Annotated in this window: 42 protein-coding genes (1 of these 42 only partly in view); 12 read left to right on the top strand and 30 right to left on the bottom strand. The window is 73.1% G+C overall.

What is annotated here, in order from left to right; translation table 11 throughout:
* Window positions 1-246, top strand: a 246-nt coding sequence (locus ACFY15_RS13760; protein ID WP_390825544.1) for a hypothetical protein, incomplete at its 5' end; no start/stop codon positions are given.
* 181 nt (window positions 247-427) lie between these two features.
* Here the strand turns inward: ACFY15_RS13760 and ACFY15_RS13755 are convergent.
* From ACFY15_RS13755 to ACFY15_RS13735, 5 genes are all read right to left on the bottom strand, one after another.
* Window positions 428-1,447, bottom strand: coding sequence for a TIGR03842 family LLM class F420-dependent oxidoreductase (locus tag ACFY15_RS13755; protein WP_390825543.1), 1,020 nt, complete (start codon window positions 1,445-1,447; stop codon window positions 428-430).
* Window positions 1,448-1,507: 60 nt separating this feature from the next.
* Window positions 1,508-2,908: a dihydropyrimidinase gene (hydA, locus tag ACFY15_RS13750; protein WP_390825542.1), complete on the bottom strand. Its 1,401-nt coding sequence runs from the start codon at window positions 2,906-2,908 to the stop codon at window positions 1,508-1,510.
* 9 nt (window positions 2,909-2,917) lie between these two features.
* Window positions 2,918-4,213: an aspartate aminotransferase family protein gene (locus ACFY15_RS13745; RefSeq protein WP_390689396.1), complete on the bottom strand. Its 1,296-nt coding sequence runs from the start codon at window positions 4,211-4,213 to the stop codon at window positions 2,918-2,920.
* A complete protein-coding gene (locus ACFY15_RS13740) occupies window positions 4,210-5,052 on the bottom strand; it encodes a nitrilase-related carbon-nitrogen hydrolase (protein WP_390689395.1) in 843 nt (280 codons plus the stop codon). The genes ACFY15_RS13745 and ACFY15_RS13740 overlap by 4 nt, the downstream gene beginning before the upstream one ends.
* 399 nt (window positions 5,053-5,451) lie before the next feature.
* Window positions 5,452-5,703 carry a helix-turn-helix domain-containing protein gene (locus ACFY15_RS13735; RefSeq protein WP_042809119.1) on the bottom strand — a complete coding sequence of 84 codons (252 nt, stop codon included), beginning with the start codon at window positions 5,701-5,703 and terminating at the stop codon, window positions 5,452-5,454.
* 64 nt (window positions 5,704-5,767) lie between these two features.
* Here ACFY15_RS13735 and map point away from each other — a divergent pair, with 64 nt between their 5' ends.
* The gene (gene map / locus ACFY15_RS13730; protein WP_390689393.1) at window positions 5,768-6,535 is read left to right on the top strand and encodes a type I methionyl aminopeptidase; all 768 of its coding nucleotides are present in this window, start codon (window positions 5,768-5,770) and stop codon (window positions 6,533-6,535) included.
* A 54-nt stretch (window positions 6,536-6,589) separates the two neighbouring features.
* Here map and ggt read toward each other — a convergent pair whose 3' ends face one another.
* Window positions 6,590-8,389 carry a gamma-glutamyltransferase gene (gene ggt, locus ACFY15_RS13725; RefSeq protein ID WP_390825541.1) on the bottom strand — a complete coding sequence of 600 codons (1,800 nt, stop codon included), beginning with the start codon at window positions 8,387-8,389 and terminating at the stop codon, window positions 6,590-6,592.
* A gap of 101 nt (window positions 8,390-8,490) precedes the next feature.
* On the opposite strand from ggt, the gene ACFY15_RS13720 reads away from it, so the two are divergent.
* Window positions 8,491-9,213, top strand: a complete 723-nt coding sequence (locus ACFY15_RS13720; RefSeq protein ID WP_390825540.1) for a hypothetical protein — start codon at window positions 8,491-8,493, stop codon at window positions 9,211-9,213.
* Here the strand turns inward: ACFY15_RS13720 and ACFY15_RS13715 are convergent.
* From ACFY15_RS13715 to murJ, 5 genes are all read right to left on the bottom strand, one after another.
* Window positions 9,173-10,447, bottom strand: a complete 1,275-nt coding sequence (locus ACFY15_RS13715) for a cytochrome P450 (protein ID WP_390689390.1) — start codon at window positions 10,445-10,447, stop codon at window positions 9,173-9,175. The two genes, ACFY15_RS13720 and ACFY15_RS13715, sit on opposite strands and share 41 nt — an antisense overlap.
* Before the next feature lie 249 nt (window positions 10,448-10,696).
* Window positions 10,697-11,200 carry a hypothetical protein gene (locus ACFY15_RS13710; RefSeq protein WP_390689389.1) on the bottom strand — a complete coding sequence of 168 codons (504 nt, stop codon included), beginning with the start codon at window positions 11,198-11,200 and terminating at the stop codon, window positions 10,697-10,699.
* The gene (locus ACFY15_RS13705; protein WP_390825539.1) at window positions 11,197-12,660 is read right to left on the bottom strand and encodes an ATP-binding protein; all 1,464 of its coding nucleotides are present in this window, start codon (window positions 12,658-12,660) and stop codon (window positions 11,197-11,199) included. Before ACFY15_RS13705 ends, ACFY15_RS13710 begins: the two co-directional genes overlap by 4 nt.
* A 9-nt stretch (window positions 12,661-12,669) precedes the next feature.
* Window positions 12,670-13,350, bottom strand: coding sequence for a response regulator (locus tag ACFY15_RS13700; RefSeq protein ID WP_390689387.1), 681 nt, complete (start codon window positions 13,348-13,350; stop codon window positions 12,670-12,672).
* Between the two features lie 41 nt (window positions 13,351-13,391).
* Window positions 13,392-15,038 (bottom strand): murein biosynthesis integral membrane protein MurJ, encoded by a 1,647-nt coding sequence (gene murJ, locus ACFY15_RS13695; protein WP_390689386.1) that lies wholly within the window; start codon window positions 15,036-15,038, stop codon window positions 13,392-13,394.
* A gap of 333 nt (window positions 15,039-15,371) precedes the next feature.
* On the opposite strand from murJ, the gene ACFY15_RS13690 reads away from it, so the two are divergent.
* The gene (locus tag ACFY15_RS13690) at window positions 15,372-16,598 is read left to right on the top strand and encodes an Ig-like domain-containing protein (protein WP_390689385.1); all 1,227 of its coding nucleotides are present in this window, start codon (window positions 15,372-15,374) and stop codon (window positions 16,596-16,598) included.
* Between the two features lie 193 nt (window positions 16,599-16,791).
* Complete coding sequence (locus ACFY15_RS13685) at window positions 16,792-18,381, top strand: alpha/beta fold hydrolase (RefSeq protein WP_390689384.1); 1,590 nt, start codon at window positions 16,792-16,794, stop codon at window positions 18,379-18,381.
* A gap of 17 nt (window positions 18,382-18,398) precedes the next feature.
* Here ACFY15_RS13685 and ACFY15_RS13680 read toward each other — a convergent pair whose 3' ends face one another.
* The 12 genes from ACFY15_RS13680 to ACFY15_RS13625 form a co-directional block, all read right to left on the bottom strand.
* Window positions 18,399-19,277 (bottom strand): amino acid ABC transporter permease, encoded by an 879-nt coding sequence (locus ACFY15_RS13680; RefSeq protein WP_390689383.1) that lies wholly within the window; start codon window positions 19,275-19,277, stop codon window positions 18,399-18,401.
* Window positions 19,274-19,918 carry an amino acid ABC transporter permease gene (locus ACFY15_RS13675; RefSeq protein ID WP_366452929.1) on the bottom strand — a complete coding sequence of 215 codons (645 nt, stop codon included), beginning with the start codon at window positions 19,916-19,918 and terminating at the stop codon, window positions 19,274-19,276. Before ACFY15_RS13675 ends, ACFY15_RS13680 begins: the two co-directional genes overlap by 4 nt.
* A 17-nt stretch (window positions 19,919-19,935) precedes the next feature.
* Window positions 19,936-20,844, bottom strand: a complete 909-nt coding sequence (locus ACFY15_RS13670) for a glutamate ABC transporter substrate-binding protein (RefSeq protein WP_390689382.1) — start codon at window positions 20,842-20,844, stop codon at window positions 19,936-19,938.
* 12 nt (window positions 20,845-20,856) lie between these two features.
* On the bottom strand, window positions 20,857-21,600 hold the full coding sequence (locus tag ACFY15_RS13665; RefSeq protein WP_390689381.1) for an amino acid ABC transporter ATP-binding protein: 744 nt from the start codon (window positions 21,598-21,600) through the stop codon (window positions 20,857-20,859).
* A gap of 126 nt (window positions 21,601-21,726) precedes the next feature.
* Window positions 21,727-22,170 (bottom strand): DUF6278 family protein, encoded by a 444-nt coding sequence (locus tag ACFY15_RS13660; RefSeq protein ID WP_390689380.1) that lies wholly within the window; start codon window positions 22,168-22,170, stop codon window positions 21,727-21,729.
* Window positions 22,171-22,233: 63 nt separating this feature from the next.
* Entirely contained in the window at window positions 22,234-23,013 is a 780-nt protein-coding gene (locus ACFY15_RS13655; protein WP_390689379.1) for an exodeoxyribonuclease III, read from the bottom strand.
* Between the two features lie 30 nt (window positions 23,014-23,043).
* The gene (locus tag ACFY15_RS13650; protein WP_390825538.1) at window positions 23,044-23,676 is read right to left on the bottom strand and encodes an MBL fold metallo-hydrolase; all 633 of its coding nucleotides are present in this window, start codon (window positions 23,674-23,676) and stop codon (window positions 23,044-23,046) included.
* Window positions 23,677-23,700: 24 nt separating this feature from the next.
* A complete protein-coding gene (locus ACFY15_RS13645) occupies window positions 23,701-24,291 on the bottom strand; it encodes a hypothetical protein (protein WP_390689377.1) in 591 nt (196 codons plus the stop codon).
* Entirely contained in the window at window positions 24,288-25,448 is a 1,161-nt protein-coding gene (locus ACFY15_RS13640; protein WP_390689376.1) for an ROK family glucokinase, read from the bottom strand. The genes ACFY15_RS13645 and ACFY15_RS13640 overlap by 4 nt, the downstream gene beginning before the upstream one ends.
* Window positions 25,445-26,293, bottom strand: coding sequence for an ATP-binding cassette domain-containing protein (locus ACFY15_RS13635; protein ID WP_390689375.1), 849 nt, complete (start codon window positions 26,291-26,293; stop codon window positions 25,445-25,447). The genes ACFY15_RS13640 and ACFY15_RS13635 overlap by 4 nt, the downstream gene beginning before the upstream one ends.
* A complete protein-coding gene (locus ACFY15_RS13630; protein ID WP_390689374.1) occupies window positions 26,290-27,327 on the bottom strand; it encodes an ABC transporter permease in 1,038 nt (345 codons plus the stop codon). The genes ACFY15_RS13635 and ACFY15_RS13630 overlap by 4 nt, the downstream gene beginning before the upstream one ends.
* Window positions 27,324-28,334, bottom strand: a complete 1,011-nt coding sequence (locus tag ACFY15_RS13625; protein WP_390689373.1) for a sugar ABC transporter substrate-binding protein — start codon at window positions 28,332-28,334, stop codon at window positions 27,324-27,326. The genes ACFY15_RS13630 and ACFY15_RS13625 overlap by 4 nt, the downstream gene beginning before the upstream one ends.
* Window positions 28,335-28,477: 143 nt before the next feature.
* Here ACFY15_RS13625 and ACFY15_RS13620 point away from each other — a divergent pair, with 143 nt between their 5' ends.
* Complete coding sequence (locus ACFY15_RS13620; protein ID WP_390689372.1) at window positions 28,478-29,482, top strand: Gfo/Idh/MocA family oxidoreductase; 1,005 nt, start codon at window positions 28,478-28,480, stop codon at window positions 29,480-29,482.
* Between the two features lie 196 nt (window positions 29,483-29,678).
* Here ACFY15_RS13620 and ACFY15_RS13615 read toward each other — a convergent pair whose 3' ends face one another.
* Together ACFY15_RS13615 and ACFY15_RS13610 are read right to left on the bottom strand one after the other, a co-directional pair.
* A complete protein-coding gene (locus ACFY15_RS13615; RefSeq protein WP_390825537.1) occupies window positions 29,679-30,596 on the bottom strand; it encodes a DMT family transporter in 918 nt (305 codons plus the stop codon).
* A gap of 152 nt (window positions 30,597-30,748) precedes the next feature.
* On the bottom strand, window positions 30,749-31,366 hold the full coding sequence (locus tag ACFY15_RS13610; protein WP_390689370.1) for a dihydrofolate reductase family protein: 618 nt from the start codon (window positions 31,364-31,366) through the stop codon (window positions 30,749-30,751).
* 180 nt (window positions 31,367-31,546) lie between these two features.
* Here ACFY15_RS13610 and ACFY15_RS13605 point away from each other — a divergent pair, with 180 nt between their 5' ends.
* Window positions 31,547-32,281, top strand: coding sequence for an SDR family NAD(P)-dependent oxidoreductase (locus ACFY15_RS13605; protein ID WP_390689369.1), 735 nt, complete (start codon window positions 31,547-31,549; stop codon window positions 32,279-32,281).
* Between the two features lie 64 nt (window positions 32,282-32,345).
* Here ACFY15_RS13605 and alc read toward each other — a convergent pair whose 3' ends face one another.
* A complete protein-coding gene (alc, locus tag ACFY15_RS13600) occupies window positions 32,346-33,473 on the bottom strand; it encodes an allantoicase (RefSeq protein WP_390689368.1) in 1,128 nt (375 codons plus the stop codon).
* 2 nt (window positions 33,474-33,475) lie between these two features.
* Window positions 33,476-34,810 (bottom strand): allantoinase AllB, encoded by a 1,335-nt coding sequence (gene allB, locus ACFY15_RS13595; protein ID WP_390825593.1) that lies wholly within the window; start codon window positions 34,808-34,810, stop codon window positions 33,476-33,478.
* Between the two features lie 336 nt (window positions 34,811-35,146).
* Here allB and ACFY15_RS13590 point away from each other — a divergent pair, with 336 nt between their 5' ends.
* Window positions 35,147-35,950 carry an IclR family transcriptional regulator gene (locus tag ACFY15_RS13590; RefSeq protein WP_390689367.1) on the top strand — a complete coding sequence of 268 codons (804 nt, stop codon included), beginning with the start codon at window positions 35,147-35,149 and terminating at the stop codon, window positions 35,948-35,950.
* 105 nt (window positions 35,951-36,055) lie between these two features.
* Here ACFY15_RS13590 and ACFY15_RS13585 read toward each other — a convergent pair whose 3' ends face one another.
* Entirely contained in the window at window positions 36,056-36,766 is a 711-nt protein-coding gene (locus tag ACFY15_RS13585) for an ABC transporter ATP-binding protein (protein WP_390689366.1), read from the bottom strand.
* Window positions 36,763-37,851 carry an ABC transporter permease gene (locus tag ACFY15_RS13580; RefSeq protein WP_390689365.1) on the bottom strand — a complete coding sequence of 363 codons (1,089 nt, stop codon included), beginning with the start codon at window positions 37,849-37,851 and terminating at the stop codon, window positions 36,763-36,765. The genes ACFY15_RS13585 and ACFY15_RS13580 overlap by 4 nt, the downstream gene beginning before the upstream one ends.
* A gap of 134 nt (window positions 37,852-37,985) precedes the next feature.
* On the opposite strand from ACFY15_RS13580, the gene ACFY15_RS13575 reads away from it, so the two are divergent.
* Window positions 37,986-39,266 (top strand): sensor histidine kinase, encoded by a 1,281-nt coding sequence (locus ACFY15_RS13575; RefSeq protein ID WP_390689364.1) that lies wholly within the window; start codon window positions 37,986-37,988, stop codon window positions 39,264-39,266.
* A gap of 2 nt (window positions 39,267-39,268) precedes the next feature.
* Complete coding sequence (locus ACFY15_RS13570) at window positions 39,269-39,898, top strand: response regulator transcription factor (RefSeq protein WP_042815756.1); 630 nt, start codon at window positions 39,269-39,271, stop codon at window positions 39,896-39,898.
* A gap of 40 nt (window positions 39,899-39,938) precedes the next feature.
* On the opposite strand, the gene ACFY15_RS13565 is transcribed toward ACFY15_RS13570, so the two are convergent.
* Window positions 39,939-41,426 (bottom strand): PLP-dependent aminotransferase family protein, encoded by a 1,488-nt coding sequence (locus tag ACFY15_RS13565; protein ID WP_390689363.1) that lies wholly within the window; start codon window positions 41,424-41,426, stop codon window positions 39,939-39,941.
* A 249-nt stretch (window positions 41,427-41,675) separates the two neighbouring features.
* Between ACFY15_RS13565 and ACFY15_RS13560 the strand changes: the two genes are divergently transcribed.
* A complete protein-coding gene (locus ACFY15_RS13560; RefSeq protein ID WP_390825536.1) occupies window positions 41,676-42,320 on the top strand; it encodes an NTP transferase domain-containing protein in 645 nt (214 codons plus the stop codon).
* A gap of 271 nt (window positions 42,321-42,591) precedes the next feature.
* A protein-coding gene (aceB, locus tag ACFY15_RS13555; protein ID WP_390689360.1) for a malate synthase A crosses the window boundary here: on the top strand, window positions 42,592-42,929 show its 5' portion. Its footprint extends 1,282 nt past the window's final position; 338 of the gene's 1,620 nt are visible here — the first part of the coding sequence; its start codon is at window positions 42,592-42,594; its stop codon lies beyond the right edge, outside the window.

Below are 42,929 nucleotides of genomic sequence, written 5' to 3'. Positions count from 1 at the left end.
GCCGGCCCCGACAACCTGGGCGTCTTCCGCCCCTCCACCGGACAGTTCCACCTCCGCATGGACGACGGCAGCCTCAAGATCCTCGACTGGGGACAGACCGGCGACCTCCCCGTCACCGCCAACTGGGACGGCGGCAACAACAGCCCCGCCGCCAACATCGGAATCTGGCGCCCCTCCGAAGCCCGCTTCCACCTCCGCAACGACGACGGCACCCTCACCCAACTCGACTGGGGCCAGCCCAGGTAGACCCTGTCCAGCCTGTGCCCGGCACGTGCGCCAGCGGCGTGCCGGGCACGACGGACAGGCCCTCGGCGACCGACACGGCCGCCGGGACTTCGACGGCCCCCCACGAGCGGACGGCTGCCCCGCCGGGACCGGCCTGACCATCAGACCTTCCCGGGCACGGCACGACACCCCGCATTCGACCTCAGGAGTTGTTGAGGGCCGGGATGACATGCCGGCCGTACGCGTCGATGGTTGCCTCCCGCGCGTCGTGCATGTCGTAGACGGCGAACTGGTCCACGCCCAGGCCGCGCAGGGCGCGGAGTTTCTCGATGTGGGCCTCGGCGGGGCCCAGGAGGCAGAAGCGGTCGACGATCTCGTCGGGGACGAAGTCGGTGGAGGGGTTCCCGGCGCGACCGTGGTGGCTGTAGTCGTAGCCGTGGCGGGCCTTGATGTACTCGGTGAGTTCGTCCGGGACCATGCCCGAGTGCTCGCCGTAGCGGGAGACGAGGTCGGCGACGTGGTTGCCGACCATCCCGCCGAACCAGCGGCACTGGTCCCGGGCGTGCGCCAGGGCGGCCGGACTGTCGTCGGCCGTGACGTACGCCGGGGCCGCCACGCAGATGGTGAGGGACGCCGGGTCGCGGCCGGCCTCGGCGGCGGCTTCGCGGACCGCCTTGACCATCCACTCCGTGAGGAAGGGGTCGGCGAGCTGGAGGATGAAGCCGTCGGCCTTCTGGCCGGTCAGGGCGAGCGCCTTCGGGCCGTAGGCCGCCATCCAGACGGGGAGCCTGCCGTCCTTGATCCAGGGGATGCGGAGGGGATTGCCGTCGACGACCGCCTCGCGGCCCTCCGCGAGGTCGCGGATCACCTCGATGGCCTCGCCGAGGCGGGCCAGTGTGTTGGGGGCGCGGCCGGCGACGCGCATCGCCGAGTCCCCGCGGCCGATGCCGCAGACGGTGCGGTTGCCGTACATGTCGTTGAGGGTGGCGAAGGTGGAGGCGGTGACCTCCCAGGTGCGGGTGCCCGGGTTGGTGACCATGGGGCCGACGTGCAACTTCTGCGTGTTGGCGAGGATCTGGCTGTAGATGACGAACGGCTCCTGCCACAGCACGGCGGAGTCGAAGGTCCAGCCGTAGCGGAAGCCGTTGCGTTCGGCGCGCTTCATCAGGCTGATCACCTGGGAGGCGGGCGGGTCGGTCTGCAGGACGAGGCCGAAGTCCATGGTCGGGCTGCTCCTTGCTGGGGAGTGCGGGCGCGGGGGCGTGCGGGCCCCGGCTGCCCCCTAGAGGTACTGGCAGGTGGAACGGTGCACGAAGGCCCCGTGCCCGGCGCGGCCGGTGAACTCGCGCCGGTCGATGACGAGTTCCCCGCGCGAGAGGACCGTGTCGACCCGGCCGGTGATCCGCCTGCCCTCGTACGCGGAGTAGTCCACGTTCATGTGGTGGGTCTCGGCGGAGAGGACCTGCTCGGCGTGCGGATCGTAGAGGACGATGTCGGCGTCCGAGCCCGGCGCGATGGTGCCCTTCTGCGGGTAGAGGCCGAACATCCGCGCCGGGGTCGCGCAGGCGATCTCGATCCAGCGGCGCCGGCTGATGTGCCCGTCCAGGACCGCCTGGTGCAGGAGGTCCATCCGGTTCTCCACCCCCGGCAGCCCGTTCGGGATCTTGGAGAAGTCGCCCCGGCCCAGCTCCTTCTGGCCGCGGAAGCAGAAGGGGCAGTGGTCGGTGGAGACCACCTGGAGGTCGTTGGTGCGCAGCCCGCGCCAGAGCGCTGCCTGGTGCTCCTTCGGCCTCAGCGGGGTGGAGCAGACGTACTTGGCGCCCTGGAAGTCCGGCTCGGCGAGGTTGTCGGTGGACAGGAACAGGTATTGCGGGCAGGTCTCGCCGAAGACCGGCAGGCCCTTGTCCCGGGCGGCGGCGAGCTCGGCGACGGCCTCCTCCGCCGAGACGTGGACCACGTACAGCGGGGAGCCGGCGACCCGGGCGAGCTGGATCGCCCGGTGCGTGGCCTCGGCCTCGAGGAGGACCTTGCGGACCTCGCCGTGGTGGCGGGGGTCGGTCTCCCCGCGGGCGAGAGCCTGTTCGACGAGGACGTCGATGGCGATGCCGTTCTCCGCGTGCATCATGATCAGCCCGCCGTTGCCCGAGGCCCGCTGCATGGCCCGCAGGATCTGCCCGTCGTCGCTGTAGAAGACGCCCGGGTAGGCCATGAACAGCTTGAAGGAGGTGACGCCCTCGCTGACGAGGAGGTCCATCTCCTTCAGGGTGTGCTCGTTGACGTCCGAGAGGATCATGTGGAAGGCGTAGTCGACGGCGCAGTTGCCGTCGGCCTTGGCGTACCAGGTGTCGAGGCCTTCCCGCAGGGAGCGGCCGACGCTCTGGACGGCGAAGTCGACGATGGTGGTGGTGCCGCCCCACGCCGCGGCCCGGGTGCCGGTCTCGAAGGTGTCGGAGGCGGAGGTGCCGCCGAACGGCAGCTCCATGTGGGTGTGGGCGTCGACGCCGCCCGGGATGACGTACTTCCCGCTCGCGTCGATCGTGCGGTCGGCGGTCCAGGCCGCGGCGGCGGCCGAGCCGGTGGCGGCGAGGGCCGCCACGCGGCCGTCCTCGACGAGGACGTCCGCGTGGAGCTCGTCGGCGGCGGTGACGACCAGGCCGCCTCTGATCAGGGTGCGGATGCTCATGTCGGTCCCCTACTCGATGCTGCGGAGCGCCTGTCCGAGGATCTCGGCCCCCTCTTCCGCCTCGGCGACGGTGAGGGAGAGCGGCGGCGCGATGCGCAGCACGCTGGTGTCGTGCCCGCCGCCCTTGCCGATCAGCAGGCCGCCCGCCCGGGCCGCCTCCAGGACGGCGGCGGCCGCCTGCGGGTCGGCGCGGTCGGTGCCGGGCTCGGTGATCTCCAGGCCGGCCATCAGGCCCCGGCCGCGGACCTCGCGGACGGCGGGCGAGGCGGCGGCGAGGGCGCGCAGCCGCTCCAGGAGGAGGCCGCCGACGCGGCGGGCGTTGCCCTGGAGGTCGTGTTCCAGGAGGTAGGAGAGGTTGGCGAGGCCGGCCGCCATGGTGACGGGGGAGCCGCCGAAGGTGGAGATGGAGTTGGAGTCGAGGCAGTTCATCACCTCGGCGCGGGCCACGACGCCGCCGATGGACATGCCGTTGCCGATGCCCTTGGCGAAGGTGAGCATGTCCGGCGGGCCGCTGCGCGCGTGGGCCTGCCAGCCCCAGAAGTTGTCGCCGGTGCGGCCCCAGCCGGTCTGCACCTCGTCGCTGATCCAGAGGATGCCGTACCGGTTGAGGACCTCGCGGAAGGCCCCGTACAGCCCGTCGGGGGGTGAGGTGAACCCGCCGACGCCCTGAATGGGCTCCGCGATGAGGGCGGCCACTCCCCCGCGCGCCTGGCCGAGCAGGTCCTCCAGGTCGGCGACGGCCGCGGCGGTGAAGGCGGCGTCGTCGAGGGCGGCGAAGGGGCCGCGGGTGCGGACGGCGCCGTGGACGTAGTACGTCTGGAGCGGGGAGAGGCTGGTCGGGGACCAGCCCCGGTTGCCGGTGATCCCGACGGTGGAGAAGGACCGGCCGTGGTAGCTGTTGCGCATCGCCAGGATCTGGTTGGAGCGGCGGTACGTGGTCGCGAGCAGCAGGGCGGCGTCGTTGGCCTCGGTGCCGGAGGTGGTGAAGAAGACCCGGGGGTCCGGGATGCCGGACAGGGCGGCGATCCGTTCGGCCAGCTCGATCATGGGCCGGTTGAGGTACAGGGTGGAGGAGTGGATGATCCGCCCGGCCTGCTCGGAGACGGCCTTGGTGACCTCCGGCAGGGCGTGGGCGGTCATGGTGGTGAGGATGCCGCCGAAGAAGTCGAGGTAGCGGTTCCCGTCGGCGTCCCAGACGTGGCGTCCCTCGCCGTGGGTGAGCTCGATCGGGCGGTCGTAGTAGAGCGCGAGCCAGTCGGGCAGGACGGTGCGGTGGCGGCTGTGCAGGGGGGTCGGGTTGGTCACGGCTGAACCAGTCCTCCGTAGGCGTCGGGGCGGCGGTCGCGGTAGAAGGCCCACTGCTCGCGGACCTCCCTGATCAGGTCGAAGTCGAGGTCCCGGACGAGGAGTTCCTCCTCCTTGTCGCTGGCGACCTCGCCGACGAACTGGCCGCGGGGGTCGACGAAGTAGCTGGTCCCGTAGAAGTCGTTGTCGCCGTACTCCTCCTGGCCGACGCGGTTGATGGCGGCGACGAAGTACTCGTTGGCGACGGCGGAGGCCGGCTGTTCCAGCTGCCACAGGTACGCGGACAGACCCCGGGAGGTGGCGGACGGGTTGTAGACCAGCTGGGCCCCGGCCAGGCCGAGTTGGCGCCAGCCCTCCGGGAAGTGGCGGTCATAGCAGATGTAGACGCCGACGCGGCCGACGGCGGTGTCGAAGACGGGCCAGCCGAGGTTGCCGGGGCGGAAGTAGTACTTCTCCCAGAAGCCCTTGACCTGCGGGATGTGGTGCTTGCGGTACTTGCCGAGGTAGCTGCCGTCCGCGTCGATGACGGCGGCGGTGTTGTAGTAGAAGCCCTCGCTCTCCTTCTCGAAGACGGGGACGACGATGACCATCCCGGTCTCACGGGCCAGTTCCTGCATCCGGCGGACGGTGGGCCCGTCGGGGACGGGCTCGGCCCAGCGGTAGTGCTCGGGCTCCTGGACCTGGCAGAAGTAGGGGGCGTTGAACACCTCCTGGAAGCCGATGACCTTCGCCCCCTGGGCGGCCGCCCTGCGGGCGTGCGCCTCGTGCTTGGCGATCATCGACTCGGTGTCTCCGGTCCAGGTGGCCTGGACGAGTGCGGCGCGGACGACTTGGGCCATGAGCTGCTCCTCGCGACGGGAACGCCGACTTCTACGCACGTAGACGGTGTCCGTAGGGAGTCGAAGGTAGGCCCCGTCACAGCGTGGGGCAAGACCACCTTGCGCGGTTGGAGTAGTCGATCAAGTTACGTCGCCACGCGGTCGATTGCGGTCACGGACGGACGGTTCATGCGGGCCGCCCCGGCACCGGGAAGGGATCCGCGGGGGCGGAGGGGCTCCCGGGGTGGGGGTGCACTCGGGAGCCCCGGTATCGCCGTGGGGTGCGGAGCCGGGCAGCACAGGGTGCGGAGCGGTCCGCAACGGGCCGGAACGGGCCGGAAGAGGCAGCCTAGTTCGCGGGCAGGCCGGCGACGCGCAGGGCGTGGGAGAGGTCGCGGTGGCGGGCGGCGGAGCGCCGCGTCAGGCGGGGACCAGCGCGCAGCGGCGTATGACGTCGTCGAGGGAGAGGCCGAGCGTTCCCGCCAGGGCGGCCACGGTGAAGAAGGCCGGGGTCGGCGCCCGGCCCGTCTCGATCTTGCGGAGGGTCTCGGGCGAGAGCCCGGCGCCGGCGGCGACCTCGACCATGCTGCGGCCGCCGCGCGCCTCGCGCAGCAGCGCGCCCAGCCGCTCGCCTCGCTCGCGCTCTTCAGGGGTCAGAGGGGTGCGCACCATGCCCCCATCCTACCCCGCACTCAGATAACTATCCCGTTAAACTTATACCGGTATAGTTATCGGCATGGTGCACTTGAAAACGGACGAAGCGATCGACGAGATGCGCGCCGCCGGCCGGGTGGTCGCGCACGCCCTGGCCGCCGTACGGGAGGCCGCCCGGGTGGGCGTGTCCCTCCTGGAGCTGGACGCGGTGGCCCGCGCGGTCCTGCGCGAGGCGCGGGCCACCTCCCCCTTCCTCGGCTACCGCCCGCACTTCGCGCCGGTGCCCTTCCCCGGCGTGGTGTGCACCTCGGTGAACGACGCGATCGTGCACGGCGTCCCCGACGGCTACCGGCTGCGCGACGGCGACCTGGTCAGCATCGACTGCGGGGCCCGGCTGCGCGGCTGGGTCGGCGACGCGGCCGTCAGCTTCACCGTCGGCCGGGCCCGCCCCGCCGACCAGCGGCTGATCGGGACCGCCGAGGCGGCCCTCGCCGCCGGCATCGCCGCCGCCGTCCCCGGCAACCGGATCGGCGACATCGCGCACGCCGTGGGCCGCGTCTGCCGCGCGGCGGGCTACGGCATCCCGGAGGGCTTCGGCGGCCACGGCGTGGGCCGCAGCATGCACGAGGACCCGGGCGTCCCCAACGAGGGCCCTCCGGGGCGCGGCATGAAGCTGCGCCCCGGCATGGTCCTGGCGATCGAGCCGATGCTGATCGCGGGCGGTACGGACGACTACGCCTGCGACCCCGACGGCTGGACCCTGCGCACCACCGACGGCTCCCGCGCCGCGCACGTGGAGCACACGGTCGCCGTCACCGCCGGAGGCCCCAGGATCCTGACGGCGCCGTAGCCCGCCGCCCCGTCGGCCGCCCGGCGGCGCGCCCGGGCCGCGGGCCGGCCGTGGCTACGGCTTCCCGTGCGGGTGCACGACCATCGCCGAGCCCCCGCCGCGCCGGGTGGTCTCGGCGGCCGCCAGCCAGCGGCCGTCCGGGAGCCGCTGGACGCCCGTCGCGGCGCCGATCTCCGGGTTCTGCCGGAACGCCTGCCCCAGTCCCTCCAGTTCGGTCCGCAGCGGGCTGTTCCACAGCTCCGGTTCGAGTTCCGTCGTCGTCTGGTTGCGCTGGCTGGCGCGCGGCGCCCTGATCGCGTCGACCAGCGGCAGGCCCCGGTCCAGATGGCCGGTCAGGGTCTGCAGGACGGTGGTGATGATGGTCGCGCCGCCCGGGGAGCCGACGGCCAGGACCGGGCGGCCGTGGTCGAGGACGATGGTCGGGGACATGGACGAGCGCGGCCGCTTGCCCGGGCCGGGCAGGTTCGGGTCCGGCACGCCGGGGGCCGCCGGGGCGAAGGAGAAGTCCGTCAGCTCGTTGTTGAGCAGGAAGCCGCGGCCCGGGACGGTGATGGCGCTGCCGCCCGTGGACTCGATGGTCAGGGTGTACGAGACCACGTTGCCCCAGCGGTCGGCGACCGTCAGGTGCGTGGTGTTCTCGCCCTCGTAGGTGGTGGGCGCCGCCTGCCCGGTGGTGGCGCAGGGCGCCGGGTCGCGGGGGTCCCCGGGAGCCAGCGGGCTGGTCAGGGTCCGGTCCGGCCTGATCAGGCAGGCGCGCGAGTCGGCGAACCGCTGCGAGAGCAGTTCGCGGGTCGGGACGGGCTGGGCGGCCGGGTCGCCGACCCAGCGCCCCCGGTCGGCGAAGGAGATCCGGGAGGCCTCGATGAACCGGTGCAGGTACTGCGCCTCGGACAGCTTCGACAGGTCGGTGCGCTCCAGGATGTTCAGCGCCTCGCCGACGGTGGTGCCCCCGGAGGAGGACGGGGCCATGCTGTAGACGTCCAGGCCCCGGTAGCCCACCTGGGTCGGGGCCTGCCGCCTGGTCGCGTACGCGCGCAGGTCGGCGGCGGTGAGGTCGCCGGAGCGGACGGTCCGGGTGGCGGCGGGGTCGACCGGGGGTTTGCGCACGGCCCTGACGATGTCGTCGGCGATCGGGCCGCGGTAGAGCGCTCCGGTGCCCTTGCGGGCGAGTTCGGCGTACGTGTCCGCGAGGTCGGGGTTCTTGAAGGTGGAGCCGACGACGGGGAGCTGTCCGCCGGGCAGGAACAGCCTGCGGGTGTCGGGGAAGTCCCTGAAGCGGTCCTGGTTGGCCTCGGTCTGGGCGCGGAAGGTGCTGTCGACGGTGAACCCGTCACGGGCCAGTTTCTCGGCGGGGCGCAGGAGTTGGGACAGCGGCCGGGTGCCCCAGGCGTCGAGGGCGGTCTTCCAGGTGGCGGGGGTGCCGGGGACCCCGACGCTGCGGCCGCTGGTCTGGCCCTCGGCGAAGGGGATGGGGACGCCGTTCTCCTGGAACAGGGTCTCGGTGGCCGTGGCGGGTGCGGTCTCGCGGCCGTCGATGGTCTGCACCCGGCGGGAGGCGGCGTCGTAGTAGACGAGGTAGCCGCCGCCTCCGACGCCGGCCGAGTACGGTTCGGTGACCCCGAGGGCGGCGGCGGTGGCGATCGCCGCGTCCACGGCGTTGCCCCCGGCCCGCAGGACGGCGATCCCGGCCGCCGAGGCGTCGGCGTCGACACTGGCGACCGCCCCTCCGTAGCCCACGGCCACCGGCACCTTGGCCGGGGCGGCCTCCGGCGGAGGCGGAGCGGCCGCTCCGGTGGAGACGAGCGCCCCGGCGAGGGCTGCGAACGCTAACTGACGTGCTGCGGAAGCGCGCATCCGGTTCCTCCAGTCGACTGCCTGTCAGACCATGGACCGGCAGCCTAGCTCCGGCGCACCCCCCGCGTCATGGAGGCGGTGCGGCGGCTAGCATCCGCCGCATGAACGACGACGTGCGCAACATCGTGCTCGGAGTGGTGGCCACCGCCGTCAGCGGCGGCTTCGGCTGGTTCACCCGGACGTACCTGTGGCGCCGTGCGCTCCGCCGCAAGCAGGCCTTCTTCGGGCTGCCGACCGGCTCGGACTGCCTGTTCGTGGTCAACCGGCAGATGGGCGGCACGGAGTCCTCGCTGCACCGCAACGACGCCTTCGCCCTGCTGGAGATATCGGCCCTCATCAAGGACTGCGGGGCGACGGTGCAGATCGTCACCCACGAGGCCCGCCAGGGCTTCGGCGAGCGCGCCGAGTTCTGCGTCGGCGGCCCCGCCTCCAACTCCCGTACGGTGGCCCACCTGCACTCGATGCTGCCCGGCGTCCGGGTCGACCTCTCCACGGAGGCCGGCCCCGACCGGGGGTCGATCCGTGTCGGCGGGGAGACGTACCGCTGGGAGCCGGACCTGACGGAGTACGTGCTGCTGGCGCGGCTGACGACCGACCAGGGCGCACGGCCGGTGTTCCTGCTGTCCGGGCAGACCGCCAACAGCAACCAGGCCGCGGCCCGTTACCTGGCCCGCCACCACGAGAAGCTGGCCCGCTCCTACCGCGGGGCCGGCTTCTGCCTCCTGCTGAAGGTGGTCAACTCCGGTGCCTACGGCCCCGATGTGACGGAGCTGGTGGCGGACGTCACCGCCGCGTCCCGGACACCCGCAGCGGCAGCCGCGTGATCCCGTTGATGAAGTTGGAGACCAGCCGGCGCGGCTCGCCGGTGAGTTCGGGCGCGGGCATCGCCGTGCGCCACTCCTCGTAGAGGGTGCGCAGCTGGAGCCGGGCGAAGTGGGCGCCGAGGCAGACGTGCGGGCCGTCGCCGAAGGAGACGTGCGGGTTCGGGGAGCGGCCGAGGTCGAGGCGGTGCGGGTCGGGGAAGACGCGCGCGTCGTGGTTGGCGGAGGCGTGGAAGACCACCACCTTGTCGCCGGCGCGAATCCGGGTTCCGGCGAGTTCGGTGTCGTGGGCGGCGGTGCGGCGGAAGCTGAGCACCGGGGGGTGGACGCGCAGGAGTTCCTCGACGGCCCGGCCGGCCGGGACGCTGCCGTCGGCGAGCGCGCGGTAGGCGCCGGGGTCGCGGGCCAGGGCGAGGAGGCCGCCCGGGGCGGCGCTGCGGACGGTGTCGTTGCCGGCGACGGTCAGCAGGAAGAAGAACATCTCCAGTTCGGCGGGGTCCAGCCCGCCGTGGGCGAGGGCCGTCATCACGTCGTCGCCGGGGTGTGCGCGCTTGTGCGCGGCGAGTTCGCGGGCGTAGCCGAACATCTCGCCGAGCAGCGCCGGTGAGCGCGGGTTCAGCGGTTTCCCGTCGGGGCCGAGGAGGGGGGCGGGGGCGTCCTCGGGGTCCTGGTAGCCGATGACGCGTACGGTCCACTCCAGCAGCAGGCCCCGGTCAGCCGCCGGGACCCCGAGCAGGTCGGTGAGGTTGAGCAGGGCGTACTCGTCGGTGACGGCCCGGACGACGTCGGCGGCGCCGTCCTCGGCGCCGTCCCGGGCGGCGGCCAGGAGGGTACGGGCGCGCTCGCGGACCCTGCCCGCGAAGGCGTCGACCCGGGCGGGGGTGAAGGCGCGGGAGACCAGGCGGCGGAGCCGGCCGTGCGAGGCAGGGGTCTCCCCAGGCCCGCAGGGCCTGGGGGAAGGGTCCTGGTTGAGCATGGTCCGCCGCAGGAAGGGCAGGTCGGCGGGGTCGGGGTCGCGGATCTGGGTGGCGCCGAGCCAGGAGGAGTACGCGCCGTGGTCGCGCAGGACCCGGACCACGTCGGCGTGCCGGGTGACGGCCCAGAACCCGGGCCCGGCGGGCCAGCCCAGCACCTCCGGCTCCTCCTGCCAGGCCACCGGGGCCCGGTCGCGCAGGAGCCGGTAGCGCTCGTGCGGGACGCCCGCGGCGTAGACGCGCGGATCGAACACGTCGGGCACCGCGGCACCGTCCGGTGAACCGGGGCCCTCCGGGAAGCCGGGGCCGGCCGAGGAGCCGGGACCGACCGGGGTGCCGGCGCCCTCCGGGAAACCGGGACCGACCGGGGTGCCGGAACCGGCCGGAGTGCCGGGGGCTGCGGGGGCTGCGGGGGCTGCGGGGGCTGCGGGGGCTGCGGGATCACGTGCGGCGCGTTCCATGGCCCACACGGTGACGGCACGCGGGCCAGGGCCACAAGACGCCGGCCGCCGTCAGTGGCCCGCGTCGCAGCGGGCCGGGGGCAGGGCGGTGTCGGTGCCGCGCAGGACCACCTCGTACACCGGGTCCGTGGTGGACAGGGCGCTGCACACCAGCTGGCGCCGGCCGAGCGGGTCGAGTCCGGCGACGGGGAAGGGCAGGCGCACCTCCAGCCGGTCGCTCACGGCGACGGCCACCCCGCCCTCGGCGGCCTCCTCCCCGACCACCGGGACCCGGGTGGCGAGCCCCGCCTCACGCTCCGCCTCGCCGGGGCCGCGCAGCAGTCCGATCACGCTCCCCCGGGGGCCGCCCTGGGTGTACTCGGGCTGCGGCGCGGGGGCCAGGTGACCGTCGGGGGTGACGAAGTAGGCCATGGAGCCCCCGGCCCGCGCGACGGCGACCCGGGCGGCGGCGCCGCTCTCCACGACCCCCGTCGGCTTGATCCCGCAGGCGGTGGCCGTCCACAGCGGGGCCAGCAGGGCGGCGGCCACGGCGGGTCCGCGCAGCGGCCGGCTCACGGGGCGGCCTCCAGCGGCATGTCCAGGGTGAACACCGCTCCCCCGAACGCGTCCGCCCCGGGCGCGGCGTTGGCGGCGCTCAGGGTGCCCCCGTGCAGCCGGACGTTCTCCAGGCTGATCGCCAGGCCGAGGCCGCTCCCGGCGGAGCGGGTGCGGGCCGCGTCGGCCTTGAAGAACCGGTCGAAGATGTGCGGCAGCACCTCGGCGGCGACCCCGGGGCCGCTGTCGGCGACCTCCACGACGAGCCGCTCCCCCTCGGGGGCGGCGGCGGTGCGCACGGTGACCCGTACGGGGGCGGCGCCGTGCCGCAGGGCGTTGCCGAGCAGGTTGGCGAGGACCACGTCGAAGCGGCGGGGGTCGAGGCGGGCGCGGATCCCCTCGGGCAGGTCGGTGGTGACCCGGTCGTCGTCCCAGTGGCGGCGCTGGAGGCTCTTGCCCACGGCCTCGGCGACGTCCACGTCGTCGAGGTTGAGGCCGGCGGCGCGGGCGTCGAAGCGGGAGATCTCCATCAGGTCCTCGACGAGCACGGCGAGCTTGCCGGTCTCGGCGCTGATCAGCCGCAGGGCCTTGGCGGTGTCGGGGTCGAGCTGCTCGGCGTCCTCGTCGAGGACCTCGGTGACGGCGAGCATCCCGGCGAGCGGGGTGCGCAGTTCGTGGGAGACGTCGGCGGCGAACCGGCGGGCCCGGGCCTCCGCCTCCCGCAGCTCGGCCACGGACTCCTCCAGGGCTCCGGCGGTCTCGTTGAAGGTGCGGGCGAGGCCGGCCAGTTCGTCGGCGCCCCGGACCTCGATCCGGGTGTCGAGACGGCCGCGCCCCAGGTGCTGGGCGGCGCGCCGCATGTCGCGGACGGGGCGCAGCACGCTGCGCGCGGCGAGCAGGGCGGGGACGACGGCGATGGCGAGGCCCGGAACGGCGCCCTGTTTGGCCGCCTGGACCATGGCGTCGACGGTCTGCTGTTCGGTGGAGAGCGGCATGACGGCGTAGAGGACGGCTCCGGTGGCCTCGCGGGCTCCGTTGTGCAGGAAGACGGCGGGCATGCCGATGGTCAGGTACGGCTCGCCCCGGTCGCCCGTGACCCGTTGGAAAGCCCCGTGGGGATGGGCGACGACCTGGGCGCGGAGGGTGTCGGTGAGGACGTCGGAGACGGGCGCGCCGAGGTCGGCGGAGGAGGCGCGCAGGGTGCCGTACTCGCCGAAGACCACCCAGGGGTGCGGTTTGCCGCGTCTGCCGAGGTCGTCGACGAGGCGCTGGAGCTGGCGCTGGTCCATCGGCAGGGTCAGGGCCGCGGCCTCCAGTTGGTCGCGCAGGGTGCTGACGGCGGTGTCCTGGCTCTGGGTGAGGACGGCGCTGCGCGCCTGCCGGTAGGTGAGGGCGGCGGTGCTGACCGCGGAGACGGCGGCGACCAGGAGGAACGCGGCGATCAGGCGGGTGCGCAGGCCGAACGGCGCGCGGCTGGACACAACGGTCTCCTAGAGCGGCCCGAAGCGGTAGCCGAAGCCCCGCACCGTCTGTATGTAGCGGGGGCCGCGGGCGGGGTCCTCGACCTTGTGGCGCAGCCGCCGGACGCAGGCGTCCACGAGCCGGGCGTCGGCGTGGTAGCTGTGCTCCCACACGCTCTCCAGCAGTTGCTGGCGGGAGAAGACCTGTTCCGGGGCGGCCGACAGGTGGAGCAGGAGCTTGAGCTCGCTGGGGGCGAGGGGCAGTCGTTCGCCGTTCTTGGCGACGGTCAGTCCGGCGCGGTCGACGGTGAGCTCGCCGTGGTGTTCGGTCCCCAGGCGGCCGAGGGGGTCGGGGCGGCGGCGCAGGACGGCGCGGGCGCGGGCCTCGATGATCTCGGTGCGGGCGGGTTTGACGATGTAGTCGTCGGCCCCGGCCTCCAGGCCGACGACGATGTCGAAGTCGTCGCCGCGCGCGGTGAGCATGATGATCGGGACCAGGCTGGTCTCGCGGATCCGGCGGCAGACCTGGACGCCGTTGATCCCGGGCAGCATCAGGTCGAGCAGGACGAGCTCGGGGTGGAAGGAGCCCGTCAGGGCGAGCCCTTCCTCCCCGGTGCCGGCGGCTCTGACCTCGTGGCCCCTGCGGCGCAGGCCGAGGGCGACTCCTTCCCGGATGGAAGGGTCGTCCTCGATCAGCAGTACGCGTGGCATCCGGTCCAGTATCCCAAGGTGTTCTGCCGCCTTTCCTCCCCCTATCGGCCGGTCTTGCGGCGCAGGGAGTCCAGCAGGTCGGTGATCTCGGCCAGGCGCAGGGGCCTGGCGAGGAGTACGACGACCAGGGCGAGCGCGGCGGTTCCCGCCCCGGCCGCGGCGAACGCGCCGAGTCCGTCGACGGCGCGGGCGGCGCCGTACCCGGCGGCGGCCGCGGGCAGGCAGGCCGCGAGGAGCCGCAGGTGGGTGCGCAGGGCGGTGGCGGTACGGGGGCCGGTGCGGGGGCCGAGCCGACGGGAGAGGACGCAGGCGGTGACGGTGGCGCCGCCCATGAAGGCGAGGGAGGTGGCGGCGGCCATGCCGGTGACGGCCCAGCGGGCGGGCAGCAGCAGGTAGGCGGAGCAGGAGAGCCCGGCGTTGAGGGCGACGACAACCAGGTTGAGGAGGAAGGGGGTGCGGGTGTCGGAGAGGGCGTAGAAGCCGCGGGCGAGCACGTACTGGGCGGAGTAGGCGACCAGGCCGGGGGCGAAGGCGACGAGCATGCCGGCCATGGCGGCGACCCCGTCGGCGGTGACCTCTCCGTATCCGGAGACGCAGTCCATCACCCAGGGGGCCAGCGCGGCGAAGAGCGCCGCCGCGGGCAGGACGAGGGCGGCGCTGGAGCGCAGGGCGTACGAGACGTCCTCGCGGACGGCGCCGAGGTCTCCCCCGGCCGCGGCCGAGCTCATCCGGGGCATGAGGGCCGTGACCAGGGAGACGGTGATGATGCCCTGCGGGACGACCCACAGCTGGTAGGCGCTGGTGTAGGCGGCGTAGCCGAATCCGGAGCCGCCCGGCGAGTCCTGGACGGTGGTGGAGAGCTTGGTCACCACCCAGTAGGCGAACTGGTTGGTGAGCACGAGCATGACCAGCCAGCCGGCGTTGCGCAGGGGGCGGGTGAGGCCGCTGCCGCGCCAGTCGAAGCGGGGGCGCCAGCGGAAGCGGGCGGCGCGCAGGGCGGGGACGAGGGCGAGGGCCTGGATGACGATGCCGGCGGTGGTGCCGAGGCCCAGCAGCCGGGTCTCGGCGGCGGTGAGGCCGCCCCGGCCGCCGCCGGAGGCGTGGAGGAAGAAGCCGAAGACGGCGATGACCACGAGGTTGTTGAGGACCGGGGTCCACATCATCGCGCCGAACCGGCCGCGGGCGTTCAGCACTTGGCCGAGGAGGGTGAACAGCCCGTAGAAGAGGATCTGGGGCAGGCACAGGCGCGCCAGGGCGACGACCGTGTCGCGCTGGGCGTCCGTGTACGAGGAGGGGGTGTAGGCGTCCACGACCAGCGGTGCGGCGAGGACGGCGACGGCGGTGAGCGCGAGGAGCGCCACGGTGCAGGCGGTCAGCAGCCGGTCGGTGTACGCGGCCCCGCCGTCCCGGTGGTCCTTGGCGGCGCGGACGAGCTCGGGGACGAAGACGGCGTTGAGCGCGCCCCCTATGAGCAGCATGTAGATGATGTTCGGGACCGTGTTGGCGACGGCGTAGCCGTCCCCGAGGAACGCGGTGCCCAGCGCGGCGAGGACCACGGCGGAGCGGATGAAGCCGGTGGCACGGGAGACGACGGAGCCGGCCGCCATCAGGGCGCCGCTGCGCAGCACCGAGGTCGTCGCCGGAGCCGCGGGCTCCGCTGCGGCGGGCCTGGTGTCGGTGGCTGTCACGTGCGGGCTCCCAGGGTTTCGGGTGTGCGGGGTCGAGGGTGGAGGGTACCTGGCGCCGGACGGCGGCCCCTCCCCCGGAATTCACTGGCGGAGGATGTCATTCGCCCTTTCCGCAGATCCGGAGGTCCTTTATCCGGATCCAGCACGACTTTCGGCCAAGGCCGTGAGAACCGGTCACCGGGCCCTGCCGACGGCGAATGTGACCGTATGGCAACCGTTTCGCTGCGGCTCATGTCACAACGGCACGGACAGGCTTTTCCGAGGAAAGCGCAACCTAAGGTCGTCCCGTTCACTCCTTCCTTGTGGACGATCAATGCTTCGGAGGGGTTTTCCTTGAGCCGCACACGCCGTACCGCACTTCCGCGCCGCCGGGTCCGCCACGCGGCGCTCGCCGGCACCGCGCTGCTGGCCGCCGCGCTGACCGCCTGTTCGGGCGGCTCCGGCGGCGGTGCGGACGGCGGCGCCAAGGCGGACGCGAAGAACAAGCCGGCCATGGCCGTCTCGGTGAACCTGACGGGCGACCAGGTCAAGGCGGGTGAGCCCGTCAAGGTGACCATCGCCGACGGCAAGCTGGCGCAGGTGAAGGTGACGGACGGCAAGGGCGGGGAGCTCGCCGGGCAGATCGCCGCCGACGGCAGGACCTGGACCTCGGGCCGGGGCGCCGCGCCCAACACCGAGTACAAGGTCGAGGCGCAGAACACCGACAGCCAGAACGCGGGCACGCAGTTCAAGACCTCGGCCGCCGACAAGGTGAACAAGGTCTCCATCAACATCCCGAAGGGCAGCACGGTCGGGGTCGCGATGCCCGTCTCCCTCGTCTTCGACAATCCGGTGAAGAACAAGGCCGAGGTCGAGAAGCAGCTGAAGGTGACCACCTCGAACAACACCGAGGGGTCCTGGGGCTGGTTCAAGGACTATTCCGGCAACGACCGGGTGGACTGGCGGCCGAAGGACTACTGGAAGTCCGGCACCGACGTGAAGGTGGAGATGAACCTGAACGGCGTGGACTCCGGCGCGGGCGGCGGTCTCTTCGCCCGCGACTACAGCACGGAGTTCAAGATAGGCAAGGACCGCCGGATGGAGGTGAGCCTCGACACCAAGAAGATGTCGATCACCGAGGACGGCCAGGTCGTCAGGACCGTCCCGGTGTCGGCGGGCACTCCGGGCGGCCAGAAGGCCTCCTGGTCCGGGAAGATGGTGCTGATGGCCAAGGAGGGCACCATCCGGATGGACTCCCAGACGGTGGGCCTGGGCGACGCCTACGACAAGATGGTCGACTACTCGATGCGCCTGACCTGGTCGGGCATGTATGTGCACGCCGCCCCCTGGAACGCGGCCAACTTCGGCAGCGCCAACACCAGTTCCGGCTGCGTGGGCATGAGCGACGCCAACGCCAAGGCCGTCTACGAGCAGGTGCAGGCCGGCGACCTCCTCGAAGTGGTCGGCCACGGCTCCAAGGGCACCGCCGACGTCGGCAACGGCTACGGCGAGTGGAACCTGACCTGGGACCAGTGGAAGGCCAAGAGCGCCCTGGCCGGCGGCGCCCCCCAGGCGGGCTGACCCCGGGCTCACCCCGGGCCGGTGCGGACCGGAACGGACGGGGACGGACAGGGGCGGACGGGGACGGGTGCCCCAGGTCCTGACGTTCCACCAATTGTTACCGCTACGTAACTTACTCGTGGGTTACCTTGAGTAAGCCCTTCCCGTTACCGTCGGTTCACTTTCGGACACCGGCGCACGCGAGGAGCGTTCGATGAGAGCCCGCCCCCACACCGCAGCGGCCACGGCCGCCCTGATCGCGGCGACCGCCCTGGGTCTGGCCCCCCACCAGGCCCAGGCGGCACCCGTCGCCGCCCCGCAGACGTCCGGACGGCAGTCCTCCGACGTCCGCTTCCACGACATCCCCGGCTCCGGCGGGATCACCCTCAAGGGCAACGTCTTCACCCCGGCCGGCGCCGAGCCCGGCCGGACGTACCCGCTGATCGTGCTCCCCACCAGCTGGGGTCTGCCGCAGGTCGAGTACCTCGCCCAGGCCAGGCAGCTCGCCGACTCCGGCTACACCGTGGTCAGTTACACCTCGCGCGGGTTCTGGCTCTCGGGCGGCCAGATCGAGACGGCCGGACCCGCCGACATCGCCGACGTCTCCGCCGTCATCGACTGGGCCCTGGCCCACACCCCCGCCGACCCCGCCCGTGTGGGCCTGGGCGGGGTCTCCTACGGCGCGGGCATCAGCCTGCTCGCCTCCGCGCACGACCCCCGGATCAAGGCCGTGGTCGCGCTCAGCGGCTGGGCCGACCTCATCGAGTCCATCTACTCCGGCCGCACCCAGCACCTCCAGGCGGCCGGGCTGCTGGGCGCGACCGGCTACCTCACCGGCCGCCCCGGGCCCGAACTCCAGCAGGTCCTCGGCGACTTCCTCGGCTCCAGACTGGAGAACGAGCAGGCGATGATCGAGTGGGGCAGGAAGCGCTCCGCCTCCGAACAGGTCGACCGGATCAACGCCAACGGCGCCGCCGTCATGCTGGGCAACGCCTGGGGCGACACCGTCTTCCCGCCCAACCAGTACGCGGACTTCTTCGCGAAGCTCACCGGCCCCAAGCGCCTGGAGTTCCGCCCCGGGGACCACGCCACCGCCGAGGCCACCGGCCTGTTCGGCCTGCCCAACGACACCTGGACCAACGCCCACCGCTGGTTCGACCGCTACCTCAAGGGCGAGCGCAACGGGGTGGACACCGAGGCCCCCGTCCAGATCAAGTCCCGCAGCACCGGCGGCTACGAGGGCTACGCCGACTGGAAGTCGGTCGGCTCCGGCGGCCGCGAGGTGCTCCCCCTCGCCGACAGCGAGCACGTGTGGGCCAACGTCGACTCCGGCGCCGACGGCGGGATCGTCCTCCTCTCCAGCGTCCTCGACCAGTTCGCCAAGGCGCCCCCGGTCGCCTCCATCCCCCTGCTCCCCCGCGCCTTCGCCGCCGTCTGGCAGTCCCCGCGCTACGAGCGGGAGCGCCGCGTGCGCGGCACCGTCCGCCTGCACACCACCGTCACGCCCACCAAGGGCGACGGGACCTTCGTCGCCTACCTGTACGACGTCGGCCCGCTCGGCGTCGGCAAGCTGGTCAGCAACGCCCCGTACACCTTCCACGGGAAGGCCCCCGGCCAGTCGTTCGGGGTGGACCTGGACCTCTTCTCCACCGCCTACGACGTGCCCGCGGGCCACCGGCTGGCCCTCGTCGTCGACACGGTCGACCCGCTCTACATCGAACACAACCCGGCCGGCGCGCAGCTGACCTTCTCCTCGCCGCGCACCGACCCCTCCTACGTCTCGGTGCCGCTGCGCGAGGGGTGACCGGCGGGCCCCGGCGGCTACCGTCCCGGCAGCACGGTGCCCGGTTCGGCGGGAGCGACCACGACGGCCCTGGTCTTGAGGCTGCGCCGCTCCCGCCGGGCCACCCAGGTGGCGAACCAGGACAGCAGCATGCACATCCCGATGTAGATCGGCGAGATGATCATCACGACGGGGATGAACGGCAGGCCGTAGTCGAGGTTCGAGGCGATCAGCTTGCCCGCGTGGAGGAACTCCTCGTAGGTGATCAGGTAGCCGAGCGAGGTGTCCTTCAGGGCCACCACGAGCTGGCTGATGATCGTGGGCAGCATCGCCCGGACCGCCTGTGGGGCCAGGACGAAGACCATCACCTGCGTCTTGCGCATGCCGAGCGCGTACGCCGCCTCGCGCTGCCCCCGCTCCACCGAGTCGATCCCGGTGCGGAAGACCTCGGCCAGCACCGAGCCGTTGTACAGGGTCAGCCCCGCCACCAGCGCGGGCAGCGGCTGCACCTTCAGCGCGACGAAGATGAAGAAGATCATCACCAGCACCGGCATGGCCCGGAAGAACTCCACGCAGAGCGTCGCCGGCCAGCGCGCGGCCCGGTGCACCGAGAGCCGGCCGGCGGCCAGCACCGCGCCGAGCGCCAGCGAGAGCACCGAGGCGTACAGGAAGGCCCTGAGGGTGTTGCCCAGGCCGCGGACCAGCAGTTCCTGGATGCCCTTGTAGGTGAAGGGGCTCCACTTGGCCGCGGTGAACTGGTGGGTGTCGAAGAGCAGGTAGAGGATCCAGGCGAGCAGGCCGAGGATCACCACCGTCGAGACGATCCCGTAGACGAAGTGGCGGTGCAGGGTCTTCGGGCCCGGCAGGTCGTAGAGGGCGGTGGACTCCTGGTCCCCGTGCAGCGTGTGCGCGGTCATCGGACGACTCCGTAGCGCTTCTCCAGCACGTGGAAGAGCGCGCTGATGGACAGGGTGATGATCAGGTAGCCCACGGCGATCCAGACGAAGGTCCAGACGATGTTGTAGCCCATCTCGTTGAGCGGCTTGTAGGTGCCCAGCAGCTCGGTGACGCTGAAGGCCCCGGCGATGGCCGAGTTCTTGGCGAGGGCGATCAGCGTCGAGCCGATGGGCGGGATGACGGAACGGAAGGCCTGCGGCAGCACGACCGTGCCCAGGGTCTGCCGGAAGTCCATCCCCAGGCTGCGGGCGGCCTCCCCCTGCCCCTTGGGCACGGTGTTGATGCCCGAGCGCAGCACCTCGCAGATGAAGGCCGAGGTGTAGCAGCCGAGGGTGAGGACGGCGAAGACCTGGAAGGGCAGGACCAGCCCAAAGCGCGGCAGCCCCAGCAGCACGGCGAAGAAGAGCAGGGTGAGCGGGGTGTTGCGCAGCACGTTCACCCAGACCGTGCCGAAGACCCGGAAGGATCCGACGGGCGCGACGCGGAAGGCGGCCATCAGGAAGCCCAGCACCAGGGCGAGGAGGGAGGAGTAGACCGTGAGCTCGACGGTGCCGAGGAAGCCCTTGCCGTAGAGCGCGAAGTTCTCGGTGAGTACGTCCATGGTGGTGCGCTCTCCCCTCAGCCCGCGGGGTAGCGGTCGATGGCGGGCGGTCGGGGGGCCGGCCGGCCGGAGAGGCCGAGGGTGGCCTCGTAGGCCTTCTTCCAGTCGCCGTTCGCCTCGTGCGCGGCCAGGGCGTCGTCGATGGCGAGGCGCAGGGCGGTGTCGGAGCGCGGGACGCCGACGCCGTACGGCTCCTTGGAGAAGGGCCGGCCGACGACCTCGAGTTCCTCGGGGGCCTTGGCGGCATAGCCGAGGAGGATCGAGTCGTCGGTGGAGACCGCGTCGACCTGGTAGGTCAGCAGGTTGTCCACGCAGACCGCGTAGGTGTCGTAGGCGACGAGCACGGCCTCGGGGTGGTCGCTCTGGAGGCGCTGGTACGGGGTGGAGCCGGCGGCCGAGCAGACCCGTTTGCCGGCGAGGTCCTCGGGGCCCTTGATGTCCTTCTCGCCCCGGCGGACCAGCAGGGACTGGCCGGCCATGAAGTAGGGCCCGGCGAAGCCGACCTGCTTCTTGCGCTTGTCGTTGATGGTGTAGGTGCCCACGTAGTAGTCGATCTGTCCGTTCTGGAGGGCGGTCTCGCGGTTGGCGGAGGAGATCGTCTTGAACTCGATCGTCTTGGGGTCGAAGCCGAGCGAGGCGGAGATCATCCTGGCGATCTCGATGTCGAAGCCGGAGTAGGTGCCGGTGGCGGGGTCCTTCGACCCCATGTACGGCTGGTCCTCCTTGGCCCCGACCACCAGGTGGCCGCGCTTCCTCGCCCTCTCCCAGGTGGGCGACGCGGGCAGCTGGAATCCGGTATCCACCCGGTAGACGGGCAGGTCCTCGGGCTGCGGCCCCTTGACCGGGGGGCTGCCGCTCCTGCCGCAGCCGCAGACGGCCGCGAGCAGGGCGAGGACCAGGGCGAGCGTGCGCAGGACGTGCTTCATCGGGGCCGCCCCTCAGTGCTTGAGGATCTTGGAGAGGAAGTCCCGGGCCCGCTCGCTCTCGGGGGCGGAGAAGAACTCCTCCGGGGTCCGGTCCTCGACGATCCTGCCGTCGGCCATGAAGACGACGCGGTTCGCGGCGGAGCGGGCGAAGCCCATCTCGTGCGTGACCACGACCATCGTCATGCCCTCGGCGGCGAGCTGCTGCATCACCTCCAGGACCTCGTTGATCATCTCGGGGTCGAGGGCGGAGGTGGGCTCGTCGAAGAGCAGGGCCTTGGGGTTCATGGCCAGGGCGCGGGCGATGGCCACGCGCTGCTGCTGTCCGCCGGAGAGCTGGGCGGGGAGCTTGTCGGCCTGGCTCGCCAGACCGACCCGGTCCAGGAGCTCCCGGGAGCGCTTGTCGGCCTCCTCCTTCCCGCGCTTCCTGACCTTGATCTGGGCGAGGGAGACGTTGGCGAGGACGGTCTTGTGCGCGAAGAGGTTGAAGGACTGGAAGACCATGCCGACCTCGGCGCGCAGCCGCGCCAGCTCCTTGCCCTCGGCGGGCAGCGGGCGGCCGTCCAGGAGGATCTCGCCGGAGCCGATGGTCTCCAGGCGGTTGATGGTCCGGCAGAGGGTGGACTTGCCGGAGCCGGAGGGGCCGATGACCACCACGACCTCGCCGCGGCCGACGGTGAGGTCGATGTCCTGGAGGACGTGCAGATTCCCGTAGTGCTTGTTGACGCCCCGCAGCTCGATCAACGGTTCGACGGCCATACGCTGCCCTGCCCCTTTGTGGGTGTGTCGAGGTCAGCGCAAACTATCCAGCCGTCGAAGGGCACTTCACCTCGACACGCCCGAAAGGTACATAAAGCACATGAGGCTGTCGGCGGGCCGGTCCGGTCATCCTTCGGAGGCCTCGGCGTAGGCCTGGCTGAGCTCGGGGGAACCGGTCATCGCCCAGGACACCCCCGACCCGACCACGTCGAGCTCCCGCCCCGACGCCAGCCGGAGCACGGGCCGGCCGTTGGGCCACACCTGCCAGCCGGTCCCCGGGACGGTCCGGACGATCACGGTCCCCAGGTAGAAGCCCGCGTCGGTGCCCAGCCAGGGGACCGCCTCGGGGTCGCGCCGCCAGCGGGGCATCAGCTGGTCGAGCGCCTCCAACGAGGCCGGGGTCCGGTCGAGTTCCAGACCCGCGGCCCTCGCGTGGTCGCGCAGCAGCTCGCACTCCGAGAACAGCTCGGCGATGCCCTCGGGATCGTCCGCGAGGGCGACGGCGACTCCCGCGGCCCCCCGTTCCGTCTCGTCCCGGTGCAGCCAGTTGGCCAGGAAGGGGATGCGCATACCGACCAGCCTGGCACCAGGATCCCCGGCCGGCCACAGGGCGCGCCCCGGTCCCGCGGCCTTCTACAGATCGAGGTCGACCACGACCGGCGCGTGGTCGGAGGCGCCCTTGCCCTTGCGCTCCTCGCGGTCGACGTAGGCGTCCTTGACCGCCTTCGCGAAGGGCTCGTTGCCGTACACCAGGTCGATGCGCATGCCCTTGTTCTTGGGGAAGCAGAGCTGGCGGTAGTCCCAGTACGTGTACGGGCGGTCGTACTTCAGGGGGCGCGGCACCACGTCGGAGAGGCCGGCGCCGCGCAGCGCCTCCAGGGCGGCCCGCTCGGCGGGGGTGACGTGGGTCAGCCCCTCGAAGACGGCCGGGTCGTAGACGTCCTCGTCGGTGGGGGCCACGTTGTAGTCGCCGAGGACCGCGAAGGGGCGCGGGCCGGCCGCGTCCTCGGCGACCGCGGCGGTCAGGGCGCGGAACCAGTCCAGCTTGTAGCCGTAGTGGTCGTGCTCGACCTCGCGGCCGTTGGGCACGTACACCGACCAGACGCGCACGCCGCCGCAGGTGGCGGAGACGGCGCGGGGCTCCTGGACGCCCTCGTAGTCCGGGCCGCCGGGGAGCCCGACGACGACGTCCTCCAGCCCCACGCGGGAGAGCAGGGCCACGCCGTTCCACCGGCCGGTGGCGTTGACGGCCGACTCGTAGCCCAGCTCGCGCAGCGCGTCGGCGGGAAACTGCTCGGCCGAGCACTTGGTCTCCTGGACGCAGAGCACGTCGGTGCCGGAGGCCTCCAGCCAGGCCAGCAGGCGGGGCAGCCGGGCGGTGATCGAGTTGACGTTGAACGTGGCGATACGCATGTCCACCAACCTACCGCCCGGCGCCGACAGTCAGAGGGTGGCGCTCTCGCCCGCCCCGAGCCGGCTGTGGGGGGCTCCGCCGAGGTTGTCCAGGGCCCCGTCGTAGATCGGCCGGGCGAGGTCGGCGAGGTAGGCGTCGTGGATGTCGATCGCCCGGCGCGGCTTGACCTCGCGGACGTAGTCGACCACTTCGGAGATCTTGTTCCAGGGGGCGTGCACCGGGAGCATCAGGGTGTCGACGGGGGCGTCCGGCACGGTGAGCGCGTCGCCGGGGTGGAAGAGGGAGCCGTCGACGAGGTAGCCCACGTTGGTGACGCGGGGGAGGTCCGGGTGGATCACGGCGTGCAGCTCGCCGTGGACCTGGACCTCGAACCCGGCGGCGGTGAAGGTGTCGCCGTGGCCGACGGTGTGCACCCGGCCCGGGTAGGCGGCGGCCATCCGCTCGGCGACGCTGCGCAGGGTCCACAGGGCGGCGGCCGGGTTGGCCTCCAGGGCGGCGCGCAGCCGGCCCTCGTCGAAGTGGTCGGGATGCTCGTGGGTGACCAGCAGGGCGTCCGCCCCGAGGCCCGCGTCCGGTTCGCTGAAGACGCCCGGGTCGATGACGAGCGTGTGCCCGTCCTTCTCCAACTGGACGCAGGAGTGCAGCCGTTTGGTGAGCTTCATGATCCCCACCCTATGCCGGACCTCCTAGGGAACGGTGGTGGAGACGACGTAGACGCGGGGGGCCCGGGGGTTGGCGAAGTCGACGGTGACGTCCCGGGTGGGGCGCGGGTCCCGGGCCTCCAGGGTGACGCCGGACCACTGGTGCCGGGGGCTCCAGCTCCAGCCCGCGACGTGGGCGTCGCGCTCGGAGATCGAGACCCCGGGGGTCAGCGCCGCGCGGCTGGTGCCGACGTCGGCGAGGAAGGTGTCCAGCTGCTGCGGGGTGACCTGGAACTGGACGTACAGCCGGCTGGTGTGCCAGTTGTTGGTCTCCAGGTAGCCCACGGACGAGGCCATCAGCGGGATCGGCACCTCGTAGATGCTGCGCTGCACCTTGGAGGGCCAGTCCGGGCGCACCTTGACGGCGCCGACCCGGGCGGCCTTGTCCCTGCCGCTCTCGCGGCTCTGCTGGGCCGAGATGAAGAGGTAGCCGGCCGGGACGCCGACGAGGAGCAGGATGATGAGCGCCGTGACCCAGCGGCGGCGTACGGTGCTGCGCCGCTCCTCGGCGGTGGGGGGCCGGCCGCCGCCCGCCTCGGGGGAGGAGGCCTGGCGGGGCAAGGTGGGCGGTGTCACTGCTGTTCCTGCTCCTCGGGGGCGGCGCCGGCGCGGCGCCCGGACTGCGCGTAGCGCTCGTACCGCTCGACGCGCCTGCGCGTGGCGCGCCGGAAGCGGCGGGCGACGAGCCGGGCGAGGTCGGCGGCGCCGACCATGCCCGCCTCGGGGCCCAGCTCGGCCTTGGCGATGCGGGCCTCGGGGCGGTAGCCGCGGCCGGTGAGGTGGCGCCGGAAGGCGTCCCGGGCGGGGCCGATGAGGAGGTCGTCGGCGGCGCTGACCCCGCCGCCGATGACGAAGCAGGAGGGGTCGAGGGCGGCGGCGAGGTTGGCGATGCCGACGCCGAGCCACTGGCCGATGTCCTGGAGGAGCTCGACGCACATGGCGTCGCCCTCGCGGGCCAGCTCGGTGATGAGGGGCCCGGTGATCTCGTGGACGTTGCCGCCGACCCTGGCGATGATGTTGTGGGCGACCGGGGAGTCGGCGGCGGCCAGCTCGCGGGCCTCGCGCACCAGGGCGTTGCCGGAGCTGTACTGCTCCCAGCAGCCGCGGTTGCCGCAGGGGCAGCGGTGTCCGCCGGGGACGACCTGCATGTGGCCGAACTCGCCGGCCACCCCGTAGCGGCCCCGCTTGACCTGGCCGCCCTCCAGGATGGCCCCGCCGATGCCGGTGCCGAGCGTGATCATGACGAGGTGGTCCTCGCCGCGGCCGGCGCCGAAGCGCCACTCGGCCCAGGCGGCCGTGTTGGCGTCGTTGTCCACCATGACGGGGACCGCGAGGCGCCCCTGGAGGGCGTCGCGCAGCGGCTCGTCCCGCCAGGCGAGGTGGGGGGCGAACAGCACGCGGGACCGGTCGGCGTCGACCCAGCCGGCCGCTCCGATGCCCACCGCGTGCACGTCGTGCCGGTCGGAGAGGTCGAGGACCAGCTCGACGATGGTGTCCTCGACGACCTTGGGGCTCTTGGACTTGTCCGGGGTCTCGGTGCGGATCCTCTCCAGGATGTTCCCGTCGGCGTCGACGACGCCGGCCATCACCTTGGTGCCGCCGATGTCGATGCCCACGGTCGGGACGCGGGGGGCGGTCAGGTGCGACCGGCGCTCACGGGTCCCGATGGTCCGCAGGACGGTGCCTCGCGCCGACCCGCGGTGGGCGAGCGAGAAGTCCCGGTAGGTGCTCATCGAGTCGTGTCGTCCCTGTCGGAGGCGGTGGCGGGGGCGGTCCCGGACGGGGTGTCCCGTCCTGATTCTGCCACCCGCTGCAGTTCGTGGCTCAGCTCCTCCAGCTCGGAGCCCCCGGCCATCTGCCGGGTGAGCTCGTCGAGGGAGATCGAGTCGCGGGTGTGGCTGCCCGCCATGGCGCCGCGCTTGAGGAGGACGAAACGGTCGCCGACCAGGTGGGCGTGGTGCGGGTTGTGGGTGATGAGGACCACGCCGAGTCCGGCGTCGCGGGCGGCGGCGACGTACTTGAGGACCACGCCGGACTGCTTGACGCCGAGGGCGGCGGTGGGCTCGTCCAGGACGAGGACCTTGGCGCCGAAGTAGACGGCGCGGGCGATGGCCACGCACTGGCGCTCGCCGCCGGACAGGGTGCCGATCGGCTGGTCCACGTCGCGCAGGTCGATGCCCATGCGCAGCAGCTCGGTACGGGTGGTCTCGCGCATGAGGGCCACGTCGAGGCGGCGCAGCGGGCCGCGTCCGCGGGTGGGCTCGGAGCCCAGGAAGAAGTTCCGCCAGACCGGCATCAGGGGGACGACGGCGAGGTCCTGGTAGACGGTGGCGATGCCGCGGTCGAGGGCCGCGCGCGGGTTGGCCAGCTCGGTCGGGACGCCCTCGATCTCGAAGGTGCCGGCGTCGTGCCGGTGCAGCCCTGCGATGATCTTGATGAGGGTGGACTTGCCGGCGCCGTTGTCGCCCAGGACGCAGGTGATCTCGCCGGCCGAGACCTCCAGGGAGACGTCCTGGAGGGCGCGGATGTTTCCGTAGTACTTGCTGACGCCGGTCAGCTTCACCAGGGGCGCGCTCATGCCCGTGCCTCCGCCCGCTTGCGGACCCACGCGTTGAGCAGCGTGGCGAGCAGCAGCATGGCCCCGAGGAAGAACTTGAACCAGTCCGGGTTCCACTGGGCGTAGACGATGCCGTTGCTGGCCATGCCGAAGATGAACGCGCCGACGGCCGCGCCGATCGCCGAGCCGTAGCCGCCGGTCATCAGGCAGCCGCCGATGACGGCCGCGATGATGTAGAGGAACTCGTTGCCGACGCCCTCTCCGGACTGGACGACGTCGAAGGAGAAGAGGATGTGCTGCCCGGAGATCCAGGCGCACAGCGCGACGCCCATGTAGAGGCCGATGCGGGTCTTGACGACCGGGACGCCGGTGGCACGGGCCGCGTCGGCGCCGCCGCCCACGGCGAAGATCCAGTTGCCGGCGCGGGTGCGCAGCAGGATCCAGGTGGCGACGGCGACCAGGGCCAGCCACCACAGGATGGTGACCTTGAGGGTGACCGAGCCGACGTTCCACTGGGAGGCGAAGAGCGCCCGGGCCGAGGGGAAGCCCTCCATGTCGGCTATGGACTTGGTGGAGACGGTTCCGCTGATCAGCTTGGTGAAGCCGAGGTTCAGGCCGGTCAGCATGAGGAAGGTGCCGAGCGTGATGATGAAGCTGGGCAGCCCGGTGCGGGTCAGCAGGAACCCGTTGAAGAAGCCGATGCCCAGGGTGACCAGCAGGGAGACGCCGACGCCGACCCATACGTTGGCGGTCATCTGGTAGCTGAACATCGAGGCGACCAGCGCCGAGGTGGTCACCATGACGCCGGCGGAGAGGTCGAACTCGCCGCCGATCATCAGCAGGGCGACCGGGACGGCCATGATCCCGATGGTGGAGGCCGAGTAGAGGACCGTGCTGAGGCTGGAGGCCTGCAGGAAGCTGTCCGCGGCGAAGGAGAAGAAGACGAAGACGGCGGCGGCGCCGACGACCGCGCCCAGCTCGGGGCGGGCCAGCAGCCTGCGCAGGTGCGAGACGGGCGCGAGCCGCTCGTCGGCGGGCGGGGCGGCGGCGCTCATCGGGTGCCCCGCTTGATGTACGACTCCAGTGCGGCGGCCTCCGCGGCGGTGACGATCTGCGGACCGGTCAGCACCGGGCGGCCGCCGCCGAGCACGTCCGCGTTGTAGCGGTGCAGCCACAGCAGGTCCACGGCCTCGTACCCCTGGAGGTAGGGCTGCTGGTCCACGGCGAAGCCCAGGGCGCCGGACTTCAGGTCGCGGGCGACGGACGCGTTGAGGTCGAAGGTGTCCACCTCGGCCTTGCTGCCCGCGGCCTCCTTCGCCTTGACGGCGGTGGGGGCGAAGGGGGCGCCCAGGGTGAGGATGCCGTCGACGGTGGGGTCCGCCTGGAGCTTGGCCTGGACGGAGGCCTGGACGGAGGGCATGTTGGTGCCCTCGACGTAGAGGTTCTCCATGCTGCCGCCGAAGGTCTTCTTCGCCCCGGCGCAGCGCTGCTCGTGGCCGACGTTGCCCTGTTCGTGCAGGACGCAGACGGCCTTCTTCAGGCCCCGCCTGGTCATCTCGGTGCCGACGGCCTCGCCGGCGATCTCCTCGTCCTGGCCGATGTGGGCCAGGGCCCCGTACTCGGCGGACTGGGCGGAGCCGGAGTTGACCGTGATCACGGGGATGCCCGCCTTCACGGCCTTGCCGACGACGTCCTTGAGGGCATCGGGCTTGGCGAGGCTGACGATGATCCCGTCGACCTTCTGGTCGATGGCGTTCTGGACGAACTGGGCCTGCTGCTGCGCCTGGTCGTCGTGCGAGTAGACGAAGTTGATGTTGTCCTTGGCGGCCGCCTCCTTGGCGCCCTTCTGCACGATGTCCCAGAAGGTGTCCCCGTCGCCCGCGTGCGTGACCATCGCGAAGGTCCAGCGCGGTGTGGACACGGCGGGGCGGCCCGCCTCCGCGGCCTTCGCCCGTTCCTCGGCACGCTTGCCACCCGTGCTGCTGCAGCCCGCGAGGGAGGCCCCCAGTACCGCCGCGAGCACGGCGCCGACGACGCGTACCCCTGTCCGAACCCTAGCCACGTCCCCGTGCCCTTCCCTCGTCCGTCATGAATCGGTCATTTCCGGTGTCAGCCGCCCAGTATCCGCCACAGTGGACCCTGCGGGGTCATCGGGGCGGGGGCGGGCGGATTGACAGGTCCCCTGTACGGGGTCACGTTGAGTGCATGCGCATCGGGCTCATCGGAACGGGCCGGATCGGGTCCTTCCACGCGGCCGCGCTGGCGCGCCACCGGGACGCCGGCTCGCTGCTGCTGGCCGACGCCGAGCCGGGGCGGGCCGCGCGGCTCGCGGACCGGCTGGGCGCCACCGCCGCCCCCTCCGTCGACCAGGTCTTCACCTGGGGCGTGGACGCGCTGGTCGTGGCCTGCTCCACCGAGGGGCACGCCGGTCTCGTGGTACGGGCCGCGCGCGGCGGGCTGCCGGTGTTCTGCGAAAAACCGCTGGCCCCGGACCTGGCGCGGACCCTGGCGGTGCTGCGCGAGGTGGGCGCCGTCGGGGGGCTGCTCCAGGTGGGCTTCATGCGCCGCTTCGACGCCGGGTACCGGACCGCGCGGGAGCTGGTCCGCTCGGGCGCCCTGGGGCGGCTGCACACCGTCCGCACGATGACGGCCGACCCGGCGCCGCCGCCCGCCGCCTACCTCGCCGCCTCCGGGGGCCTGTACCGGGACTGCCTGGTGCACGACTTCGACATGGCGCGCTGGGTGACCGGGCGGGAGGTCACCGAGGTCTACGCGACCGGTTCGGACGCGGGGCCGGCCCTGTTCCGCGCGGCCGGCGACGTCGACACGGCGGCGGCCGTCCTCACCCTGGACGACGGCACCCTGGTCACCAGCACCGGCACGCGCTGCAACGGCGCCGGGTACGACGTGCGGATGGAGCTCGCCGGGGAGCTGGACCAGGTCTCCTGCGGGCTGGACGACCGGACCCCGATCGCCTCGACGGAGCCGCACGGGCCGCCCCCGGCGAGCAAGCCGTGGACCGGCTTCCTGGAGCGGTTCGCCCCCGCCTACGAGGCCGAGCTGGCGGCCTTCGTCCGGCTGGTGCGCGGCGAGGGGGCCAACCCCTGCGACGGCCGGGAGGCACTGGCGGCGTTCCGGGTCGCGGAGGCGTGCGAGCTCTCGCGCCGGGAGCGGCGCCCGGTGCGCCTGGAGGAGCTCGCGGACCTGTGAGGCCCGGCGGGGGCCGCGCGGCGCGGCGGACGGGGGAAGGGGCACGGGCGGCGGCTACCGGCGCGCCGGCGGCCGGGCGCCGCGGGGGTCCGCCGCGGGGTCCGTGTCGCTCGCGCTGGCGTCCGGTCGGGGCATGCAGTCAGACTAATGCCGGGCCGGGCGCCGGAACCGGCGGATTCCGGCCGCTCGGCCGAGGTCATCCGGCCATGGCGCGGCGGCCCCAGGCGGTGCCGCCGAGGACGAGCGCCGCGCCCGCGAGCCCGGCCGGGCCGAGGTGTTCGCCGCCGAGGGCGATACCGGCGGCCGCCGCCCACAGCGGTTCGGTGCCGAGCAGCAGGCTGACCCGGGAGGGCGAGGAGCGGCGTACGGCCCACATCTGTACGAAGAAGGCGAAGAGCGTGCAGAACACGGAGAGGAAGGCGAGGCCCGCCCACTGCGCGGGGCCGAACGCGAGGGCGGTGGCCCACGGACTGCCGCCGGTGCCGGGCAGGGCGGCCAGCAGGGCGAAGACCAGGACCGCGCCGCCGAGTTGGACGGTGGTGAGCGAGAGGGAGTCGGCGCCCCGGACCGCCTCGGTCCGGGCCATCAGCAGGACGTGCAGGGTGCGGGCGAGGGCCGCGCCGAGGATCAGCAGGTCGCCGGCGCCCGGGGCGGTGAAGCCGGCGCCCTGGGTGAGCAGGACGACCCCGGCGACGGAGACGGCGGCGGCCGCGAGGAAGGACCCCGAGGGGGCCGTGCGCCGTACGGCGGACTCGGCGAGCGGGGTGAAGATCATGGTCAGGCTGATGATCAGCCCGGCGTTGGTGGCCGAGGTGTGCACCACCCCGTAGGTCTCCAGCAGGAAGATCCCGCCGAGGACCAGGCCCAGCAGCCCGGCGCCGCGCAGCTGGGCGGCGCTCAGCGCCCGCAGCCGCCGCCGTCCGGCGAGGACGAGGACGGGCAGGACGAGGGCGAAGCGCAGGACGAGGACCGCGACGACGGTGTCGGCGGCGGTGATGCCCTTGGCCGCGAGGTAGCTGCCGCCCCAGACGACGGCGACGAGGAGGACGGGCAGGTCCCCGAGCCGGGCCCGGCGGGGGGCGAGGGCGGGGGCGGGGGCGGCGAGGCTGGACACCGGGGCGGCTCCGACGGCGGGGAGGGGGTGGAGACGTCGGCGGCTCGCACGGGTGCGGGCCCACGGTAACCGAGTCGATCTTGCCGGTCGAGCGTGCGCCGGCCGCCGCCGCGCCCGCCGTGCCGAGGCGGCCTCCGCCCCGGCACGGCCGCTCAGTCGGCGAAGGAGCCGAAGGTGGCCCGGCCCGTCGGGCGGTAGGTCTGGATGGCCGTGCCGCGCTCGGTGGTGCGCGAGGAGAGCAGCTCGAAGGCCGTGGGCAGGCCTCCAGTGGGGAACAGGCGGCGGCCCGCGCCCAGGAAGACCGGGAAGACCAGCAGGTTCAGCTCCTCGACGAGGTCCCGGGCGAGCAGCCACTGCGCCAGCTGCCCGCTGCCGTGCACCTGGAACTCCCCCTCGGTCGCGTCCTTGGCCCGGACGATCTCCGCCTGGAGGTGTTCGCCGTCCAGGACCGTGGCCGGGCCCCAGGCGGGCTCCTTGAGGGTGGTGGAGGCGACGTACTTGGGCAGCCGGTTGAGCCCGCCCGCGACCGGGTCGGCGGGGTCGTCGTGGTGCGGCCAGTACGAGGCGAAGATCTCGTACGTGCGCCGGCCCAGCAGGAAGGCCCCGGCCCGGCCGAAGAGCCCGGTCACGAACTCCCCCATGCCCTGGTCGGCGAAGGGGACGAGCCAGCCGCCGTAGGCGAACCCGCCGCTGGTGTCCTCCTCGGGCCCGCCGGGGGCCTGCATCACCCCGTCGAGGGTCAGGAAGGTGGTGAGGGTCAGCTTTCCCATGGCTCCGCGCTCCTTGCCGTGCGATGTGCGTCCGTTTCCCTGCACCCGTTCAGACTCGCGCCCGCCCCGGAACTCGTCGGTGCGGCGCGCGTGAACGCGAGGTCGGATTCCCGCCAGCGCCACCGGCCCCCTCGCGATTTGATTGAACTCGCAACCAAACAGCTCTCGGAGGGAACGGACATGAACGGCAACACGGTGGCCCTGGTGACGGGCGGCAGCCGGGGGATCGGGGCCGCCACCGCGCTGCGGCTGGCCGAGGACGGCTTCGACGTCGCGGTGACCTACGTCGACGGGGCCGCGGCGGCGGCCGGGGTCGTCGGCGGGATCGAGGCGCTCGGGCGCCGGGGCCTGGCGGTACGCGCCGACGCGGGCTCCGCCGAGGGCCCGCAGGAGGCGGTGGAGGAGGTCGTACGCGCCTTCGGCCGGCTCGACGTGCTGGTCAACAGCGCCGGCGTCGGAGTGCTGGGCCCGGTGGAGACACTCACCCTCGCGGACGTGGACCGGGTCCTCGCGGTCAACGTCCGGGGAGCCTTCCTCACGGCCCGGGCCGCGGGCGCGCACCTGGGCCCCGGCGGGCGGATCATCAGCGTCGGCAGCTGCATGACCCAGCGGGTGCCGGGCCCGGGCGGGACCCTGTACGCGACGAGCAAGGCGGCCCTGACCGGGCTGACGAAGGCCCTCGCACGGGAGCTCGGCGGGCGCGGGATCACCGCCAACCTGGTCCACCCCGGCCCGACGGACACCGACATGAACCCGGCCGACGGCCCGTACGCGGACGGTCAGCGCGCGCTGACCGCGCTGGGCCGCTTCGCCGCCGCGGACGAGGTGGCCGCGATGGTCTCCTTCCTCGCCGGTCCGGACTCCCGGTACGTCACGGGCGCGGAGTTCTCCGTGGACGGCGGGCACGCCGCCTAGAGGCGCACACGCCGACGGGCCCCGGGGGTGTCGGCCCCCGGGACGGTCGGCGGGCGGAACGGACTCAGCCGCCCAGCTCCTGGTGGCGGGCGGCGTGCGCGGCCGCGCCCGCCTCCGTCAGCGAACCGAACAGGCGCAGGCGGGAGAAGCCGCCGTCCGGGAAGATGTCGATCCGTACGTGGGTGCCGACCGCCGGGGCGTCCAGGACGAAGCGGTGGTTGGTGTCGGGCTGCAGGCGGGTGCGCGGCAGGAACTCCGTCCACTCGCCCTCCTCGCCCGTCCTGACCGACAGCGAGGCCCAGCCGGCCGAGTTGCCCTTGAGGTAGGCGGTGTCGATCTCGACGGCGCGGATCTCGGACTCGGCCACGAGCTGGTAGCGGATCCAGTCGTTGCCGTTGTCACGGCGGCGGGCGGTCTCCCAGCCGTCGTCCATCTTGCGGGAGCGGCCCGGGTTGATGGTGTTGGTCGGCGGGGAGTAGAAGCGGTCGGAGGCGTCCTGGACGGAGCCGCCGTTCTCCAGGGCGACGACGTCGAAGGTGCCCAGCACGGCCAGCCACTTCGGGTCGGGGCGGACCTCGCCGTAGACGCGCAGGCGGGCGATGCCGCCGTCCGGGTGCTGGTTGAGGCGCAGGTGTGTGAAGCGCTGCTCGACGTTCACCTCGAAGCCGTTGGCCGCGTGGCCGCCGACCGGGGTGCGCTCGACGAGGGTCGTCCACTTGACGTCGTCGGAGAGCAGCTCCTCCGCGGTCGGGGAGCCCTCGACCGCGGCTCCCTGGATGGACACGGCCTGCGGCATGTTGCCGCGGAAGTGGGCGGTGTCGACGACGATGCCGCGGATGACGCCGGGGGCGCCGAGGCGGATCAGGGCGAAGTCGTGGTCCTCGGCGGTCGGCCAGGGCTGCTCGGCGGAGACGCCGCGGCGGCGGCGGGTCTCCCAGCCGTCCATGATCTTGCCCTTGTGGCCGAAGTGCTCGGGGTCGAAGTGCGCGGCCTCGGCGATCAGCAGGTTCTCGCGCTGGGCGAAGAACTCGTCGTTGGCGGCGATCACACCGGCGCCCAGCTCGCGCGCGGCGAGGTTGGCGTACCGGGTGAACCCGAACTCCGCGGAGCGGTAGTCCGCGTACGGGTCGCCGCCCCCGTACGGGTTCGCGTTACCGGTGAAGGAGGCCGGTCCAGTTGAACGCTGTGCCACTGTCAGTTCTGCCTTTCGAGGAGGAGGCCCGTGGGCTCGGTCGGGGTGCCGTGGTCGGCGATCTGCCTGCCGCGCAGCCAGGTGGACTTCACGACGCCGTGCAGGGTCTTGCCCGCGTACGCCGTGACCTGGTTGCGGTGGTGGAGTTCGGCCGGGTCCACGGTGAAGGTCTCTTCGGGGGCCAGGACGGCGAAGTCGGCGTCGTGGCCGGCCTCGATGGCGCCCTTGGCGGCGAGTCCGGCCAGCGCGGCCGGGGCGGTGGACATCCAGCGCGCGACCTCGTCGAGGGTGCGGCCGCGCTTGCGGGCCTCGGTCCAGATGGCCGGCAGGCCCAGCTGGAGGGAGGAGATGCCGCCCCAGGCCGTGGCGAAGTCGCCGGTCTTCAGGTCAGCGGTGGACGGCGAGTGGTCGGAGACGACGCAGTCGATGGTGCCGTCGGCGAGCGCGTCCCACAGGACGTCCTGGTTCGCGGCCTCGCGGATGGGCGGGCAGCACTTGAACTCGGTGGCGCCGTCCGGGACTTCCTCGGCGGTGAGGGTGAGGAAGTGCGGGCAGGACTCGACCGTGATCCGCACGCCCTCGGCCTTGGCCGCGGCGATCAGCGGCAGCGCGGAGGCGGAGGACAGGTGCAGGACGTGCACGCGGGCGTTCAGCCGCTTCGCCTGGTCGATCAGGTTCTGGATCGCGGTGTTCTCGGCGTCCTGGGGACGGGAGGCGAGGAAGTCGGCGTACTTCGGGCCCGGGTTCTGCGGGGCGGACTCCAGGTGGTGCGGGTCCTCGGCATGCACGATCAGCAGGCCGCCGAAACCGGTGATCTCCGCGAGCGAGGTGGCCAGCTGCTCCTGGTCCAGCAGGGGGAACTCGTCGACGCCGGAGGGCGACAGGAAGCACTTGAAGCCGTAGACGCCGGCGTCGTGCAGCGGGCGCAGGTCCTTGACGTTGCCGGGCAGGGCGCCGCCCCAGAAGCCCACGTCCACGTGCGCCTTGGCCCGGGCGACCTCCTGCTTGACGCGGAGGTTGTCGACCGTGGTGGTGGGCGGCAGGGAGTTGAGGGGCATGTCGAGGAGGGTGGTGATGCCTCCGGCGGCGGCTGCGCGGGTCGCCGTCCAGAAGCCCTCCCACTCGGTGCGGCCCGGGTCGTTGACGTGGACGTGGGTGTCCACCAGGCCGGGGAGCAGGACGTGGTCGCCGAAGTCCTCCAGCCGGGCTCCGGCCGGCACCTTGGCCCCGTACGCCAGCACGGCCGCGATCTTCCCGCCGGCCACGGCCACCGAGGCGGCGCGCGTCCCCTCGGGGGTGATGACGCGTGTCGAGCGCAGTACCAGTTCCACCGCCACGTCGGCCACCGGAACCTCCCCATCTACTTCCACAGAGCGAAATTCAACGTTCTGTTGACGGAGTCTTCACCCCGATCCGGAGCCCGTCAAGAGCGCCCGGACGGACCACTGACACGTTCACGCCGCAATTGGATGTTTCCACAAGATGGAATTAGGATTTCACTATCCAGAATGTAGCTACCACCACCGACACCCGGGCGGATAACTTCCCGAGGACGTCCGCCACCAGGACAAACCGCCTCTGACCGGCGGGGACGGCCGAGGCCCGGCTCTAGGGCCGACGTCGACCGACCGGTAGGCTGCTTCCTTGCCTGCCAGCACCGAAAGGACCGCGCCGTGCCGACGTCCAGCGCCAGCACCACCGACGCTTCCGCCAAGCCCGCCGCCGCCAGCGGTGGCGTCCAGTCCCTCGAGCGCGCCTTCGATCTGCTCGAACGCATGGCCGACGCCGGGGGCGAGGTCGGCCTCAGCGAGCTCTCCGCCGCGAGCGGCCTGCCACTGCCTACAATCCACCGCCTGATGCGCACCCTCGTCGCCTGCGGCTACGTCCGGCAGCAGCCCAACCGACGGTACTCCCTCGGGCCCCGGCTCATCCGGCTCGGCGAGTCCGCGTCGCGGCTGCTGGGCACCTGGGCGCGCCCCTACCTGGCCCGTCTGGTCGAGGAGACCGGCGAGACCGCCAACATGGCCCTGCTCGACGGGGACGAGATCGTCTACGTCGCCCAGGTTCCGTCCAAGCACTCCATGCGCATGTTCACCGAGGTCGGCCGCCGGGTGCTGCCCCACTCCACCGGCGTGGGCAAGGCGCTGCTCGCCCACGCCCCGGCCGAGGACGTGCGCGCCCTGCTGGCGCGCACCGGGATGCCGGCCGCGACCGAGAAGACCATCACCACGCCCGAGGGCTTCCTGGAGGCGCTGGAGCAGGTCCGCAAGGTCGGCTACGCCGTCGACGACAACGAGCAGGAGATAGGGGTCCGCTGCCTGGCCGTGTCGGTGCCGAACTCGCCGACCGCCGCCGCGATCTCCATCTCGGGTCCGGCCGGCCGGGTGACGCAGGAGGTGGCCGAGTCCTTCGTGCCGATCCTCCAGGGGGTGGCCGCCGAGCTGTCGGTGGCCCTGCAGAGCCAGACCCCCGCGTAGGGCCGTAGGCCCACACGCCGCGTACGCACGACGAGAGCCCCGGCGTCCCTCCCCCTGCGGGGGGCGCCGGGGCTCTCGCGCGTGCGGGCCCGGGTGCGGCCGTGCTCAGGCCGCCGCGGCGGCCCCGGAGGGTTCGGCGGGCCGCGCGCCGTGGGTGAGGCGGCCGTCGGTCATGGTCGCCGCGCGGTCCATCCGGTCCAGGTGGGCGTGGTCGTGCGTGACCAGGACGGTGGCGGTGGACCGCTCGCGGGTGAGGGTGACCAGCAGGTCGAGGACGGCGGCGCCGCGCTCGTGGTCCAGGGCGCTGGTGGGTTCGTCGACCAGCAGCACGGAGGGCTCGTTCATCAGGGCGCGGGCGATGTTCACCCGCTGGCGCTGCCCGCCGGAGAGCTGGTGGGGGCGCTTGTCGGCCTTGTCGGCCAGCCCCACCGCGTCCAGCAGTTCCAGGGCCCGGCGGCGCAGCTGCCGGACGGGGCGGCCGGAGAGGTGGGCCATCACCTGGAGCTGCTCGGCGGCCGTCAGCGACGCCAGCAGGTTCGGCTGCTGGAAGACGATGCCGATCTCCTCGCGGCGCAGGGCCGCCTTCTCGGCGGCGCCGAGCCGGGCGGTGTCCCGGCCCGCGACGAGGATCCGGCCGGAGTCCGGGGTGACCAGGGTGGCCGCGACGGCCAGCAGGCTGGACTTCCCGGAGCCCGACGGCCCGACGATGGCGGTCAGGGTGCCGGCCGGCACCTCCAGCTCGACCGCGTCGAGGGCGGTCAGACGGCCGTCCCCGTCCGGGTAGGTGAGCGTGACGTCGTGGAGGAGGAGGGTCATCGTGCGCTCCCGAGGGCGGTCAGCGGGTCGACGGCGGTGATCCGCCGGATGGACAGGGCCGCGCCCAGCACGCCGAGCACGATCATGATCGCGGCGGGGGCCAGCACGGTGGCGGCGTCGAGGACGAAGGGCACGTCGCCGCCGCTGATCAGGGCCCCGAAGCCGGACGCGAGCGCGGTGCCGGCTCCGGTACCGATGGCCAGCATCACGACGGCCTGGCCGAGGGCGTCCTTGAGGAGGTACGGGGTGGAGGCGCCCAGCGCCTTCAGGACGGCGATGTCGGCACTGCGCTGGATCGTCCACACCGTGAAGAAGGCCCCTATGACCAGCGCGGAGATGGCGAAGAGGAAGCCGCGCATCAGCTGGAGCGAGCCGTTCTCGGCCTGGTAGGACCCTATGGCGCCCAGCGCCTCGTCGACGGTCTGGCCGAGCGTGCCGGCCGCCTTGTCGCCGGCGGCCCAGTCCACGTCCCCGGAGCCGTCGAGGGCGAGGACGGTGGCGGAGGTCTCCGCGGAGGCGCCGGGGTTGCCGATGCGCTGCCAGTCGTGCAGGTCCATCCAGACGACGGGGGTGTGGCTGTAGGCGGCGGTGCCCGAGACGGCGGCGACCGTCAGCTCCAGCGGGCCGACCTTGACCCGGTCCCCTGCGGTGACCCCGCCGAGCTCCTTGGCCGCCTTCTCCGCGAGGACGACCCTGCCCTGGCCCAGGCCCGTCCCGGCGGGGGCGAGACGGCCGGCCGGCTCGACGCCGAAGACGGAGACGGCGGCGGTGCGCTCCCCGGCGAGTGCGTTGGTGGTGCGGATGCCGAGCGGCTCCGCGACCGTGACGCCGGGGCGCCCGCGCCAGGTCCGCCAGGCGCTCTCGGGCAGCTGGGAATTGGTGAAGGAGACCTTCTGGTCCCCCGGTGGGACGGCGAAGGCCAGCCGGGAGGCGGGCAGCCCGGTGAGGGCCGAGATGTTCTCCCGGGCCAGACCGGACGTGAGCCCCGACAGCAGGCCGACCAACAGCGTGATCAGCAGAACGACCGAGCCCATGAGGGCGAAGCGGCCCTTGGCGAACCGTAGATCTCTCCATGCGACGAACATGTCCCCCACCTTGGTCTTCCGCGGGGGTCCCGGGCATCGCGCCACGGGAGGGATCCTGGCATCGAAAGAGGCATTCCGATATCGAACTTTCGGTTGACCGGGTCCCCCCGCGACCCGCTTACGCTGGTCGGACGATGTCTTCCGCCGCGCCCTCCCGCCCCCCGACCCCCGTCACCCGCGTCCTGCGCCTGTGCCTGCACGCCCTGTTCGCCGGGCTGCTCGCGCTGGCCGCAGGCCGGGCCGTCGCCGACTCCGCGCCCCGGGCCGGGTGGGTCGTCGCCGTCTGCGCCCTCCTGGCCGCCGTGTACGCGGCGGGCGTGCGCGCCCCGGCGGTCGGGCGGTCGCCGCGCGCGGCCGCCCTGTGGCTGGCCGCGATGGGCGCGGTGTGGGCCGCGCTGCTGGTCCTCTCCCCCGACGGGCTGTGGCTGGCCTTCCCGCTCTACTTCCTGGAGCTGCACCTGCTGCGGCTGCGCTGGGGTCTGGCGGCGGTCGCGGTCACGGCCTGCGCGGCGATCGGCGGGTTCCTGGCACACAGCGGTGCCGTCACCCCGGGGGCCTTCCTCGGGCCACTGCTGGGCGGGGCGGTCGCCGTGGCCACCGTCCTGGGCTACCAGGCGCTGTACCGGGAGAGCGAGCGGCGCCGCGAGCTGATCGAGGAGCTGATCGCCACCCGGGCCGAGCTGGCGGCGGCCGAGCGGGGTGCGGGCATCCTCGCCGAGCGCGAGCGGCTGGCCCGGGAGATCCACGACACCCTGGCCCAGGGCCTGTCCTCGATCCAGCTGCTACTGAGGGCCGCCGAACGGGCGCTCTCGGAGGACCCGGCGACAGCCCGGCCCGGCCAGGCCCCGGCGGACGGCGCGCCCGGGGCGGTCCCGACGACCCCGGAAGCCCCGGCGGCCGCATCCCCGACCCCCGCAGCGGCAGCGCTCGGGCACATCGCCCGGGCCCGGGAGGCCGCGCAGGAAAACCTCGCCGAGGCGCGCCGGTTCGTCCGGGCCCTCACTCCTCCGGACCTGGAGCACGGGTCGCTGGCGGGGGCGCTGGAGCGGCTGTGCTCGGGGGCGCCTGGCCCGCGGGTGCGCTTCTCGGTGAGCGGCCCGCCGCGCGAGCTGCCCACCCCGTACGAGGTGGCCCTGCTGCGGATCGCGCAGTCGGCGCTGGCCAACGTGGTGCGGCACGCCCGGGCGGACCGGGCGGAGATCACCCTGACCTTCATGGACACCTCGGTGACACTGGACGTCGTCGACGACGGGCGGGGCTTCGACCCCGCTTCGGCCCCGACCGGCGAGGGCGGCTTCGGCCTGCCCGCGATGCGGGCGCGGGCCGAGTCGCTGGGCGGCCTGTTCACCGTGGAGTCCGACCCGGGCCAGGGCACCGCCGTGGCCGTCACCCTGCCGCTGCCCCTGGAGGCCTGACGATGACCATCCGGCTGCTGCTCGCCGACGACCATCCGGTGGTCCGCGCGGGGCTGCGCGCGGTGCTGGACACCGAACCGGACTTCGCGGTGGTCGCGGAGGCGGCGACGGCGGAGCGGGCCGTGGAGCTGGCGGCGTCCGAGCCGGTGGACGTGGTGCTGATGGACCTCCAGTTCGGGGCCGGGATGCACGGTTCGGCGGCCACGGCGGCGATCACCGCACGGCCGGGCGGGCCCCGGGTGCTCGTCCTGACCACCTACGACACGGACGCCGACATCCTCGCGGCGGTGGAGGCGGGGGCCTCCGGGTACCTGCTCAAGGACGCCCCGCCGGAGGAGCTGGCTGCGGCGGTGCGCACGGCCGCGGCCGGGCAGTCGGCGCTCGCCCCGGCGGTGGCGCTGCGGCTGATGGACCGGATGCGGACCCCGGCGGAGGCGCTCACGAAGCGGGAGCTGGAGGTGCTCCAGCTGGTCGCGGACGGGCTGTCGAACCAGCAGATCTCCAAGCGGCTCTTCCTCAGCCAGGCCACGGTCAAGTCCCACCTGGTGCACGTGTACGCCAAGCTCGGTGTGGACTCCCGTACGGCGGCGGTGGCGGCGGCCGCCACCCGCCGGCTGATCCGCACGCCGTAGTCCGCACGCGGTCGTCACGCGCCGCGGATCCGGCTGCGGCTCATGCGACCCAGTAGGGCCGGTCCACCCCCGGGGCGAGCGGCACGCCGTCGTGGAAGGCGGCCGCGAGGAGGCGCACGCCCTCGTCGAGGCGGTCGGGGGGCAGGGTGTACGGGATACGCAGGCGGTGTTCGAAGGTCCCCGGGTCGACGCCGAAGCGGGCGCCCCGGCCGATGTGCACCCCGGCGGCGGCCGCCCGCTCGGCCAGGGCGGAGCTGACCGGCTCGCCGAGGTCCACCCAGAGCGAGAGGCCCCCGGGGGGCAGCCGCCAGGACCACTCAGGGGTGTGCCGCTCCAGGGAGCCCACCAGGGCCGCGCGCTGGATCCGCAGCTCGGCCAGGCGCCGGGGCAGGGACCGGTCCAGGCCCTCCAGCAGCGGCAGGGCCACCACCTGGTCGAGGACGGAGCCGGTCATGTCGGCGGACACGCGTACCGCCGTCAGCTCGTTGACCAGCTTCGCGGTGGCCCGGATCCAGCCCACCCGCAGGCCGCCCCAGTGGGTCTTGCTGAGCGAGCCGATGGTGATCACGTGGTCGGCCGCGGAGCGCGGGGCCAGCGAGGCCAGCGGCGCGGGGGCGGGGACGTCCAGGGCGATGCCGGCGATGGTCTCGTCGACCACCAGCCAGGTCCCGGTGGCCCGGGTCGCCGCCAGCAGCCGCAGCCGGTGCTCCTCGGGCATCAGGGCACCGGTCGGGTTGTGGAAGTCGGGGATGGTGTAGGCCAGCCGGGGGACGGTCTGGTGGAGCACGGCCTCGGCTGTCTCCATGTCCCAGCCCGAGTCGGAGACGGGGATGGAGCCGGTGCGCAGCCGGGCGTGGCGCAGGGCGTCGAGGGCGTTGGCGTAGGTGGGGCTCTCGGTGACGACCCGGTCGCCGGGCCGGCAGAGCAGGCTGACGACCAGGGCGAAGGCCTGCTGGGCGCCGGCCGTGACCAGGATCTGCTCGGGGCGGGTGGGCAGCCCGCGCCGGGTGAAGCGGTCGGCGACGGCCGCGCGCAGGTCGGGCAGGCCGAAGGGGTGGTAGCCGGGGCTGCGGGCGAGTGCGGGCAGGCGGGGCGCCGCCCAGGCGAGGGCTTCCGTGAGGCTGTCGGCGGGGGCGCCCATGGCGGCGATGGCGAGGTCGATGCCGGGTTCCCCGCCGGCCCGGCCGGCGACGCCGCCGACCAGGAGGTGGGCGCCGACCGGGCCGTGTCCCTCGGGGAGCTCGGTCCAGGTGCCGGAGCCGCGCCGGCTGCGGACGTAGCCGCTCTCGCGGAGCAGGTCATAGGCGGCGGTGACGGTGGCTCGGCTGGCTCCGACGGCCTCGGCGAGCTCGCGCTCGGCGGGCAGCCGGACGTGCAGAGCGACCCGGCCGTCGAGGACCAGGGTGCGCAGGGCGTCGGCGAGGGAGCGGTAGCCGGGGCGAGCCAGTACCTCGGCCGGGAGCATCGCGGCGAGCTGCCGACTGCCGACTGTCCTGTCCGCCGCATGGACCACTCGCCCGTTCACCATGCCAACCTCCCCTGATTGGCTCTGACGTCCAGGCCAATCCGGGTCCAGACTCGCGGTATTGGCCCGCCCTTGGCAAGGAGAATCCGCGATGCCGTACGACGCTCTCACCGACCGTGACGAACGGACCCTGCCGGCCGTCGCCGAGCAGCGGATCTCCGAGCCCCTGCGGATCGGCGCCGCGCCGGCCTCCGCACGGCGCCTGCCGGCGCGGCGGTCACCCGTACGGCGGAAGGCGCGACAATCGCTGGCATGCCAGCAGCCGAACACCCCCGCACCCCGTCCGCTTGCCCGGTGACCACCGAAGGGCCGCCGGTGATCGCGGGCCTGCTCCTGGCCGCCGGCGGCGGCCGCCGGCTCGGCGGGCGCCCCAAGGCCCTGCTCCCCTACCGCGGCCGCCCGCTCGTGGAGAACGCCGTCCGCGTGCTGCGCGAGGCCGGCTGCGGGCCGGTGCACGTGGTGCTGGGCGCCTCAGCGGGGGAGGTCCGCGAGCGCGCCGACCTGGCGGGGTGCGTGGTCGTCGACAACCCGGACTGGGCCGAGGGGATGGGCTCCTCCCTGCGGGTGGGCCTGGCCTCGCTGGCCGGCACGGGGGCCCGGGCGGCCCTGGTCTCCCTGGTGGACCAGCCGGGGATCGGTCCGGAGGCCGTGGCCCGGGTGCGTGCGGCCTACCGGTCCCCGGCCGGCCTGGCGGCGGCCGCCTACGACGGCGAGCGCGGGCACCCGGTGCTGTTCGGGGCGGACCACTGGGCGGACATCGCGGCTACGGCGACCGGGGACCAGGGCGCGCGGGTCCACCTGAGGAACCACGCCGACGAGGTCATGCTGGTGGAGTGCGGGGACGTCGCGGCCGCCTTCGACATCGACACCCCGTCCGACCTGGAGCGTCTCGCCTGAGCCGGGCCGGGGCACCGTCCCGGCGGGCTGTGACCGCGATGGCACTGAGGGCCATGGGCGAACGGGATCTGTCGACTCAGAGAATCTCGACATCAACAAACCATTGAACTTCCACCATGAGGAAATTACTATCCACTGGTCAGAAGCGCCCGAACCCCAGACGGCGCCCGCGACCGTTATCCGGAACTCTCCACACCCGACGGCACTGCGTGCCGTCTCGCGCGAGCATTCCCCGCGGCCGCCAGGCACCGCCGCTGAAGGAGTGACAGATATGTCCGCACCAGCGCCGTCCCCGCTGGCCATCGTCGACGCCGAGCCCCTGCCCCGGCAGGACGAAGTCCTCACCGATGCGGCCCTCGCCTTCGTGGCCGAGCTCCACCGGCGGTTCGCCCCCCGCCGCGCCGAGCTCCTCGCCCGACGCGGCGAGCGGCGCGCCGAGATCGCGCGCACCTCCACGCTCGACTTCCTCCCGGACACCGCACAGGTCCGCGAGGGCGACTGGAAGGTCGCGCCGGCCCCGGCCGCCCTGAACGACCGCCGTGTGGAGATCACCGGTCCGACGGACCGCAAGATGACCATCAACGCCCTGAACTCGGGCGCCAAGGTCTG

The organism is Streptomyces sp. NPDC001373, from assembly GCF_042895815.1.
Classification (GTDB): domain Bacteria; phylum Actinomycetota; class Actinomycetes; order Streptomycetales; family Streptomycetaceae; genus Streptomyces.
This window is presented reverse-complemented; position numbering and strand designations above follow the sequence as displayed.

Excerpts from the sequence above, each read along its gene's own strand:
- ACFY15_RS13630 (WP_390689374.1), bottom strand. The coding sequence starts at position 27,327 with ATGAGCGCCGCCGCCCCGCCCGCCGACGAGCGGCTCGCGCCCGTCTCG.
- ACFY15_RS13640 (WP_390689376.1), bottom strand. The coding sequence starts at position 25,448 with ATGAGCACCTACCGGGACTTCTCGCTCGCCCACCGCGGGTCGGCGCGA.
- ACFY15_RS13565 (WP_390689363.1), bottom strand. The coding sequence starts at position 41,426 with ATGGTGAACGGGCGAGTGGTCCATGCGGCGGACAGGACAGTCGGCAGT.
- ACFY15_RS13620 (WP_390689372.1), top strand. The coding sequence starts at position 28,478 with ATGCGCATCGGGCTCATCGGAACGGGCCGGATCGGGTCCTTCCACGCG.
- ACFY15_RS13580 (WP_390689365.1), bottom strand. The coding sequence starts at position 37,851 with ATGTTCGTCGCATGGAGAGATCTACGGTTCGCCAAGGGCCGCTTCGCC.
- ACFY15_RS13670 (WP_390689382.1), bottom strand. The coding sequence starts at position 20,844 with ATGAAGCACGTCCTGCGCACGCTCGCCCTGGTCCTCGCCCTGCTCGCG.
- ACFY15_RS13635 (WP_390689375.1), bottom strand. The coding sequence starts at position 26,293 with ATGAGCGCGCCCCTGGTGAAGCTGACCGGCGTCAGCAAGTACTACGGA.
- ACFY15_RS13575 (WP_390689364.1), top strand. The coding sequence starts at position 37,986 with ATGTCTTCCGCCGCGCCCTCCCGCCCCCCGACCCCCGTCACCCGCGTC.
- ACFY15_RS13680 (WP_390689383.1), bottom strand. The coding sequence starts at position 19,277 with ATGACCGCGCACACGCTGCACGGGGACCAGGAGTCCACCGCCCTCTAC.
- ggt (WP_390825541.1), bottom strand. The coding sequence starts at position 8,389 with ATGCGCGCTTCCGCAGCACGTCAGTTAGCGTTCGCAGCCCTCGCCGGG.
- ACFY15_RS13665 (WP_390689381.1), bottom strand. The coding sequence starts at position 21,600 with ATGGCCGTCGAACCGTTGATCGAGCTGCGGGGCGTCAACAAGCACTAC.
- ACFY15_RS13660 (WP_390689380.1), bottom strand. The coding sequence starts at position 22,170 with ATGCGCATCCCCTTCCTGGCCAACTGGCTGCACCGGGACGAGACGGAA.
- ACFY15_RS13605 (WP_390689369.1), top strand. The coding sequence starts at position 31,547 with ATGAACGGCAACACGGTGGCCCTGGTGACGGGCGGCAGCCGGGGGATC.
- ACFY15_RS13740 (WP_390689395.1), bottom strand. The coding sequence starts at position 5,052 with ATGGCCCAAGTCGTCCGCGCCGCACTCGTCCAGGCCACCTGGACCGGA.
- ACFY15_RS13700 (WP_390689387.1), bottom strand. The coding sequence starts at position 13,350 with ATGCCACGCGTACTGCTGATCGAGGACGACCCTTCCATCCGGGAAGGA.
- ACFY15_RS13675 (WP_366452929.1), bottom strand. The coding sequence starts at position 19,918 with ATGGACGTACTCACCGAGAACTTCGCGCTCTACGGCAAGGGCTTCCTC.
- ACFY15_RS13685 (WP_390689384.1), top strand. The coding sequence starts at position 16,792 with ATGAGAGCCCGCCCCCACACCGCAGCGGCCACGGCCGCCCTGATCGCG.
- hydA (WP_390825542.1), bottom strand. The coding sequence starts at position 2,908 with ATGAGCATCCGCACCCTGATCAGAGGCGGCCTGGTCGTCACCGCCGCC.
- ACFY15_RS13570 (WP_042815756.1), top strand. The coding sequence starts at position 39,269 with ATGACCATCCGGCTGCTGCTCGCCGACGACCATCCGGTGGTCCGCGCG.
- ACFY15_RS13560 (WP_390825536.1), top strand. The coding sequence starts at position 41,676 with ATGCCAGCAGCCGAACACCCCCGCACCCCGTCCGCTTGCCCGGTGACC.
- ACFY15_RS13735 (WP_042809119.1), bottom strand. The coding sequence starts at position 5,703 with ATGGTGCGCACCCCTCTGACCCCTGAAGAGCGCGAGCGAGGCGAGCGG.
- ACFY15_RS13755 (WP_390825543.1), bottom strand. The coding sequence starts at position 1,447 with ATGGACTTCGGCCTCGTCCTGCAGACCGACCCGCCCGCCTCCCAGGTG.
- ACFY15_RS13610 (WP_390689370.1), bottom strand. The coding sequence starts at position 31,366 with ATGGGAAAGCTGACCCTCACCACCTTCCTGACCCTCGACGGGGTGATG.
- ACFY15_RS13720 (WP_390825540.1), top strand. The coding sequence starts at position 8,491 with ATGAACGACGACGTGCGCAACATCGTGCTCGGAGTGGTGGCCACCGCC.
- ACFY15_RS13650 (WP_390825538.1), bottom strand. The coding sequence starts at position 23,676 with ATGAAGCTCACCAAACGGCTGCACTCCTGCGTCCAGTTGGAGAAGGAC.
- map (WP_390689393.1), top strand. The coding sequence starts at position 5,768 with ATGGTGCACTTGAAAACGGACGAAGCGATCGACGAGATGCGCGCCGCC.
- ACFY15_RS13655 (WP_390689379.1), bottom strand. The coding sequence starts at position 23,013 with ATGCGTATCGCCACGTTCAACGTCAACTCGATCACCGCCCGGCTGCCC.
- ACFY15_RS13585 (WP_390689366.1), bottom strand. The coding sequence starts at position 36,766 with ATGACCCTCCTCCTCCACGACGTCACGCTCACCTACCCGGACGGGGAC.